This window comes from uncultured Lamprocystis sp. (assembly GCF_903933125.1).
Taxonomy (GTDB): Bacteria; Pseudomonadota; Gammaproteobacteria; order Chromatiales; family Chromatiaceae; genus Thiodictyon.
Map to the genome: position 1 here is coordinate 1 of NZ_CAIZIZ010000432.1, position 40,991 is coordinate 40,991.

The 40,991-nt window shown below is 62.3% G+C and carries 37 protein-coding genes and 1 pseudogene; 8 read left to right on the forward strand and 30 right to left on the reverse strand.

Annotation, left to right across the window (positions count from 1 at the left end; all coding sequences use genetic code 11):
- Positions 1-142 precede the first annotated feature (142 nt).
- A complete protein-coding gene (locus QZY03_RS23090) occupies positions 143-514 on the forward strand; it encodes an EamA family transporter (protein ID WP_295584986.1) in 372 nt (123 codons plus the stop codon).
- Between the two features lie 96 nt (positions 515-610).
- Here QZY03_RS23090 and QZY03_RS23095 read toward each other — a convergent pair whose 3' ends face one another.
- The 12 genes from QZY03_RS23095 to tssA form a co-directional block, all read right to left on the reverse strand.
- Positions 611-1,966 (reverse strand): tetratricopeptide repeat protein, encoded by a 1,356-nt coding sequence (locus QZY03_RS23095; protein WP_295584987.1) that lies wholly within the window; start codon positions 1,964-1,966, stop codon positions 611-613.
- 227 nt (positions 1,967-2,193) lie between these two features.
- Positions 2,194-2,949 (reverse strand): transposase, encoded by a 756-nt coding sequence (locus QZY03_RS23100; protein WP_295584989.1) that lies wholly within the window; start codon positions 2,947-2,949, stop codon positions 2,194-2,196.
- Positions 2,950-2,976: 27 nt separating this feature from the next.
- The gene (locus QZY03_RS23105) at positions 2,977-3,969 is read right to left on the reverse strand and encodes a peptidoglycan-binding domain-containing protein (protein WP_295584990.1); all 993 of its coding nucleotides are present in this window, start codon (positions 3,967-3,969) and stop codon (positions 2,977-2,979) included.
- Between the two features lie 360 nt (positions 3,970-4,329).
- The gene (gene tssH / locus QZY03_RS23110; RefSeq protein WP_295584992.1) at positions 4,330-7,071 is read right to left on the reverse strand and encodes a type VI secretion system ATPase TssH; all 2,742 of its coding nucleotides are present in this window, start codon (positions 7,069-7,071) and stop codon (positions 4,330-4,332) included.
- A 222-nt stretch (positions 7,072-7,293) separates the two neighbouring features.
- Positions 7,294-8,430 (reverse strand): type VI secretion system baseplate subunit TssG, encoded by a 1,137-nt coding sequence (gene tssG, locus QZY03_RS23115; RefSeq protein ID WP_295584994.1) that lies wholly within the window; start codon positions 8,428-8,430, stop codon positions 7,294-7,296.
- On the reverse strand, positions 8,394-10,283 hold the full coding sequence (gene tssF / locus QZY03_RS23120; RefSeq protein ID WP_295584996.1) for a type VI secretion system baseplate subunit TssF: 1,890 nt from the start codon (positions 10,281-10,283) through the stop codon (positions 8,394-8,396). Before tssF ends, tssG begins: the two co-directional genes overlap by 37 nt.
- A gap of 10 nt (positions 10,284-10,293) precedes the next feature.
- Positions 10,294-10,797 carry a type VI secretion system baseplate subunit TssE gene (gene tssE, locus QZY03_RS23125; protein ID WP_295584998.1) on the reverse strand — a complete coding sequence of 168 codons (504 nt, stop codon included), beginning with the start codon at positions 10,795-10,797 and terminating at the stop codon, positions 10,294-10,296.
- Positions 10,790-11,626, reverse strand: a complete 837-nt coding sequence (locus QZY03_RS23130) for a type VI secretion system accessory protein TagJ (protein ID WP_295585000.1) — start codon at positions 11,624-11,626, stop codon at positions 10,790-10,792. Before QZY03_RS23130 ends, tssE begins: the two co-directional genes overlap by 8 nt.
- Positions 11,627-11,733: 107 nt before the next feature.
- Positions 11,734-12,219: a type VI secretion system tube protein Hcp gene (locus tag QZY03_RS23135; protein WP_295585002.1), complete on the reverse strand. Its 486-nt coding sequence runs from the start codon at positions 12,217-12,219 to the stop codon at positions 11,734-11,736.
- Between the two features lie 108 nt (positions 12,220-12,327).
- Positions 12,328-13,830: a type VI secretion system contractile sheath large subunit gene (gene tssC, locus QZY03_RS23140; protein WP_295585004.1), complete on the reverse strand. Its 1,503-nt coding sequence runs from the start codon at positions 13,828-13,830 to the stop codon at positions 12,328-12,330.
- Between the two features lie 4 nt (positions 13,831-13,834).
- Positions 13,835-14,374: a type VI secretion system contractile sheath small subunit gene (gene tssB / locus QZY03_RS23145; protein WP_295585006.1), complete on the reverse strand. Its 540-nt coding sequence runs from the start codon at positions 14,372-14,374 to the stop codon at positions 13,835-13,837.
- A gap of 71 nt (positions 14,375-14,445) precedes the next feature.
- Positions 14,446-15,489, reverse strand: a complete 1,044-nt coding sequence (tssA, locus tag QZY03_RS23150) for a type VI secretion system protein TssA (protein WP_295585008.1) — start codon at positions 15,487-15,489, stop codon at positions 14,446-14,448.
- Between the two features lie 386 nt (positions 15,490-15,875).
- Between tssA and yjjJ the strand changes: the two genes are divergently transcribed.
- On the forward strand, positions 15,876-17,258 hold the full coding sequence (gene yjjJ, locus QZY03_RS23155) for a type II toxin-antitoxin system HipA family toxin YjjJ (RefSeq protein WP_295585009.1): 1,383 nt from the start codon (positions 15,876-15,878) through the stop codon (positions 17,256-17,258).
- Between the two features lie 194 nt (positions 17,259-17,452).
- Here the strand turns inward: yjjJ and QZY03_RS23160 are convergent, their stop codons facing one another.
- The 3 genes from QZY03_RS23160 to QZY03_RS23170 all read right to left on the reverse strand — a co-directional run bounded on the left by QZY03_RS23160 (position 17,453) and on the right by QZY03_RS23170 (position 20,719).
- Positions 17,453-17,860 carry a VOC family protein gene (locus tag QZY03_RS23160; RefSeq protein WP_295585011.1) on the reverse strand — a complete coding sequence of 136 codons (408 nt, stop codon included), beginning with the start codon at positions 17,858-17,860 and terminating at the stop codon, positions 17,453-17,455.
- Between the two features lie 201 nt (positions 17,861-18,061).
- Positions 18,062-18,847 (reverse strand): DUF2272 domain-containing protein, encoded by a 786-nt coding sequence (locus QZY03_RS23165; RefSeq protein WP_295585013.1) that lies wholly within the window; start codon positions 18,845-18,847, stop codon positions 18,062-18,064.
- Between the two features lie 84 nt (positions 18,848-18,931).
- Complete coding sequence (locus QZY03_RS23170) at positions 18,932-20,719, reverse strand: hypothetical protein (RefSeq protein ID WP_295585015.1); 1,788 nt, start codon at positions 20,717-20,719, stop codon at positions 18,932-18,934.
- A gap of 218 nt (positions 20,720-20,937) precedes the next feature.
- Here QZY03_RS23170 and QZY03_RS23175 point away from each other — a divergent pair, with 218 nt between their 5' ends.
- Positions 20,938-21,276 carry a hypothetical protein gene (locus tag QZY03_RS23175; RefSeq protein ID WP_295585017.1) on the forward strand — a complete coding sequence of 113 codons (339 nt, stop codon included), beginning with the start codon at positions 20,938-20,940 and terminating at the stop codon, positions 21,274-21,276.
- Positions 21,277-21,345: 69 nt separating this feature from the next.
- On the opposite strand, the gene QZY03_RS23180 is transcribed toward QZY03_RS23175, so the two are convergent.
- The 3 genes from QZY03_RS23180 to QZY03_RS23190 form a co-directional block, all read right to left on the reverse strand.
- On the reverse strand, positions 21,346-21,615 hold the full coding sequence (locus QZY03_RS23180) for a DUF2283 domain-containing protein (RefSeq protein WP_295585019.1): 270 nt from the start codon (positions 21,613-21,615) through the stop codon (positions 21,346-21,348).
- Between the two features lie 5 nt (positions 21,616-21,620).
- A complete protein-coding gene (locus QZY03_RS23185) occupies positions 21,621-21,887 on the reverse strand; it encodes a DUF4258 domain-containing protein (RefSeq protein ID WP_295585021.1) in 267 nt (88 codons plus the stop codon).
- A 131-nt stretch (positions 21,888-22,018) separates the two neighbouring features.
- Positions 22,019-22,459 (reverse strand): type II toxin-antitoxin system Phd/YefM family antitoxin, encoded by a 441-nt coding sequence (locus QZY03_RS23190; protein ID WP_295585023.1) that lies wholly within the window; start codon positions 22,457-22,459, stop codon positions 22,019-22,021.
- Between the two features lie 203 nt (positions 22,460-22,662).
- Between QZY03_RS23190 and QZY03_RS23195 the strand changes: the two are divergent.
- Both QZY03_RS23195 and QZY03_RS23200 read left to right on the forward strand, forming a co-directional pair.
- Positions 22,663-22,893: pseudogene (locus tag QZY03_RS23195) on the forward strand (type II toxin-antitoxin system RelE/ParE family toxin); the annotation flags it as partial.
- 242 nt (positions 22,894-23,135) lie between these two features.
- Complete coding sequence (locus QZY03_RS23200; RefSeq protein WP_295585052.1) at positions 23,136-23,312, forward strand: TraU family protein; 177 nt, start codon at positions 23,136-23,138, stop codon at positions 23,310-23,312.
- Between the two features lie 160 nt (positions 23,313-23,472).
- On the opposite strand, the gene QZY03_RS23205 is transcribed toward QZY03_RS23200, so the two are convergent.
- The 8 genes from QZY03_RS23205 to QZY03_RS23240 form a co-directional block, all read right to left on the reverse strand.
- On the reverse strand, positions 23,473-25,266 hold the full coding sequence (locus tag QZY03_RS23205) for a hypothetical protein (RefSeq protein WP_295585025.1): 1,794 nt from the start codon (positions 25,264-25,266) through the stop codon (positions 23,473-23,475).
- Positions 25,267-27,213 (reverse strand): hypothetical protein, encoded by a 1,947-nt coding sequence (locus QZY03_RS23210; protein ID WP_295585027.1) that lies wholly within the window; start codon positions 27,211-27,213, stop codon positions 25,267-25,269. It abuts the gene before it with no gap.
- 19 nt (positions 27,214-27,232) lie between these two features.
- Positions 27,233-28,420 (reverse strand): hypothetical protein, encoded by a 1,188-nt coding sequence (locus tag QZY03_RS23215; protein WP_295585029.1) that lies wholly within the window; start codon positions 28,418-28,420, stop codon positions 27,233-27,235.
- An 87-nt stretch (positions 28,421-28,507) separates the two neighbouring features.
- Positions 28,508-29,479 carry a DUF1848 domain-containing protein gene (locus tag QZY03_RS23220; RefSeq protein ID WP_295585031.1) on the reverse strand — a complete coding sequence of 324 codons (972 nt, stop codon included), beginning with the start codon at positions 29,477-29,479 and terminating at the stop codon, positions 28,508-28,510.
- Between the two features lie 97 nt (positions 29,480-29,576).
- On the reverse strand, positions 29,577-30,071 hold the full coding sequence (locus QZY03_RS23225; RefSeq protein ID WP_295585033.1) for a GNAT family N-acetyltransferase: 495 nt from the start codon (positions 30,069-30,071) through the stop codon (positions 29,577-29,579).
- Positions 30,068-30,349: a DUF1778 domain-containing protein gene (locus QZY03_RS23230; RefSeq protein WP_295585035.1), complete on the reverse strand. Its 282-nt coding sequence runs from the start codon at positions 30,347-30,349 to the stop codon at positions 30,068-30,070. The genes QZY03_RS23225 and QZY03_RS23230 overlap by 4 nt, the downstream gene beginning before the upstream one ends.
- 190 nt (positions 30,350-30,539) lie before the next feature.
- Positions 30,540-30,926 (reverse strand): hypothetical protein, encoded by a 387-nt coding sequence (locus tag QZY03_RS23235; RefSeq protein ID WP_295585054.1) that lies wholly within the window; start codon positions 30,924-30,926, stop codon positions 30,540-30,542.
- 279 nt (positions 30,927-31,205) lie between these two features.
- Positions 31,206-31,628: a DUF29 family protein gene (locus tag QZY03_RS23240; RefSeq protein WP_295585037.1), complete on the reverse strand. Its 423-nt coding sequence runs from the start codon at positions 31,626-31,628 to the stop codon at positions 31,206-31,208.
- 301 nt (positions 31,629-31,929) lie between these two features.
- Here QZY03_RS23240 and QZY03_RS23245 point away from each other — a divergent pair, with 301 nt between their 5' ends.
- Complete coding sequence (locus QZY03_RS23245) at positions 31,930-32,676, forward strand: DUF2202 domain-containing protein (protein WP_295585038.1); 747 nt, start codon at positions 31,930-31,932, stop codon at positions 32,674-32,676.
- Between the two features lie 156 nt (positions 32,677-32,832).
- Here QZY03_RS23245 and QZY03_RS23250 read toward each other — a convergent pair whose 3' ends face one another.
- Genes QZY03_RS23250 through QZY03_RS23265 form a run of 4 tightly spaced genes read right to left on the reverse strand, consistent with a single transcriptional unit; the run spans position 32,833 to position 37,126 of the window.
- On the reverse strand, positions 32,833-34,167 hold the full coding sequence (locus tag QZY03_RS23250) for a sigma-54 dependent transcriptional regulator (protein WP_295585040.1): 1,335 nt from the start codon (positions 34,165-34,167) through the stop codon (positions 32,833-32,835).
- Positions 34,164-35,753, reverse strand: a complete 1,590-nt coding sequence (locus QZY03_RS23255; RefSeq protein ID WP_295585042.1) for an ATP-binding protein — start codon at positions 35,751-35,753, stop codon at positions 34,164-34,166. The genes QZY03_RS23250 and QZY03_RS23255 overlap by 4 nt, the downstream gene beginning before the upstream one ends.
- Positions 35,743-36,120 (reverse strand): hypothetical protein, encoded by a 378-nt coding sequence (locus QZY03_RS23260; RefSeq protein WP_295585044.1) that lies wholly within the window; start codon positions 36,118-36,120, stop codon positions 35,743-35,745. The genes QZY03_RS23255 and QZY03_RS23260 overlap by 11 nt, the downstream gene beginning before the upstream one ends.
- A 10-nt stretch (positions 36,121-36,130) precedes the next feature.
- The gene (locus QZY03_RS23265; RefSeq protein ID WP_295585046.1) at positions 36,131-37,126 is read right to left on the reverse strand and encodes a hypothetical protein; all 996 of its coding nucleotides are present in this window, start codon (positions 37,124-37,126) and stop codon (positions 36,131-36,133) included.
- Between the two features lie 569 nt (positions 37,127-37,695).
- Between QZY03_RS23265 and QZY03_RS23270 the strand changes: the two genes are divergently transcribed.
- Complete coding sequence (locus QZY03_RS23270; RefSeq protein ID WP_295585048.1) at positions 37,696-39,693, forward strand: class I SAM-dependent DNA methyltransferase; 1,998 nt, start codon at positions 37,696-37,698, stop codon at positions 39,691-39,693.
- Positions 39,690-40,862, forward strand: a complete 1,173-nt coding sequence (locus QZY03_RS23275) for a PDDEXK nuclease domain-containing protein (protein WP_295585050.1) — start codon at positions 39,690-39,692, stop codon at positions 40,860-40,862. The genes QZY03_RS23270 and QZY03_RS23275 overlap by 4 nt, the downstream gene beginning before the upstream one ends.
- Positions 40,863-40,991 lie beyond the last annotated feature (129 nt).

Genomic DNA, 40,991 nt, shown 5'->3' on the forward strand with positions numbered 1-40,991 from the left:
TCCTACCGTAGGAGCGGCCCGCGGCCGCGACGGGCTGCCGCAATGACGGGTCGGCTGGCCGGAATTATGATCAAGGCCTCTGGTCCGGCTGGATCACCATCTCCCGCTACGGGGTTCAGACTGCGCTGCAACCCGTCGACACATGACCGGCATTCGACAATGGGGCTTCGGCTGGCGGGACGTGCTGGTCACGGTGCCGGTGGTCAATGTCCTGTTGTTCTTGCCCCTGATGGCGGTGTTTCCCACGGCACTGACCCAGGCATCGCCGGCGGATATCGCCGTCCAGGCGCTGTACCAGGGAGTGATCGTCAATATCTTCGCGTTGATGTGTGTGGCTTACGCCATCAACCATCTCGGTACGATGACCGTCTCATTGTTTATGTCCTTTGTGCCGGTGACCACCGCCATGCTCGCCTGGCTGCTGCTCCGCGAGGTCCTGAGCATCAATGAAATTACCGGTATCGTCGGCTGTTCACTGGGGCTGATGTTGTACGCGCGGGGGCGCTGGTGGTGATTACCGGGGCGAAGGGGGAAGATTGCGCTGACCAAATGATTCTCGCTGACGGGTATTTTGTCACTTCCTTCTTCCAGACCTGACCCCTGCCCTTCCTTATCTTGCCTGTTGGACGGGGTTCCGGGCCAGGACCAGCCAGCCGGCGACCGGCTCGCCGCACTCGCGGCGGGGAGACTTCTGCTCGATCTTGACGAGCGACAGACCTGCCTCCCCGAGCGCGGTCGTTACATATTCCTTGGAATGGGCATAACGCCCGTGATGGCATAACTGGTAATCGGTCGTCGCGTCCTCTGCGAGCGCCTCGAGCGTGAAGCACAGGTAACCCGCGGGGCGCAGTGTGCGGGCCGCGGCGCGCAACGCATCGTCGATTGCGCCGAAATAGATCAGGGCATCCGTGGATACGACCAGATCATAGCGATTCGGGTGCTCCTCCATAAAGGCGGTCAGTTCGGCCTGGTGTAGCGCGTCGTAGAGACCGCGCCGGCGGGCCTGGCCCAGCATTCCGGCGGAGAGATCCACACCCTCCAGTGTGGCCGCGTAGGGCCGCAGGAGGGCCGCGCACAGACCAGTCCCGCAGCCGGCGTCGAGCACTGCCAGGTCCGCGGCCGCGGCACCGATGCAGGCGGCAACCATCTCGCCTGCTTGGGTCGGGGCAGCGTATTCGAGCGACGCCAAGCGCGAATCGAAGCTCTTGGAGAAGGTGTCGAAGACCGTTTGCACATAGGCATCGGATGCGCGCACCGGAACCCCCACACCGGTGCAGGCTGCCAGGAGGTGCGCCGGCTCGGGGTTGTCGGGTTCGATCGCGAGCCAGTCGCGGAAGACCCCGGCAGCCTTGTCGAGAAGCCCGAGCCGGATATAGGCCAGGCTCTGGATTCCGCGTGAGCGGGCGTCCTGCGGCCGGCGCTTGAGCACCTTACCGCTGTGCTCCAGGGCTTCCTCGCTTCGCCCGGTCTGGGCATAGACGCTGGAGAGCGTGATGCAGGCGTCGGTGAAATCCGGCGCGATCTGGATGGCCCGCAGCAGGCATCGCTCGGCCTGCGCATAGAGGCCGAGTGCCTTCAACAGCACCGCGTAATTATGGAGCGTATCGGGCCTGTCCCGATCCAGCGCGAGCGCGGCGCGATACGCGCGGTCCGCATCCGCGAAGCGCTCGTTCTCGAGCATCAGGTTACCGAGATTGTTGTGAAAGACCGCATGGTCGGGGACCAGCTCGACGGAGCGGCTCATGAGTCGCAGCGCCTCGTCGGCGCGTCCCTGGGCATGGGCGACCATCCCCAGAAAATGGAGCGCGTCCGGATGCTCGGGCACCAACTCGAGGACGCGCTGGTAGATCGCGGAGGCAGGCCCGAGTTCGCCGGCCTCGTGCAGCGCGTTGGCCAGGCTCAGCGCTTCGGCCACGCTCAGTTCTTGAATCGGTTCTATTGTCGGCTGCGCGGCGGTCGGTTCCATGGGAGCCAGGCCTCGGGTTTTGTGTTTGCACCAAGGGTATCGGCGAGCGGCGGATAGAGGTCGGCCAGGGATCCGCCAGCACTAAGATCAGGGACTCACGGGACTAATGAGAACATGAGGAAAACGGCCAGAAAGTGCCCTGCGCTTCGGCCCGCAGGATAGACTGTAGCGCGCCGGCTGTGAAGGCTGTAAAGCTGCAGCTGCCCGGGTAGGCAACGGCGACCCGTTTAGCATCGTTGCGCGTTTCGTTGTGCATCGCAGACATTTTCGCTCCTGATATTGGAATGATCGACGGTTACCACTCGCTTCGGTCGACCGCGCCCAGCGTAACCCACGTCGCAACCGAGCGTCCGCTCAATCTGCTCGCGGAAGCGGTCGTTGCCGAAAGGTGTTCCGGTCTGCAGGCAAGCGTGCATTTGCTCGAGCAGGATCGGATCGAGATGAGCGGTGAACAGATCCCGATAGGCCGCCTGTCGCTCTGTCTCCGAGCCGCCAAGCGTCCGATAGTCCGAATGGGTGGCGATCAGCGGGTTGCGCTCGCCGAGTGCGTTGCATCGGTAGCTCGACCACGGATAGTCCCCCGGTGCAGCGACCATGCCCGCGCGGACCGGGTTAAGCTCGATATACCGGTAGCAGGCGAGCAGGTAGGACTGGGCTTGCACCAGGCTGGCCTTGAAGCGTCCCTCCCAGAGCGTCCCGCTACGTCGATACTCATGGTTGACGTAGGGCACATAGCGCTGTCCGACCGACTGCATCATGCGGCTGATGGCGGCGGCGTCCTTCGGCGTGACGAGCAGGTGCACATGATTGGTCATCAACACATAGGCGTGGATGGCGCAATCGTTGCATTCGGCGGCCTCGCCCAGCCAGCCGAGATAGACACGGTAGTCGTTTTCGGCAAAAAAGACGGCTTGGCGGTTGTTGCCGCGTTGGACGATATGCGTGGGGATGTCGGGGAGGAAGAACCTAGGCTTGCGGGGCATGGGAATGGACCTGTTGGGAGCCATTCCTCAAGCATAACAGAGAAAAGGGCTCTGACCCCTTTTCTTCCAGGCCGGAGCCAACAGCGCGAATCGGACAACGACGTACTGCTGCTGGTTTGTGGAGCCTCCTTGACCCCAGCCGAACAGGACTCCGTGCGGAATGCTCACGGTGCGGGTGAGCGATGGTCCGCTTGCTGGCGTCTGGGGAGCGCTCGTCAGCTTCAACGCTCGCCCTGTAGCCGGATCAATGGCATCAAATTCGTCGGTGCCGTTGCGGCGAATGAGCAATATCCAATGATCGCCCACTGCCGACGATTTGTAGTCCACCTGAGCGGCGATCGGATGACCGGCCAAGAGATTGCTTGATATGTACTCGACATCGTTGGGTGAGAGCAGCTTGACTCGGCCGTGCTCGTCATAGTTCATCCCCAACGCTTCGGCCGCCGCCGGCATTTTGAGATCGGACGATTCAAAGGCTCCGGCGCGTCTCAGGATTCGATTCACTGCCGGCGGATCGAGGTCGCACGGTTCCAATCCCTCCGGCCAGTGCGTGGTGGGCGTTCCGATCACCGTGGCTGCCATGGTCAAGGTACATAGGGCACACCCGTGGCTGCCGATATTGTTGCTTCCATCCCCCAAGACCTCGGACGAGTAATCTCCCTGTTTAAATGCCTTGAATCCGCCTATTGCCGTCGGCCGCGGATCAACGCGCGGCTTTACCGCTGAAACGGAAGCAACGTTGCCGTTGAGAGCCTTCCATGTGTCTTTGTTCGGCGCCACTGTGCCGTCGACAGCCGGACCCGACCAGCCCATGACCTTTTCCTGGAACTGCTCGATGGCCCCGATGGTAAGTTTTCCGCAGTCGCCGTCGGGCACCAGCTTGCTGAGCCCGCTGGCCTTGAATTTCGCTTTGCGGTCCAGCGCCATGTTCAGCAACTTCTGGATCACCCGTACATCCGGCGGGTCGTTCAATCCCATTTTTCCAACAGGGAATTTGATGCTACGTGCCTGCGTTGTCATGTCGATCGACTCCACAAGAATGGTGGAATTTCTTGCTTGGTTCCTTGACCCTATTTTCTGCCTACTTCAATTCCTCGAGTAGCTGCAGCTCGGTACTGACTTCTATTTCACTATTTATTCTCCCTGAGTGATTTTGTATTTCTGTAGGGGTTTAAAAAGGCCTTGCTTTCTTTCCCTCCGTTTCACATTTTTCAGAATCTAGCTGTCGACGTGATTGAGTGTAGAGCATACCTGTCATCTGGCAAGGGAACCCCGAATCCTTTTTTCCGCCCCCACCTTCCCGGCGCAGAGCGCCCGACCTAGAGGTGGCACCGCGGAGCGGTGTCACCAGCGCGGGGAGCGAGGGCGGGTGAGGCGCACTCAGCCGTCAAAGCTGTAGCTGAACCCCCCGTCGGCCACCCCGATCGCAATCCGCTCGATCTTCTTCCCCTCCATCGTCCGATTCAAAATCTCCCGACTGATCGCCGGCAAGACCGTATTGGTCAGTATGGCATCCACCACCCGCGCCCCACTCTCCACCTCCGCACACCGCTTGGCGATCAGGTCCACCACCGCGTCGTCGTAGGTCAGCACGGCGCGATGGTTGTCACTGATCCGCCGGACCACCCGGTCGAGCTGAAGCCGGATGATGGTCGCCAGGATCGCATCGCTCAGCGGGTAATAGGGGATGGTGACGATGCGGCCCAGGAGCGCGGGCGGGAAGGTCTTGAGCAGCGGGGCGCGCAGGGCTTGGGTCAGCCCCTCGACATCCGGCATCAGGTCCGGATCCTTGCACATGCTCATGATGAGATCCGTGCCGGCGTTGCTGGTTAGCAGGATGACGGTGTTGTGGAAGTCGATATAGCGGCCCTCGGCGTCTTCCATCCAGCCTTTGTCGAAGACCTGGAAGAAGATCTCATGTACGTCGGGATGGGCTTTTTCCACCTCGTCGAGCAGGACCACGCTATAAGGCTTGCGGCGGACGGCCTCGGTGAGAATACCGCCTTCGCCATAGCCGACATAGCCGGGGGGCGAGCCCTTGAGGGTGGAGACGCTATGCGCCTCCTGGAACTCGCTCATGTTGATGGTGATGATGTTCTGCTCGCCGCCGTAGAGTGCCTCGGCGAGTGCGAGCCCGGTCTCGGTCTTGCCCACGCCGGAGGGGCCGGCGAGCATGAAGACGCCGATCGGTTTGTTGGGGTTGTCGAGCTTGGCGCGCGAGGTCTGGATGCGGGCGGCGATGGCATCGAGTGCATGACGCTGGCCGACGACCCGCTTGTTGAGGGTCTCGGCGAGGTTCAGCACCGCCTTCACTTCGTCCTTGACCATGCGGCCCAGCGGGATGCCGGTCCAGTCGGCGACCACGGAGGCAACCGCCTGGGCGTCGACGCTCGGCAGGATCAGGGGGCGTTCGCCCTGCAGGTCCGCCAACTCGGCCTGGAGGGTGCGCATCTGTTCCAAGGCCGCGGCGCGCTCGGGCTCGCCGAGGGCGGCGGGAGCGGTCGCGGCGGGCGTCGCGCCGGTCCCGGCCGCCTGCTCCAGGTCGCTCCCGGTCCCTTCGACCGGGGCAGTCGTGCCGCGCAGTTGTCCGCGCAGTTCCAGGATCCGGGTCACCAGGCCCTTCTCGGACTCCCAGCGGGCATTGAGTCCCAGCAGGCGCTCGCGTTCGACGGCCAGCTTCTCGTTGACGGCCTGCTCGCGCTCCGCGGTCGCTACACCCACCGCGGCCTCGCGGCCGATGATGGCGAGTTCGGTCGTCAGGCCCTCGATGCGGCGCCGGCAGTCCTCGACCTCCGGGGGTTCGGCGGACTGACTGATGGCGACCCGGGCGCAGGCGGTATCGAGCAGGCTCACCGCCTTGTCCGGCAGTTGGCGCGCCGGGATGTAGCGGTGGGAGAGGCGCACGGCGGCCTCCAGGCCCTCGTCCAGGAGTTGGACCTGGTGGTGCTTCTCAAGCGTCGAGGCGATGCCCCGGACCATGAGGATCGCTTTCTCCTCGCTCGGCTCGTCGACCTGGACGACCTGGAAGCGGCGGGTGAGCGCCGGGTCCTTCTCGATGTATTTTTTGTACTCGGCCCAGGTGGTGGCGGCGACGGTGCGCAGGGTCCCGCGGGCCAGCGCGGGCTTGAGCAGGTTGGCCGCGTCGCCGGTGCCGGCGCTGCCGCCGGCGCCGACCAGGGTGTGGGCCTCGTCGATGAAGAGGATGATGGGCTTGGGCGACGCCTGGACCTCTTCGATGACCTGGCGCAGCCGGTTCTCAAACTCGCCCTTCATGCTGGCCCCGGCCTGGAGCAGGCCCACGTCGAGGGTGCGCAGTGACACCTCCTTGAGCGGCGGGGGAACGTCTCCGGCGGCGATGCGCAGGGCAAAGCCTTCGACCACCGCGGTCTTGCCGACACCGGCCTCGCCGGTGAGGATGGGGTTGTTCTGACGGCGGCGCATGAGGATGTCGATGAGCTGGCGGATCTCCTCGTCGCGTCCCACGATGGGGTCCAGTTCCCCCTTGCGGGCGCGCTCGGTGAGGTCCACCGAGAACTGCTTGAGTGCCTGCTGTTTGCCCATCTGGGCCGGGGCCATGGCGTCGCTCGCCTCACCCGGCGCGGCACCGCCGCCCAGGTGAAAGCCGTCGCTCGCCGCCATGCGTTCCTCCGGGGAGCCTGCGCAGATCTCGGCAAAGCCGTCGGTGAGTGCGTCGGCCTGCACCTTTTCAAATTGGCGGGAGATGCCGAGTAGACCGCTGCGCAGCCCCTTGGTTTTGAGGATGCCCACCATCAGGTGCCCGGTGCGCACCTGCGACTCGTTGAGGAGCAGGGTGGCGTAGGTCCAGGCGCGCTCGGCGGCTTCTTCCACGTCGGAGGACAGGTCGGAGATGGAGCGGGAGCCCCGCGGCAGGCGGTCCAGGGCCTCGGTGAAGTCACGCGCCAGGCCCGCCGGGTCCAGTTGGAAGCGGCGGATGATCCGGTGCAGGTCCGAGTCCTGGCCCTGCAGGATTTGATTGAGCCAGTGCACCAGCTCCACGTAGGGGTTGCCGCGCATCTTGCAGAAGACCGTGGCGCTTTCGATCGCTTTATACGCGAGCGGGTTGAGCTTACCGAACAGTGCCGCGCGGTTGATCTCGGACATGGGCTGGCTCCTGGAGCGTTGGTGTAGTGCTAGAGCGTTGAGCTTAGGCGATTTCCGTGCATAGACATCCCGACTGCGCATGCGCAGAAAGCCTGTTGGGTTGTAGGGGCGAATGAATTCGCCCCTACACGGCGGTAGATCCTTTCCCGGAAATCACCTTAAACAGCGATCATCGGTCTACAGCGCGAGTTTTACAGCGACCATCGGTCCGCGCAGCGGACCCTACAATTCGGACTCCGGTCGCTGGGCGTGCGGATCGAGTTTGAGATCGTCCCCGTCGCGGCCGAGCGCACCGCTGGTGAGCCAGGTGGTCCAGCCCAGGCGGCTCCCGACACCGAGCCGCAATGGCGGGACTTCGGACTGCGCCAGTACGGGGCTGAGGTCCCACACGAGCGCGTCGCCCGCGTAGTTGCGGACCGCGGCCTTGACCCGCGCCAGGGCGGCCCCGCCAGGCAGCAGGCTCAGGTAAGCGGTGAGCCGCAGCGGACCGATGCGGACACGAAATTTTGACTGATGGTCCCAGACGCGTCCGCCGAGGGTCGTGGTTTGGCCCAGCGTGGCGCTGTCCGGCGTCTCACCCAACCGGAGCCGACAGTTGTCGGGCAGTGTCAACCAATGCCCGATCCACTCATCAATGCGCACCGGCAGGCCCAGGAGCACGCCCAGGATGGACCGCAGCCCCTCCGCGTGGCGGGTCTGGCAGGAGAGGTGACCGGTGAAATGGCGCTTGGCCAGATCCGGCATGGCGTCGCGGTCGCGACAGGCCGGCAGGCCGGTTCCGCTCAGGGTCCCCAGATAGAAACCGAAGCGGTCCGCGTGCGGACGGTCGTAGCTGACGGCCGGCTGGGCTTGCGCCCAGGCCCGGTAGAGCAGGGCGAGCATCCGGTGATTGAAGGTGTCCAAAAAGCGCGCCAGCGTCGGATCGGCGGCGTGGCGCAGCCGCTCGCGCACGTACTCGGTCAGGTGCAGGGGCAGCGGGCCGTTGGGTCCCAGCAGGCCCATGAAATAGACCAACAGGCGCGGTGGGTGCCCTCCCGCTGATGGGTGCAGCGCGGCGAGTTCGGCCGGGGCGAAGCGCAGCGAGGGCTGCTGCCCCAGGCGCACGGGGTCATCGGCGGCGCGCGGTGAGGCACCGATTCGCGGGCGATCCGGCTGGAGGCTGTCGAGCCGACGCAAGGTGTGACAGAACCCATAATCCCATGGGGTTTGCGCCAGGCCCGCGAGCAGTTCGGCGCGCTGACGCGCCGCCGGATCGGGCGCAGACACTGGTGCGGACGCGGGTTCAGTCGCCCAGTCGATCATGGGACCGGCGTCCGGTTCGCTCACAGGATCGGGCGGCGGCCGATGGTCGCTGGCCATCGCATCAACTCCCCGCGGTCGGCGCGCAGGACGGTCTCGGTGAATCCGTTGATGGTGCAGTAGCGGGCGAAGAAGCGCTCCAGCACCGCCCCGAGCAGGAAGGCGCCGGTGCCTTCAAAGGCGGCTTCATCGCAGTCCACGGTAATCTCCAGTCCACGCGCATAGGTCACCGGGCGCACGCCGGGCAGGCGCCGGACGATGCCCTGGGACGAGACCCGGCGGATACCCTCCACCTGCTTGCGTCCCTCGGCGCTGGCGAAATCTCCGTACAGGGTCAGCAGTTCACGCAGGGCGGCCGCACCCTTGCCGCCGTCGGAGTCCGCGATCGACAGGTAATTCAGCGACAGATGGTCGATCAGCCGCCAAGCTGTATCGGCATGGGCGTGTGAATGGCGTGGCTGGGTGGGACCGGCGCGGACGCGCACGGCTCGCACCGGTGCGCCTGATTCCAGCGTAAAGTCGGTCTTGCCGGACCCGATGGTCAAGTACAGCGGCAGGTTCCGATTGGTGCAGAGCCCGGTCAAGGCGAGCTGCCGCAACTCGGCGGACCAGGGGGCCGCCGCCGCGTCGGTCAGGTTCAGAAAGATCTCGCTGCCGATATAACTGGAGCGGGGCCGCTGGTGTTGGGGCGTGGATGATTGACGCCGCGGGACGCGCTGGATGCTGTAGTAAGCCGGTCGCTCGCCGGTCGGACCGAGTTCGGCGGGTGCATAAAAGGGCCGGAACTCCCGCTCCACGGTCGCGCTCGAGCCGAATCCGGTGACGCTGTCCACCCGATAGACTTCGAAGTCCGTGGGGCGCGTGCGGTCCGGGACCACGTGAAAGTCGGGGCCCTGGTCGTTGAGATGAATCCGGTCGAACCGTTTGGGGAAGAGGTTGATCGCCGGCGTGCAGTGCAGGGCGAAGTTGGTGGCATCCAACACCCCGTCAAGCACCGGGGAGCGCTCGCCCAAGAGCAGGATCAGGTCGATCTCCGGCGCGGCGACGCGCGCCAGGGTAGGTCCCAAGCCGTCGACCGCGACGCACAAAAAGCGTTGCGGAAAGGCGAAATACTCGTGGAGGTGGCGATATCCCTGGAATGACGCCGGGGCGCAGGGGAGCAGCGCCTCGTTTTCCGCGAAGCCCAGCGGGTTCAGTACAGTGGCCGGTAGGGTCTCGATCCAGGGCACCGGTCGCGCGGTCGGCTGCACCAGCACTCCGACCGTGTCGCCCAGGAGTTGTGCGTAGAGTTCAAAAGGTAAGCGGTCCGATCCCTGTAAAAACAACACCAGCCTGAACCGTTCCGGCCGGCCGGGGGCCAACTGGGAGAAGGTCAGGTTGGCGGTGGTGCGCAGGCGCAGCCGGATGCCGGCTTTGCTGCGTTTGAGCACGGGGAGGTCGGAGCGGGCGACGGGTCCGGTGTGGCTGAAATACTCGGCTGCCGCGATCTCCATCGGCCAGAGCCGCACCGCGTGGGCGGTCCGGTACTCGCACGGCGTCTGCTCACCTTTGCCGAGGTTGCCGCGCAACACCGTGTCGCGCGGGACGTCGAAACCTTCGACGAGTGACCCTTCGCCCAAGTCGGGTTGCAACTCGACCACGGTCATCGACGGGGTCGGGGCCAGATAATGCGGATAGATGACTTCCAGCAGGTGCTGGGTGAAGGTGGGGAACTCGGCGTCGATCTTGAGTTGGACCCGTGCGGCGAGGAAGGCGAACCCTTCCAGCAGACGCTCGACATAGGGGTCGGCGCACTCGAAGCTTTCGAGCCCGAGTCGCCCGGCGATCTTGGGGAATTCACGGGCGAACTCGCCGCCCATCTCGCGCATGAAGCGCAGTTCTCGGTTATAGAATTCGAGCAGACGTGGGTCCATGGTCCTTGTCCTAGCCGCTGTAGCTCATGACCCGAATGTCACCGATGTCGAGGTCGATCTCGGTCTTGAGAAAGAGCCGCAGCGGGACCGGCTGCGCCCACAGATCCCCCTCGATGAGGAAGGTCATGGCGTTATGGCTCATCTGCTGCTCGTTGACTTCCAGGCGGACTTTGAGCGTCTGGCGCAGGATGCGCGGTTCGAAGTCGATGATGGCCTGGCGCAGCGTCCGTTCGAGTACGCCGACGTCGGTCCCCGACAGCGTCATGCCCGACAGGTCCGGCATGCCGAAGTTGAGTACCGAGCTGCTGACTTGGGGGTAGCCATTGAGATCCTGTCCAGCCGCCAGATTCGTGGTGTTGAGCAGCCACCCCAGATCGCGCAACACCGCCTCGCGCAGTCGCGACTGCCCGAAGACGCGCTGCTCTCGCGACTCCTGCGTCTTCTCGGGCTCGAAGTCGGTGAGCCGGTCGAGCAGCGAGGGCTGCAGCCGTTCTTTGTGCGACAGCTCAGCCAAGGGTGCTGTCTGCGCCCGTGACGCCGCCGGCATCCGTCGCGCCGGATGCAAAGACGATGTTGCGCACATCCATCAGCGGATACTCACCACCGTCGGTATAGAACATGCGTTGCCCCTGACCGAAATAGGTCTCGCCGGGTTGTTCCTGCCAGTCGGTCTTGCGGCCAAGGCGCAGTTCGGGGTCCGGCGAGGCCTCCGAGCCAGGATAGCGCGTCGGGATCAAACCCACGGACTCGCCGCCATTGGCCCAGGTAAAGTAGGCCGGGGTCCAGACCAGATCGCGCAGGTCCTCCGGCTTGTCCATGCGAATCGCAGAAATATTGTGGAAAGGAATCCAGTAATAACGGCCATTGACGATGGCTTCAACGACCGGTCCCAAACGGCTGTCGCCGTCCATGATCCAGTCGAAAGACACACCGTCGAGCTGTCCGGGCGTGCTCGGGGCGGCTTCCAGGGCACGCTCGCGCACGTCTTTGGCCTGGGCGCCGGCCCCTTGGGCGGCCAGGCGTGCCGCCTCGATCAGGAGTGCGAACCAGGGGTCGGGTTGGCCGAACACCAGCGGCGATCGGCGGCCGGCGAAGATCTCGCCGCGCAGCACCTCACAGTGCAGGGCTTCGCGGTAGGTCTGGACCATGGCGAGGTTCGCGGCGTCCAATTCGCCGGCGACCGTCAGTTGGTTCAGCGCCCGCTCCCACTGTCCCGTGAGTGCCAGGAGTTGGAAGAGGAAGACCCGATAGCTCGCGTTTGCCGGTGCTTTGCGCACCTGCTCCTGAAGCTGACGCAAGGAGGCTTCCGGGTCGCCTTCGCGCCATAGCTCTTCGGCCAGCATAGTGTTCTCTCCCGGTCGGTGCGTCGGTCGACCGACGATCCGCCGCGCCCGCGGAACCCCGCGAACGCGGCACGGATCGTCGCAGTGGGGCAGGCCGTGCCCCGCGGTTATTTCTTGAGGTTCTTCGCGATGTCCCAGCCGTACTTGATCGCGGCTTCCGCGGTGCCATCCTGCTTCTGCGGTGTGTAGTCCACATCGACTTCGGCGAAGTTGAGGCTGACGTTCTCGGTCAGCAGGTCCTGACCGCCCGAGCCGCCCGTGCTGTAGGAGGTCACGATCACCTCGGTCATCTTGATCAACAGGTACTCCACGGGGCTGTCGCCGCCAGCCTTGCGTACGGTCAGCAAGCCCTCTTTGAACTGCTTGCCGCTGGAGCAGTACTGCATCAGCACCGGCGAGGACTTGTCGATGTACTTGGTGATCGACAGGTCCTGAATCGAGACCTTGCCGGCACCGCCGCCGCCGCCAACGTGCATTGAGCCGGACTGGCTCATGCCCCAGGACCAGGCGAGTACGTCGATCTCTTCCGTATGTTTGGAGTCTTGGGACTCGCCCTTGACGCCTTCGAGCTTGAGAAACATGTCGACAGCCATATGCGAGCTCCTCTATCAGTTGCTTGATCGAACCGCGCACCCGCATCGCGCGGGTCCGCCAACCGCCGAGCCGTCATCGCATCGGACGCGCCGATGACGGAATTTCGTCTAACCGCCCTTCGCCGACGGCAGCTTGGAGACCAACCGCAGCGAGACGGTCAGGCCTTCGAGCTGGTAGTGCGGACGCAGGAAGAACTTGGATGTGTAGTAACCGGGGTTTCCTTCCACTTCCTCTACCACGACCTCCGCCGCGGCCAGCGGGCATTTGGCCTTGGTGTTTTCGCTCGAATGGGCCGGATCGCCATCCACATATTTGAGTATCCAGCTATTGAGCCACCGCTGCATGTCCTCGCGCTCCTTGAAGGACCCGACCTTGTCCCGCACGATGCACTTGAGATAGTGCGCGAAACGGCAGGTCGAAAACAGATAAGGCAGGCGCGCCGCCAGGTTGGCGTTGGCACTGGCGTCCGGATCATCGTACTCGAACGGCTTCTGCAGCGATTGGGCGCCGATGAAGGCGGCGAAGTCGGTGTTTTTCTTGTGCACCAGCGGCATGAAGCCGTTCTTCGCCAGTTCGGCCTCGCGTCGATCGCTGATGGCGATTTCGGTCGGGCACTTCATATCGACGCCGCCGTCATCCGTGGGGAACGTATGGCTGGGCAGCCCTTCCACCGCGCCGCCGGACTCGATGCCGCGGATGCGTGAGCACCAGCCGTACATCTTGAAGGAGCGGTTGATGTTGACCGCCATGGCGTAGGCCGAGTTGGCCCAGGTGTACTTGCCGTGCTGTGCTCCGGCGGTGTCTTCTTCGAAGTCGAATTCGTCCACCGGATTGGTATTGGCGCCGTAGGGCAAACGGGACAAAAAGCGCGGCATGGTCAGGCCAATGTAGCGCGCATCGTCGGACTCGCGCAACGAGCGCCAGGCGGCGTAGTCCGGGGTCTGGAAAATCTTGGTCAGGTCGCGCGGATTGGCCAGTTCCTGCCAACTGTCCATCTGCATCACGGTCGGTGCAGCGGCGGAGATGAAGGGCGCATGGATGGACGCGGAAATCTTGGCGAGTTCCCCGAGCAGTTCCACATCGGGAGGGCTTTGGTCAAAATAGTAATCGCCGACCAGGCAACCGAAGGGCTCGCCGCCGAACTGTCCATATTCCTCTTCATAGAGCTTCTTGAAGAGGGGGCTCTGGTCCCAGGCCGTGCCCTTGAACTTCTTCAGTGTCTTGTGCACCTCCTGCTTGGAGATGTTCATGACCCGGATCTTCAGCATCTCGTCCGTTTCGGTGTTATTGACGAGATAGTGCAGGCCGCGCCAGGCGCCCTCGAGCTGCTGGAAATCGGCGTGGTGCAGGATCAGGTTGACCTGCTCGGTGAGCTTCTGATCGATCGCCGCGATCATCGATTGGATGGTACGAACCGCATCGTCTGAAATGAGCGCGGTCTGGGCCAACGCCTGGGAGGCGAGGGTGGCGACCGCGCCTTCGACGGCTTCGCGGGCGCGATCGGTGCGGGGTTTGAATTCCTGATTGAGCAGCGAGGCGAAGCTGTCGACCTCGATGGTGCTGGTCTGGCCTTGGGCGCCGCCCGCGGTTTGGGTGTCGGTCTCGGCCATCGGATTAGCCCTCCGCCGTCGGCTGTTCGGATGCCGTGCCCGCGGCATCGGTCGGTTTGGGTGCCGCCGCCAAGGCCTGCAGCAAGGTCGGGTCTTTCAGCACCTTGGCGATCAGTTCTTCGGCGCCGCTTTTGCCGTCCATGTATGTGAGCAGATTGGATAACTGACCGCGTGCCTGGAGCAGTTTGTTCAGTGAGTCGACCTTACGCGCCACCGCCGCGGGGGCGAAGTCCTCCATCGACTCGAAAGTCAGTTCGACGTTGAGATTCCCCTCGCCAGTCAGGCTGTTAGGTACCTGAAAAGCGACGCGCGGTTTCATCGACTTGAGCCGGTCATCGAAGTTGTCGACATCGATCTCGAGCATCTTGCGATCCGCAACCGGCGGCAGGGCCTCCGCGGGTTTGCCTGACAGGTCAGCCAGGACACCCATCACGAAGGGGAGCTGGACCTTCTTCTCGGCTCCGTATAGCTCGACATCGTACTCGATCTGCACCCGCGGGGCGCGGTTGCGGGCGATGAACTTTTGACTGCTCTCTTTCGCCACTGGGCGTCTCCTCTTGAAGATTGTCTCTCGGGGCGTGGTCACCGCACGGGCGACCCGGTTTGTCGCGCTGCTTACGGCTTATCGGCGATCCCGCATACCTTTTCGATCTGTGGCAGAGCATCGGGAGCGAGATCGCGCAAAATGTCCACGAAGTTCCCGGTCGCCAGTCGCCGCGCCCGCTTGAGCAAAAACGGCACCGGACTCGACGGCTCGCAACGTGAATAGTAGTCGCAAATGAGGTCGAGCGTGCGCACCACATCGTCGCGGTTGCCGATCTGCCCCGGGGTACGCGCTGCCGGTGCCGCCGTGCCTGAAGCGGCCGGACCGTCGGGATTGACCTCCGCCGGTGCCGCCACCTCCGCGGCCGGCTGGCGAGGTGCCAAATGGGCTTGAAGAACGGCGTGGATCTGCGTCAACAGTCCGGCGAGCGGCGTTAGATCGGGCGTCTGTGAGGCGTCGACCTGTGCGGCCAGATCCTGGTTCAAGGCGCGCAAGGTCGTCCGGGCCGCGTCGGCGGCAGCGGTGACCGCGGCCAATTCGGCGAGGTCACATTCCTGAAAGGCGCCGTCGATCGCGGTCGTGTCCAGCGGTTTGGTATTGGGACGGGCCTTGGCGCGACCCTCCGCGACCTCGATGTCCCGCCACGTGATCGGGCCGAAGACGCGTGAGCGAATCAGGGGGGCGGCGCGCAGTTGGGACAGCACGGTGTCCGGGTGGGCGAGATCCGCCACCACGTTCATCCGTTCCATCGGGTCATTATTGTCGCTGGCATCCAGTGCCGGGTAGAGATCCGCCCAGAAGCGGTCGACCAGTCCCCGAATGAGTTCAAACCCGGCGTTCAGCCCCGGCAACCCGTCCTTCTCAAGCAAAGCGCGGGCCATGAGTACGGCAACCCGCAGGTTCTTGGAGCGCAGCATCAGGGTCTTACCCAAGGCCAGAACCTGCCGCCAGTCCGGCTCGCCGGCCGGCACCAGGGTGCCGCCCATCTGCTGCTCGGGGGTGCCGGTCGCAGCCTCGGTGAGGGCGCGGAAATCCGGATCGTATTCCAGGTCTTCCCCCGCGGGCTGCGCCGCGGAGACCGGTCCAAGCAGCGACTCGATGTCAATAGTGCTCATGTTCGGTAAAGATGACCCCATTGCCGGTGCGCGGCAGGCGTCACAGGTCGCGCCTGCCTTGTGTAATTCCGCCTAAGTGTAGCCGCAGTTACGCGGTTGTGCGTGCCCTGATGGCCGATCCGCAGCGCCGACTGTGACGCGTCGCTCATAGGGGTCAGGTACCACGCCTGCGACTCGGATATTACGCCCCGATCCGGTGACGTTCAATCGCTCGGACTCGTAGGAAACCGCCTTGTCGACGCGTAGGAAGCGGCCTACCATCGCCGTCATGGTATCCCCGTGTATGACCCCCCGTGGGCCGACAGCGTGCCGATCCTTGTTCTTTGCAACAAGCGTCCTTGAGTCATCGATAATGAACTGACTGTCAGCAGACACACCAGGCTCCCGTGACCAACAAGCAACAACTCGCCCGTGACCGCCTGGCCAAAGTGCTCGGACGGCAGGCCGCGGTCAGGGCCGCGGACCTGGCGCAGGCGTTGGGCGTCAGCGTGCCCACGCTGCACCGACTGCTGCAAGAACGCGCCGAGCCGATTCTGGTTGCGGGTCAGGCGCGCCGGACCCGCTATGCGTTGCGGCGCGCCGTGCGCGGGGATCCAGGTGAGTACCCGCTCTACGCCGTCGATACGTCGGGACGTGCAGTTCAGGTGGCCAGTCTGACAGCGGTCGCCCCTGCGGGGTGCTGGGTGTCGCTGCGCGGGACGGACTGGCCGGTGGTCGACGAGGCACGCGAAGGTTGGTGGGAGGGTCTGCCCTACCCGTTGTACGACATGCGCCCGCAGGGCTACCTGGGCCGGCAATTGGCGCGCGCGGTGCATTGCGCATTGGCCGTGCCGGACAACCCCAATCTGTGGAACGATGACGACATCCTGTTCGCATTGAGCCGCATCGGGTCGGAGATGAGCGGCAACCTGATTCTAGGCGATGATGCCTGTGAACGCTGGCAGCAGGACGGCCTGGCCCAGGCCGAGCCATTGTCCGAGCACGGGACGGCCGCCGCCTATGTTCAGTTGGCTGCGCAGGCCGTGGCCGCAGGGGTTCCGGGATCGAGCGCGGCGGGTGAGTTTCCCAAATTTCCGGCCCGGCGTGATCTCGCGGGCCGCCCGACGCCGCATGTCCTGGTCAAATTCTCCGGCGCTGATGATTCGCCCGCGGTCAGGCGCTGGTCGGATCTGCTGGTGTGTGAGCACTTGGCCTTGGAGTGCGCACGCACCCTGCCGCAGGTTGAGAGTGCCCATAGCCGGGTCCTGAGCCAGGCTGGTCGGACTTTTCTCGAAGTGGAACGATTCGATCGGCACGGCCCCCGGGGGCGCAGCCCACTGTGCAGCCTGGAGACACTCAATGCCGCACTGCTCGGGATGGGCACCCAGGACTGGGCCTGCCTGGCCGACGGTCTGGCCGCGGCGAAGCTGTTGGAGTCGGAGGATGTCGTGTGTATCCATCGACTGTGGTGGTTCGGGCGGCTGATCGCCAATTCCGACATGCACCTGGGCAATCTCAGTTTCCGGCCGTCGGGCGGACGCCTGCGTCTGGCGCCCACCTACGACATGCTGCCGATGCGTTATGCCCCCCTGCCGGGCGGGGAACTCCCCGCAGCCGAATGGACGCCGTCGCTGCCGTTGCCGGGCCACCGGGACCATTGGCTGGTTGCCTGCCGGGCGGCCGTGCACTTTTGGGATCTGGTCGCCGCGGATACCCGCATCGGGGCGGCCGTGCGCGGCTTGGGGCGGGTCCATCGTCAAGGGTTGCGCGAACTGGCGGAGCGGGTCTAGCCGATTTCCGTCACCTCCTGTATAGCCTTCCTACCTGATATCCGGACAGACCCTTGGTGTAGGGGCGGGTTTGAAACCCGCCCCTACGTCCGGTCATCACGTCCGATGGCTATACGACCTCGCTCCTCTTTTCGCCCGCCTTCCGCAACGCGCCGACAGGGGCATCGCCGGGCGATGCGCCTGTCGGGGCTTCTTCAGTCGGTGTTGACGCTGACCATCCAGGAGACGCCGAACCGATCGGCGACCATGCCGAAACAGGGCGACCAAAAGGTCTTCGCCAGGGGCATCTGAACCTGTCCGCCGTCTGACAATGCGGTGAATATCCGCTCTGCTTCGGCGGCGTCGGTGAACGCGAGCGAGAGTGAAAAACCTTGGAACGCGGCTGGCCCGGCGCAGGCGCCATCGGAGGCCATCAGCCTGGCGCTGCCGATACTAAAGTTGGCGTGCATCACATTCTTCTCGGTCCCGGGCGAGCACATCTCGGGTTCCGGGCTTTCCTCGTACCGCAGGAGCATCGTCACCTCGGCACCGAGCGTCTGGCGGTAGAATTCGAGCGCCTCCTCGCAACGGCCCTCGAAGAACAAATAGGGTTCGATGTTCATACTGATTTCCTCCGTCCGGATCGTTGGGTGGTCTGCTGCTGAATCATGCACGCGGTCTCGACGCCCGGCAACTGCGTGGGCGTGTGGGAGCGGCCTCCGGCCGCGATGCGGTGCCGCGGCGAACCGCGATGTTCAGTATCCCGCGAAGCCTCATCGCGGCCGGAGGCCGCTCCCACGGTGCGGGCACAGGGGAACCGGGGGCTAAAGTCGGTTCTCCATGATCAGAAACCACGGGCGTCGGCGCACCGGCTGCAAGCGGCCTTGGCCGTCCAGTTCCAGGGTCGTCCGGGACACTGAATTACGGACGTTGCCGCCGATGACGTCCAGGGTCTGGCCGCCGCGACTGACGGCCAGGTCGCAATGGAGGTTGGCGCCTTCCAGCGCGCGCGCGCTGGTGTAGCCGCCGATCGTCGCCGGGCGCGAGAAGCCCCGTGAGGCGCACACCAGATCGCCCGGTCGGGGACTGTAGTCCGCGATTCGCCGGGGGACGAACCAGCGGCCCGGAAAGTCGGCCTCGTCGATCATGCCGGCCAGGTAGACCCAGTGCGCGGAATCGCGGCGGAACTGCGCGTCCGGGACGCCGGCGTTCTGCATGACATAACTGAGGAACGCGGCGGACCAGGGTTGTTTGCAGTCCATCCCGTTCAACCCGCCTTTGCCGGCGGCCCGCCAGTAGGCGGCGACCCGTTCACTGCTGCTCGTATCGTCGTCCTCCCAGGTGCCGACATGAGGAATGCTCTCCTCGCTCCCTCGCAAGACCACGGTCTGACGATTGAAATACTCCCACTCGCGGGTCGCGCGCGCGATGATCGATTGCCGCAGCGCCGGGTTGGCGCGCGGCGGTACGCCGATACGGCGTCCGTTCCAGGTTCCGGCGTCGCCGCTGTCGGGTCGCTTGGCGGGGGCGCCGCAAGCAGCCAGTAGCAGACAGCAAACAAGGGCCACGGCCAGCTTGGGCCAAGCCTTGGAGGTGGTTGGGATCGGCACGGGGGGACTCCTTTTGAGTGATGCCGACACTTCGTGTGCGCTGCATGACGCGGCAGATGAAGCACCGGCCAGTGGCGGTCAACGCTAGCGCGGCGGCCGGCGGGCCTCGTGGAACCAGGGCCGGTACTCATCCATCCGTGCCCGTTGCTCGGCGGGCGTCTGACGACGGCAGGTGGCATAGTCCTGGGTCTGCGGCGTGGCGCCCCAGCGCCGTTCGATGCAGTCATTGGGGTTGTACGCGACTTCGAGCCCCGCGCGGCGGGCGTAGATGTCGCGCAGGCTGAGCCGCCAGGGGCTGCCGTCACCGCGGGTGTAGGTCGTGAACTGCGCGTCGAGGCTGCGGTCGTGGACCTGCGCGATCCGCGCGGCGGCGCCGGACGCGCTGTCACCGCGCAGGACATAGAGGTCCGGATAGCGGCGGATGCGCTCGGGCAGCCCCTCCAGCACGTTCATGGCGATCAACAGGCGCATGTCACGCGACGGGGTGGCAAAGTCCTCCCAGGGGCCGGTGGTCTCGAAGATGGCGGGGCCGCTGGGCATGGGGATGACGGTGCCGGGATGGGCACGCATATACGCCTCGCCCTTGTCCACCGAGTCCACCCGGGTCTGGAGCTGTTCCATCAGAGCCGCCAGCGTGGACGCATAGGCGGCCTCCGGCGCGAGTCCGTCCGGATTGATGAGCCGCTCCATGCGGGCGTAGAAGTCGGCGGGCGCGAGTCCCGCCTGCTCGGTGGAATAGGGCGGCAGACCGTCGCGGCCGGTGAGCGCATCGTTGGGCAGCAGACGCGCGCTGCCCTGGGTTGCGCCGGTCCGTACCAGCGGCCGGAACTGTTTGAAGCCAGGTCCCGCGCTCGGTGTTTGGGCGAACAGGAAGGTGCCTTCCCAGAAGCGTTTGCGGGCGACCGAGTTATCCGGCTGGGCGTCGACCGCGAGCAGCAGCCCCGGCTGTCCCGGCTGCTGAGCGATCCACTTGGTCAGAACCATGACGTGTCCGTAGGGGTCCGCGTAGACGGTTCCGGGCCAGAGCGCGGAACGTTCCAGCGGGACCGGGTAGAAGTCGGTCGCCTCGTCGCGCAAGCCGGTGCGCCCGCTGCCCGAGTGGACCGTGTCCATGATTCGCCGCGTCACCCCGCCGAATGCTTTTGCCGATGCTGGCGTGCCGGTGAAAGCGCTGTCGATGTTCGGACCTTCGCAGCGCGGCGCACCGTTACGGCTGCCGCGGTTGCAGGGTCGATAGGCGATCGGCAGACCGAGCTTCCAGGCGAAATAGGCGCGCAGAAAATAGGGTAGGTCCGCGCAATCCGGCTCGGCGGGCAAGCGGTTGTCCTCACCCGCGCCGAGATAGCCGTGCAGGAAGTTGCGCTCCGGGTCGCGCAGCACGGGAGCGAGCGAGTCGAAACTCAGTGACTGGTCCGGCGGGCCGTCGAACAACCGTTCGATCCAGACGGCATAGAACGCCTGGGTCGCCAGGTCCCAGTCCCCGGTGCCCTGCTCTCCGGCACCGCCGCCGACCTTGATTTCGGCACAGGCGACACCCCGGCCGCCGCGCGTCGCCTCGACCCGATAGGTTCCGGTCTTGGGCCGAAACACGCCGCCATGCAATCCCCAAGGCGGTCCGCCGTAACGGACCCCGCGCAGGGTGGTCTGACTGCCCGTCGGATCAGTGACCATGAGTTGATCCAAGGCCCCGTCGGTCGCGACCGCCAGGACCTCGAACGGCTCCCCGGCCGCGGGCCGCAGTGGGGCGGTCCAGACCCGCGCCTGCTCGCCCGGTTGGCAGGCGGTCGCCGCGGCGGCCGGATCGGCGAGCAGGAGGCTGGTCGTCGCCAGAGTGACGGCCAACAGGGACAGAAAGCGTGAATGTGGTGACATCGCAACCAAGGGTGAGCCCGAGCCAAGGTTCCGTGAGTGTATCCGGTCGGCGCCGTCGGTGCGACCGGGCGGGCGCGACAGTAGAGGCAATCGGCGAGGTGTCCGTCCGAGTTGTGGCAACGCGTCGCCAAAGTTGGTGCAACAATAATGATGGTAAATCACCTAAGCCAGACAACCACAACGGCTGCGGACCTGACCCCGCGGCGGGGGTTGCGCAGATGTTCAAGGCAGCCGGCTGGGTCGGCGGGCAGGAGTCCTACGCCGCCATCCAGGAGACGGTGAAGGGCAAGTACAAGGCCAACGGCCACATCGCCGGCCACGAGTCCTTCGCCGAGATCTCGCGGGTCGGCAACAAGCAGTGGCGCTTGGCCGGCAACATCGGCGGGTTTGATTCTCACGCCACCATCACGCAGACCGGCAACAACGAATGGCGGGTCTGTGGCCGGCTGTGCGGCCGCGAGACTATCGTGACGCTCAGCGGTGTCGGCGACGGGCAGTGGCAACTCTGCGAGATCGTCGGCAGCCACCAGGCGTCGATGACCATTCGCCGCGCCTGAGCGGGCTCGCATCTCAGGTCGAGACGTCCCAGGGTGCGTCGTCAGGGCTGGAAGCCCTGACGACGCATATCAGGCGGCCCGCAACGGGGCAATGTCCTCGGCTGTCAGTGCGGGCGCGTTGACACTCGCGAGGACTGCATTGATGTCCGCGATCGTTACCTTTCCCGGTGCCGTAATTTCGATACCGATCGGTTTTCCCGCTTCGGTGTAGTCGATGATCATTCCGACCCCAGCCGGTATCGTGCGTCGGCTCCGGTCGCCGGGGGAGCGGGACAGATACAGATAGGCGGCCAATGGACGCCCGTGCCGAAAGGTCACTTCGAGATACGGCCATTTCATGTGATTCACCCTGAGACTGGATAGGCTGTGATGACGACGAGCAGCCGCTCAATCGGGTCGGGCTCGACGATGACCTCCCAGCGCTGCATACGGAGGCGGGTAACAATGACCCACCGCTCTTCTACAACGTCTTTCCGGTAGGCTTTGGCGCGTTGTAGCATCTCCCGGAGGTCGACCTCGCTGAAATCCCGATCCTCCATACGTTTAAGCAGGTGAGGGGTGAGGTCGATCTCCCACTCCCACCAGTCCGGCCAAGGGTGCGCTCGTGCCATCTATTGTCTCCCGAACCTTTGCCGATGAGACCGGGGTTCTCAAGCGGGATGAGGTTTGAAACCCCGTCCCCAACATTTTGGGGCCTGGATACAATGCCAAGGTCGGAGTTGCCGCGGCTTCCAACACTTTGTTAAGCTTTGCTTTGTGGCCACTCGTATTCAGTATGCCGTCCCCGAAACTCCCTGCCGACGGGCGTGTTTCGTCCGCACCGGACCGGATGCATGGAGTGACCACCTCCTGGTGCCCGATCACCACGGACAGGATGTTGGTGTCGAGCAGGAACCTCAGTCGGTCCAATCGAAGACCTCCCCGGGGAGGGATCGCGCCACCCGTCGACCTCCTCAGGCGTCAAATCCGGCCAGTCGAAAGCGGCCTGGGTGCGCCAGTCGACAATGGCCTCCCAAAGACCAGGCCGCGTCTGGTCGGGGTGCATGGCGGCATCGTCAGACTCCGACATGAGCACGGCCACCGATTTACCGTGGCGCGTGAGATGCGCAACCTCGCCGCCCTCGACCCGATCGATCAGGCCGGTCAGGCGGGTCTTGGCCTCGGCAACTGAGATCTCGGTCACTTGGAATCACCCTCCGCGGGCTAGGGGTGTGGTGCGATGACCACCGGCATGGTCATCTTAGCCGGGCCGGCTCGGATCGAGAAGCCGGGTTGGCAGGCGCGGGATGCAGTGACGGGTTCCCTGGCTCTACGTCTGCATCCTGCTGGAGTTGCAGTCCACCGTCGACCGCCGAGGCCACGAATCTGGCAGGAGACCCCCGAGGAATCATTGCCGAGTCCGCACTCGGCGACTTGACGGGTATCCAGGCGTGGTACGCCGTCGAAGGGGTGTCGGAGGTTGGCGGCCGGCTTGTCGCCGAAATCTTCAAGCGCGTGGAGGTGCTCGCCGAGCACCCGAGCACCCGAGCATCGGGCGTATCGTTCCGGAGTTCGGCCAAACCTTCTGCGCGAGTTGGTACACCCTCCTTTCCGGATCTCGTGTATCGCCTCGACCCGTAGCGCGTTCGCATCGTTCGCGGAGCGAACGGTTGTTACGGCTGCCGGCATCTGCCAAGGTACAGAACCCCGCAGGTTGAGCATTGCATGCACCCGTCTCGGCCGATCCCGATTTGACTTAACTCGCATCCGGCAACGATGCTGGAGTTTCGGGCGAGAACTCCGGGGGCAGTTTGTTGATCTCGCCGCAGCCTACAGATACCGAATTGAGTGAACTGTCCCCGGAACTGAGTCGAACTCGCATGGGCAGTCGCCGGCTGATCGGGACCGAGGGCAAGAGCGCCTACGATTCCACGGATGTCGCCTTCTGGCACTACCACTGGTACGCGTTTCCGTTACTTTTCTTGCTTGATCGTTTTTGGGACCGGAAATGTGACGCCGCCAACAGAGACCCACTTTTTCCCCGGTTCGGACCTTAGGCTGACGTATACTTCAACCGGATGTCTTGGCACGCGAAAGACTTCGATTGATCGCTTGCAGCCGCCGGAGCTTCGTCGGTCTGAGTCCACAGTCGCGCGACCAGCTGATACTCTTCCGTCCCGGGAGTTATGCATGCTGCCACCGGAATGCCCATACACGTCATCGAAAAAAACCGGTGTAGCCGCATGGTGCGTCACTTGAAAAGTGCCCCTTTGTTCCTTCCAAGCACGCCTCGTCCGGACGGGCTGAATTGACTCTGTAAGAACATTGCTTAGCAAAAGTTGCGGTAATGGAGTCTGCGAACGATGTTGGAGCGAAGACACGATAAGCGATTTTCGTGGCGTCATGACTAGCCAGCCGATGAACGACCTCAAACCTGCGCTGTGTATAGCAGGTCTGTGCTCGACACGTCGTCGACTTGGTTGCGCAGGATAGCGGAATAATCGTACGCATTATGGCCTGCGGCGTAATTTCATATTCATTGGATTCCCTGTTGAATGTTTGCGCGAAGTATTCATATCCGTTGTCCGTCGTTGTAACATCCGATACAACGCAAAGCGAAAATGGAGTGAGCATTCCAGAAGAAATGCTTAGCGTATTGCGGATAATTCCTTGCGCAACCGCAAAGCTGACATTGTAGAACTCGCTGAGACACTTCCAGCATATGATAACATCATATTTGCGTCGTTCACTGTGGGCAACGGACGAAAAATCACGAACGAAGCCGTCGAGATCAAAGGGAAGAGGTTGATGCCGCAGATCTGTTTTCAGATCAAAAGGCAGATCTTCTCGGATGGCGTCGAGTATCAGATTTTGTTTAGCGAGGGCATCTTGATTAAAATCCATGGAGGTCACTTCGACGGGGGTCCTGCATTGGCATTGCCCCCAATCTTTGAGAGCTAGGAGCGTTCCAACAACAGCCGCACCCGTTCCCGATCCGATATCCAGGACGCGAATGCTATCCTTCTGACGAAAAGCCGCTGCGATAATCGGGATCGAAAGCAGCTCGGAGAAGATATTCCAGCTTTCAATAACGCTCTTGGGAAAATAAGTGCCAAGGTAGATACGGTTATAATCCGAGTCTCCGTTGAAATTGATACGGGCACCCCGCCGTAACTGCGCGTAGACGGCCCCCATTGTCTTGAGCTGTTCATCGATAAAACATGGGAGGGTCTTATGTTGTTGGATGACAGGTATCGGCTCGCCAGAAAATTCTTCCGCAAACCTGTTCAGCAGCGCGCCGGGGGCCAGTGAGCAGGCTTCTTCATGTAGCGACTCGACGATACGCGATCTTAATTCGATGCGTTTGCGCTCTAGACCTTTTTCCGAAAGATCAAAAATTTCTTGAACCGAACGATCGGCTAAAATCGGATAGCGCAGGAAGTCTGACTCGTTTTGGAAACGCGCTGCGATCTCGGGGCGAATGGTGATACCCGCGGCGAACGGCTCAAGTATGGAATCGATAGCATACTCCTGAAGCAGGTCTTCGCATTTAGCTCTCTCTTTTACGTTGCCGTGATTCCACGCGCCCTGAAGCAAACCAAGAATGCGATCGAAGCGACGGAGATAATCCCGACGCGCGTCAGTGATGTGCTTATACTCGACAAGTGCCTCACCTCGGTCACGCAAGGAACCGGATGGAAGGAGATTGCTCACATTGAGTATCAGCGCGTAACAACGCGATCTCTCGAATAGAGAAAGAAAAAAGATCAGCAGCGCAATCACAGAATCAGGCGGTCGTTCTCCCGAGCGAATCGCTTGCCCTGAAGGAGAATTCTCGAAGGTGAGAAACGCGTCTTCGTAGTCAAGATAGCGGCAATTGTCATGCAGCTCCTGCCACGTCAGCCCGTAGAACAACGGGCGGATCTCATGAAACTGAGCCTGCAATAATACGTCGCAGGCAGCGAGCGAGCCGCAACGACGCAGCGCGATTTGAAGTTCCTGAAGCGTCATTCAGAGCTGTCCTTGGATATCTTTTTCAAGAGCTTTGCCCAACACATCGAGGTCGGGAGTGATTGTTCTGTTTCTAATTAATTCGATCAGCTTAGTCTTAGCGACTCTGTAGCTAATAGGTGGTTCCCCGCCGTCGATCCTAATCACGACATCCTCTAAAAACCGAACCAAGTGCAAGAAAAGATATTTTCCGGTCTCGCTGTCTTGATCGACGGATTCACGGTTCCATGCTGCAAGCCGCTCGAATACTTTCTCGATAGGTGAGATTTCGTGTCGGCTGCCTTTATCGTCGTTCCACTCGCCCACTAACGCTGGAATTCCATCCATGCAGCGAGGATCACTGTCAGGGACGGGTTGCGGAATTTCATATCGTGGGATGCGCATCTCGCGATAAAAATACGATAAATCGCGCATCAAAGCGCTCGACTGTGTTGTTTCTGTTTCGTTGTGCGTGGCGAGATTGCCATAAATAGCGTTCGAGTCCAAGTTAACTGCTTGAAATGCCCGCTGATATAGCGACTCGATGAGTTCGCGCTCGAACTTTGTTACGAGATGAAACTTTATGTCAGGACGCTTTTCGATAATTGAATCAAGCGATGGATGCAGCGAATAGAGGCTCGTTTCACGGGCATTCAGCATGGTATAACCATAGTATGATCCGAGCGCAGCAAGGACTGCGTATCTGTGCTCAGGGCTGTGCCAATCTTCGTGTAATCGCTGTTTGACCGTCTGGTGATCATTCGACGAACGTTGGGAATATTGATACAGAGCAGCCAGAATCGCAGCCTCAATCGGAAGCACCGTTTCTTGGAGCTTTTGAACCGAAGCCCGATAGTCCCCCTTAAAAAGCGACGCGAATGCCTGCTGCAAATCCGCAGTGTTTCCGCAACTTTTGTAGATTTTGTTTGCAAGTTCGCGCGCTACATCTTTTTCAATATAAGTCTGAGATTTCGCCAGTTTGATAATCGAGTCTAGGGTTGGCCGCGACGGCGTCTCTATCAAGTCAAGCAAGGCAAGCAGAAAGGGAAACGAAGCCGAGCGATCGACAGGGTCCAAATCGGAATGGTCAAGAATGATCTTGCAAATCTCGATATACTTGTCCGGATAGTCTGCATAATATCCTGATTTCTTAGAAACATAACGGTCGGCATTACGCCAGAACGCCATTACTCCAAGGTAACGATCAAATCTCGATATTCCTTTTTGGATTGCAGGATCTACCTCGACTGTTTGCAAGTTGCCAACGACTTTGTTTTCACGATGCTCGGCCGAGGGTTCTTTTGCGATACTGAAAAGATGCCGGGGCACGGGTAAATCCGGCGTTATCCATCCGTTTATGTAGCGATCAAGATCGCCTGCTATGGCGGGAATCTCGATGCCAACCAGACGCGAAATGGGTAGCGGTATGGAAAGTCGCAACATACTCGGCGAACTTTCGGCCCCCTGTATTTTTTCAAGCCGTAATCTGACCCGCAGGAGCACCTGATGCTTGAGTAATGGTTGCGAGATACTATAAAACGTCAAACAATCGCGTGTCTGGCAGTCATCAAAATCCGCATTGGCCCCCGCCTTATCATAGATGGCGGGATAGATGAGCCCATGGATCAGGAAAACCTGTGCGCGGTATTTGTCGACCGGCATGAAATAATCCTGGAACGACTGACGCTCGGCCTCTATCGTCGCCTCGGGGCTGTCCAATTCGCGAATTTCGGGTTGGTTTGTTTTCGCACTATACTCTTCGTATATATTTTCTCCCCCGAAAAGGTCGGATTCTATCGAGCACGCTATTTGACGGATAAGTTTATCTTCGATTGCCTTCTTTATGCCTATTAGATTTTTTTCCTGCTCCCGAATGCAGCGCTTGGAATTTTCCGGTATGTACCTTACTCCGGGTTTCAAAATTTCGAATTGTTCGCCGTCATGCTCGAATCGCTCGGGCTTTTCCATGAATTGCTCCTGTCGCAGATCAGAAAGGACTGTCACGTTCGAAAATCAAAGGCCTGGCGGTTAGGATTTCCGCATCATAGGTATCCGGCTCGCAATGGTGACGAATCGGGTCGTAATATGGATGCTGAAGATCACGATAAATAATGAGTCGGCCTCTGGCACGGGTACAGGCGACATACCATGCCTTCTCGATTTTATTGGAGAAATTGATCCGCGGAATCACCACCGTGTCGAACTCCATTCCCTTGGCAGACTTGAATGTTGTAACCACGTACCGTTCCAGGTCAGCAGGTACCGGCGCGCCATGATGATACTTAGTGGCTGGAAAGCCCATCTCCGTCACGAGATCGTAGATGCCATCCACAGACTCGCAGGGATCCACAGCCTTGAGCGGACGCGGACCGCGTGGAGTGAGGATTGCAACATTCCCGTCCGCATTATCGAGAACGATGCGAAGATGCTCATTGCGGCGGTCAAGATCCTGAAAGGCAATGACCGATGGCTTCGGCCCTCTGCGGTCATTTGATCGCTCCAAGCGCGCAAGGATCGCTTCGTCCCAGGCAATCAGATTAGTCTTGGGTATAAACTGACGTGAGAAGCGATAGGTTTCGTAGGTATTGCGGAAATTTCTATGTAGTGAAAAACGCCGATAGGGTTCAAAACTCGTGCGCAGAGCACCCTGGATGTCGTCGGCCTCGGCACCATGCTCGTAAACCTGTTGGGCATTGTCGGCGCCGACGACGCACCGCGCGAAATATCGTGGGATTGCTTCGTATACGCACAATGGGAGATCCTGGCCCTCATCGATCAGGATTTCGGTTGTCTGCCCGCTTGTTAGACCCGAGCGATCGAGGCGTTCGATCATCTGTTGAGCAGTTGGCGGGTCATCGGTGCGAAAATCAGAATGGGTCAGAGGGCAGTACCATTTGTGGAACGTGCTCACGTTTGACGGTGCAACCTGTTGCGCCTGTACCAGATTACGGATCGCGAGAACCAGCAAATTTTGATAGGTAACAAATCGGACATCCAGCCCCTGACTAAGCAGGCGTACAAGACGATAAATCGAGACCGTTGTCTTGCCGCTGCCCGGGCATCCGGTGATCAGGGCGCTGCGAAAGTCGTCATCGTCGATCATCCGAAGCATTGCGAGACCATCGGGCGTCGCACGCATTTCTTCTAATGAAGGCAAGTGAAATTCAAAAGGCATTTTATTGCTTCTTTGACGTGTCAGCTATCGTATTCCGTCATTGAGAGTGCATCGCCTTTCAATCAGAGCGGTCGGTGCTCAAGTGCCTCAGGCGAACAAATCAGGTTGAAAGGGAATGCTTATCGAAGATGAACGGCTTGCGGCCTTAGCGGGTGGAGCGCAATGGTTTCCAAGTAATGATTCCGATTCGGGGTTGTGCGAGGCATGGTTTTTTTCTGCTGCCGCAAAACTCTGCGTTGCGTAACAGTAGGCGCAGCCGAACAGGCAAGATTCGTACATGCCGATGTCGCGACTTTCGACACAGCCGCAGGCGCTACGTTGTCCTTTGTCTTTGGCATGAGTGACATCAATTTCGAACAGGGTTCGGATGAGATCGTCGTCGATGCATTTACCCGGCTGGATGCCTGCTGCCAATAATTCGATCTCTTCGGCGCAGGATTGAATCGTAAGCTCATTGTTCCGGGCTATCCCTGCTAGGTTTCTAAATAGAGGAAGATCAAGTTCAGTCTGGTAAGGGCGATACCGAAAAGACGGCTGCGTTTTTCCCAACTGATCCATGCGACGGGCGGCCTTGTCATAGGGATCGACGATACTCACAACGACCCGCTTGGTCGCACCGCTCAGTCGTTCGGCGATGTAGGAGAAATTCTGGAGATGGAAATCATGGTCTGTCGTTTGCGACAGGAGGATTGGATCATAGCGCCAAATCAGACGTTCTGCCCCGATGCGGTCGGCGAGGCACCGGAAGCCATCGATTGCCTTCTCTAGTGATGGCGAGTTGGGGTCAATGGCCTTCGGATTGTTGATCAGGGTATACTGAAAATAGAAACGGCAGCCGAGTTGCTCCAGTTCGTCGAGGTGCTTGATGAAGGGTTTTGCCCAGCGGGTCCAGAAAACAAAAATCGTCTCCCGCGGATTCAGTTCGACACGCGAGATCTGCTTGCTGTTAAACGGATTCGGTACCGCGCACCAGCCGGCGCGAACGCGATTCGTGAGCCAAGTCCCGTAGAACGCGGGGATATCGGTACGGCGGCTTGCGCTGATGACACGGATCTTCATATTACGTTTTCGCTCAACTGATGGGATCTGGTTTCCGGCAAGGCGGCGCGCATGCCGGCTTACGGGGACATGCTTTATGCCCTGAGACAACAGACAGTCATCTAAAGAACTTGGCAGGCAAGAGTAGGCGATCGGGTATCCCCGGCAACGAGATGAACCCGAAATGCTGATAGAAGGCCGCCGCTGGCTCGTCTTTGGCATCGACGATCATGCCGACGACCGCCAAGACTGCGCTGGCGCTCGCCACCTTCCGGCAGGCATCGGCGAGCAGGATCGATCCCAGGCCCTTCCCTTGAAAAGCCGTAGCAACCGCCAGTCGACCAAGCAAGGCCACGGGCACCGGATACCGGGGTAGCTTGTGCGCCAGGTCTGCCGGAAGGTCTGAACAGTTGACGCTGCCGGCGCTCAACGCAAAGAATCCCGCCAGACGGCGCGTATCGTCATCGGGCGTGGCGATGAAGACCCGCGCGACGCCCCGTCTTACATCCTGCGACGCGAAACGACGGACATAGTCATCGAGGGTGGCCTGCCCGCACTGAAAGGCCCCGGCATCGACCGCCCCATCCAGCGGACGGATACGGTAGCCGGTCATTGCCGGACTTGTTCGGCATGACGGTCGAAGGCACGGGCCAAAGCCGCGTTGGGCTCGACAGGGCCATCAAGGGCGGCCAGAAAGGCTTTAAAATCCATGGCGGTCAGGGTCATCGACTCATTCGCCTGCACGACTTCCTCGGCCGAAGCCAAGGCGTGGGACAGCACGAAGTCGGACACACTGGTCTGGGCGTAGGCGGCTGCCTTGTCGAGTAATTGCCGCGCACGGGAGTCGCAGCGGATGTTGAGGCGGCCGTCTTTGGTCGTGGTGGTACTCATGCGAGACTCCAGAGAGTGAATCTTGAAAAATTGTACTCCAGTTGTCTGCACGCTGCCACGCCTTGGCCGAGCGGGTCCCTGATCGCGATCCGGCGGTGCTGGAGACCGATCGGGGCGCGGCGTTAGAGTGCGTCAAGTTGACCGTGCTGAAAGAGGAGAAGGCCCAGCGTGTGTCTCCTCCGGTTCAGGGCTAAGCGCTGATGATCGACAGCGCGTCTTGTTTCAGTTCATCCATCGTGAGTGGTGCTGCGAGCTCGGCCTCGTCGTGTCGGCCCTCGAACGTCTCCAGGGAGGCTTGGCGCAGCGCGGAGGGCATGACCTCGTCGATGGCCTCGGCGAGCTCGGCGTCGTCCAGGTAGGCGCCACCGGAGTGGCGGCGTTTGTTAACGCGGCGGATCGCGTCGGACGCATTGCGGATCGAGACTTGCTGCAACTCTTTATCCAGAAATTCATAACCCTGCGACCAGTCGATGCCGGCGTGGGCGGACGGGAAGAGCAGCGCGAGGAACTGCGGCAGATAGCGCTCAAGCGCCTCTTTCCAGGGAGAGTCATAGTCGTCGCTGGGGTTTTCGGTCACCGTTCGGACTCTGGGTGGGGGGATCTTTGCCGGTTGTGCGTGATCATGCGTCGCTATGTCTTGGACGGCAACTGTTGGTGGATGTTTACTTCGTGCCTGTTATAGCCTTCGGACGTGATAACCGGACCTAGTGGCGGGTTTCAAACCCGCCCCTGCACAAAGGTCTGTCTGGATATCAGGTGCGAACGCTATAACTACTCAGGTACCCCGGGCAAACCCCAGCCTCCGGCTACTCGAAGCGCGGCTGAGGCGGGGAGCTCTGGAAGGTCAGGGTGAGGGCTAAGCGCCTATGATCGACAGCGCGTCTTGTTTCAGTTCATCCATTTTGAGTTGCGCCGCGAGCTCGGCCTCGTCGTGTCGGCCCTCGAAGGCCTCCAGGGAGGCGTGGCGTAGTGCGGAGGGCAGGACCTCGTCGATGGCCTCGGCGAGCTCCGCGTCGTCCAGGTAGGCGCCGCCGGAGCGGCGGCGTTTGTTGACGCGGCGGATCGCGTCGGACGCATTGCGGATCGAGACGTCCCAGGAGCGGGTCGTTCGGTGCTCCACCCGCTGTTTGATGAGGTGCAGGAGCAGGACCTGGAGATAACTCTCGATCTTCTGGATCTTGTCGTCACGGCTCATCTCGTCCAGTTCCCCGATCAGGACCAGGGCCTCGGCATAGCGGCCGTGTTCGATGTGTTCACGCAGTTGCAGCAGTTCGTCCATCGCGTCCCCCGCCGAATCGCCGGGAAATCCGGCGACAGTATGCGCAGATCTTAGGCGATTGCCGGAATATCCTATAGCAGATCGCGAAGGATTTTCGTCTTCCTAAGCGGTTCGACGTGCTGCGCGATGCGCATGGCCACGCTTGGCGCGGTCGACATTTCTGTCGAGCCCGATCGTCTTCGTCGAGGTCCAGGCTTGGCGAAAAACCATAAGTGATAGAAATAAATTAGTATTTTTTGTGGTACGGATCGTGCTTAGAGGCTCATGACAGCATCTCGCTGCATCCCACGAGGACTCTGTGATGAACCTGAAGTACCGTCTGCTCCCGCTCGCCCTGACCGCCGTCCTGGCCGCCGCGCCCGCTCTGGGTGCCGGTCCACGCGGCACCCGCCCGGTTCTGCCGAGTGTTGACGCCGCCGAAGCCGCGTCCTTGACCTTTATGCGCGAGGAGGAAAAGGTGGCGCGTGACACCTACCTGGCCATGGAGGCCCGGTGGGATGCGCTGCCGTTCGCGAACATCGCCCAATCCGAGCAACAGCATATGGATGCGGTGAAGGCCGCGCTGGCCAAGTATGCACTGCCCGATCCGGTTAACCCGGACGTTCCCGGCAGCTTCATCGACCCCAACTTGCAGCAAATGTACGATGATCTGCTCGCCCGCGGTGAGACCTCCTACCTCGATGCATTGCGCGTCGGCGGGTTGATCGAGGAGGTCGACATTGAGGATGTCCAACACGCCATGGACGCGACTGATAACGCGGATCTCAAGACGATGTACGGCAATTTGCTGCGCGGTTCACGCAACCATTTGCGCGCCTTCGCCGCCGCGATCGAAGCCCTGGGCGCGGTCTACCAAGCGCAGCATCTGGACCAGGCGACCGTGGACGCGATCATCGACAGCCCGATGGAGCGCGGCGGCATCGCGGGCGCGCCGGCAACCGACCGGGTGCTGGCGGCGCTCGCTGATCGCGAAACCATGGAGCGCGGCGGCGCCGGCCAGGGGAGCGGTCAGGGCAGCAAAGGTAAAGGCAAGGGGACTTGCTCCTGACGCGTAGGCGTTTTGCGGCAGCCGAGTGGTCGTTTGCTGCGCATGCATTGGTGACGAACTGTTATAGCCTTCGGACGTGATAACCGGACGTAGGGGGCGGGTTTTAAACCCGCCACTACACGAAGGTCTGTCTGGATATCAGGTGCGAACGCTATATCACCCCTCGGGCCGCCGAAGACCAAACTTGCCCATCTTGTAACGCAGCACCCGTTCGCTGATACCGAGCACCTCGGCGGCACGAGTCTGTACCCAGTCGGTCTGGTTCAACGCCGCGATCAGCAGGTCGCGCTCCAGACCGTCCAGCCGTTCCTGCAGCGGGCCCGGCTCGGTCCCCTCCGCTTGGCGGACCTCATCGGGCAGGTCCGCCGGCTGCAAGCGGCTGCCGCGCGCCAGGGTGAGGCTGCGTTGAATGATGTGCTTGAGCTCGCGCACGTTGCCTGGGTACTGGTAGCGCACCAGCAGGTCCAGCGTTTCCGGCGCAAACTGCATGGGGCGGCGCGCATACCGGGTGACGAAGTGGTCGATCAGCGCCGGGATATCCGCGCGTCGCTGCCGCAACGGCGGCACGGTGATGTCCAGGACATTGAGCCGAAAATAGAGGTCTTCGCGAAAGGCGCCGGACTTGGCCATCGCCTGGAGATCACGGTTGGTCGCGGCCACCACGCGGGCGTTCACGGCGATGTCGTGCTCGCCGCCGACCCGGCTGATGCGCTGCTCTTGGAGGGCGCGCAGGAGCTTGGACTGGAGCGCCAAGGGGAGTTCCCCGACCTCGTCCAGAAACAGGGTGCCGCCCGTGGCCTGCTCGAAGCGTCCCCGATGGTTGCGGTCGGCGCCGGTGAAGGCGCCTTTTTCGTGTCCGAACAACTCACTCTCGAACAGGTTCTCCGGGATCGCAGCGCAATTGACCTCGACGAAGGGCGCCGTGGGCGTCGGTCCGAGCAGGTGGATAAGGCGGGCGATGAGGTCCTTGCCGGTGCCGGTCTCGCCTTGAATCAGGACGCTCCAGGGGCTGTCCGCCACCCGCCGGACCAGCGACAGGGTGTCCTGCATCGCGGGGCTGGAGCCGATGATTTCCAGCGGCAGGGGGCTTGATTCCAGTGCCTCGGTCACTCCGGCCACGTCCTCGGCCACGGCAAGGTCCAGTTCGATCTGCTGGATCTTCTGCCGCAGCGCCATCAGGTCCACTGGCTTCTCCAGGAAATCGTCCGCGCCCAGCTTCATCACGTTGACGGCGGTCTCCACCGCGCCATAGGCGGTGATCATGATGGCGCGGATCAGCGGATTGCCGGCCTTCATGCGCGCCAGCACCTGGTCACCGTTCAGTCCGGGCATGCGATGGTCCAGCAAGGCGAGTTGGACGCATTCGCGGCGAAACAGGGTCAGCGCTTCCTCTCCGTCAGCGGCGGCCAGCACCCGATGGCCCTGTTTTTCGAGAAAACCCGCCAGCAGTTCACGCTGCATCGGGTCGTCGTCGGCAATCAGAATATTCATTTTGATCGGATACTACCTTCGTCGGATGAACGCGACGGCAGCGTGAGATGCACGCGCAGTCGACCGGGCCGCGGCACCTCCAGCGTGAGGCTGCCGCCGTGGGCGAGGATGATGCGCCGGGAGATGGCGAGTCCCAGTCCGGTGCCCGCGGCCTTGGTGGTAAACCAGGGCTCCAGGAGACGCTCCAGGTCTTGGGTCGGGACCGTTAAACCATCATTGGCCAGCGCCAGATGGGCGCCGTCGGGGTCGGACCAGATCTGTATCTCCAGCACACCGCCGCCTTGAGCCTCGAGCGCGTTGCGCAGCAGATTGTCGAGCACCTGCCGCAACAGGTCAGGGTCGCCCAGGGCCCAGGTGGCGGGGTTCAGCGTGAGTTCGAGTTGGAGCCCGGCCGCCGCGATCCGCTGCCGGTAGAGGCTCAGTTGATCGGCGAGCAGCGCGTCCAGCGCGATCCGCTCCTGCCGCGGCCGCAGCGGTCGCGCATAGTCCAGCAGGCCGATGACGGTGCCGTTGGTGCGCCGCACCGCGGCCAGCACCAGGTCGACCAGCCGACGGTGTTCGGCGCTCAGTTCGTCCGCCTCCAGTTGCAGGCGCTGGAGACCCATCGCCATGGCGTTCAACGGATTGCGGATCTCATGGGCGATGGCGGCGGCGGCCCGACCCAGGCCGGCCTCCTCGCGTTGCCGCGACAGTTGGCGTTCATAGTCAAGGCGCTGGCGCTCGTGGGTGCGCTGGTGGCGGATCAGCACCCAGGTTCCGATCCCCCCGGCCAGTGCCAAGACCACCACAAACCAGAGGAACTCCCACCACAGACGCCCGCGTCTGGTCAACAGCGGTCCGGCGTCCAGTTCCAGCATCAGCCGCGCCCCGGCGACCGGGGCGCTGGCTTGGGCGACGATAGTCCCGTCGGGGCGACGGGACATGAGGACTGGGGGTGGTTCGACCGCGGCGACCGGCGTCGCCGCATCGTGCGGCTCGCCTTCCAGGCGCACCGCGACCACGCCGGGCAGGTTCGCGACCGACGCCAGCGCCTGAGGCAGTCCGACGGCCGCTTCCAGCGCCTCGGTCTGGCGACTGTCCATGCCGACCAGCACACAGCCGCCACCCAGGTCAGGCGCGACACCGAGCATGAGTGTGTGCGCCTCGGCCAGGCGGATCAACCGGTCCAGGCGGGTGCAGTCCAGCGTCTCACCTGGCTGCCAATCCTCCGGGCCCTGAATCGTCGTACCGTCAGCGCGGACGATGCGGATCACGGACAATCCGGCCTGGTCGGCGAAGGCACTCAGTTCATCTGGTCGAAAGGGTGCGATCTCGTCGAGATAGTCGACGAAACGGGCTGAGTTACCGAGAAAACGCGTGAGAATGGCGGCGGTGACGTCCTCCGCGACCAGAGCGCCGCGGGCGTGCAGGATGACGGCATCGGCCAGCAGATGGGCGCGTACTCCGGCATCGTCGAGAAAGACGTGTTGGGCCTGTCGGGTTTGAATAAAAAACCAGCCCAGCACCAGGGCGAACAGGAGTCCAAACACCAGCAGATGGCCCAACCAGGGGGGCGGCAGGCGACGGCGATTGGGTTCAGCGTCCACCACGTCCTCCGCCGAGGCCGCGTTGCGCGCCGTGCATCAGCCGTGCGCGCACTCCGGTGCGGTCGCGCTCGATCCCTTCGCGTTCGAGCGGGACCAGCCGCGCATTCGTCCAGGGGTCCAGGGTGCCAGGCGCTGCCCCAGGCCAAAGCCGGACCCGTTGACCGACCGTGATCCCGGGTGGCAGACCCGCCTCCCCAAGCGGGACGACCACTGGTCCGGTCGCGTCGCCTTGGGGTTCGTCCAGGGTCAAGGTCACCCGATCGGGCGCAATGGATAAGACCCGCGCCAGCACCGGGTCCGGTGCGCCGGCGGCGGGCATGACGACGGCCACCGTTGCGAACCAGAGACCCAGCGCGGCTTGCCGCATCAGCGTGCGGCTAGAAGGACCAGGCGAAGCCACATTGGGTCACCTGTTGTCGAAACGCGCGCGTCGCGACCGTGGAGCGGCTGTCGATCCAATCGAGACTGCAAAACAGCTCGCCTTGGTGGACCGTGCGCCGCAGAGTCAGGCCGGCGGCAAGTTCGTTATCAACCCGTTCCTGTTGCTGCGGTGCCCGGTCATAGGCGGTGCGTGACCAGCCAAGACCCAGTTCCAGAGACCAATCGACCCGTGGTTCGGCGCGTAGCAGGAACCCGGCGCCGCTGCGCAGATAGGCATCGACAGGGACCGGTGAGCTGCACCGGGCGATGGCGAAGGATAGGACGCTTGACAGCGTCGGCGACCAGGCGTGGGTGGCATCGACGCCAACTCCGGACAGCAGGTCGGTACGGCGTACCGCCAGGCCGCCGCGTGCCCGCCCGGACTGGCCCGATGTCGGGACGCTGGGTCCGGACCCGGGCCGTCCGGCCCAGGGTAGCGATGGATAAATGTAAGCGAGTTGGCGGACTTCAGCAGTAACGTTGAGCGAGTCGCGGGCGGTCAGAATCCGCTCATAGCGAAGCGTCAGCGCCGCCTCATTACGCGCATCCGCCGGCACCAACGCATCTCGGTAGGCGGCCCCCGCTGCCGATACGGTCAGAACACCGCTGTCGCCGGGCCATGCACCAGACCAATCGGCGTTCAGGGCGAAGCGGTAATTGTCGTTGGCCGCCTCGTAGTCGGTATAGAAACCGCTCGCCCCGAGACTGACATCGGCCCCGCCCAACCCGATCGGCTGCACTGCCGCGAAGACATAGCGCGCAAAGGCCAGCCCGGTTGCCTCATGGCTTTGCGCGGGGTTCGAGTCGTAGCCGGCGGATACGTCGCCCTCCAGCGCTCCGCTCAGTGGAGCGGCCAGGATCGGCCCGGCCGCGAGCAGCGCCAGCGGCAAGGCGCGGCGTCGCGCATGCGTGCGCCGGGCGGCGTTTCGGTTGGATTGCGCGCGCTGCGGCACGTGAGTCCGTGTCGCTTAGCGGGCGGCTATCGACGGGGCCGAATCGTTTCGACTGCACTCACAAACGATCAGCAGGCGCCGTTTCGGGTTCTTGCTTGGGGCACGACGCGCCGCGCCTCGGTGTCGGCCGCGGCGTTTATTCTCCATCTGCTGGGGGTAGTGCTGCAATCTACGGGTTCGCAAAGTGGGAGAAGCAATGTAACATTTTAATATTAAAAGCTTTTCGTGTCAATGACGCTGTTGCCCGATGAACCCTAGGGTCCGCTGTGCGGACCGTCCACGACCGGACGGAACCCTGCGCAAGGTGATTTCCGCGAAAGGTCCAACCCGTAGGAGCCCGCTTGCGGGCGACGGGTGGGGGCAGAATGACGCGATTCCGGCAGGTCACGTCGCCCGCAAGCGGGCTCCTACGAAGTGCGGGCGGCCGCGACGGGCCTCGTCAACGTCCGAAGCGTCGCCCGCGGTGATCGCGGCCGGGCCGTGACGCGCCCGACGCGCTAAGATGGCCAGGCCCCCGTCGCGGGTGGTCGAATGTATTCTCCGTCGTCCGTCACTGATCGCGCATCCACATGGCCCTCTCGCTCAACAAGCCCAAGCTCGACAATCTCGCCTCCGATATCTGGAAGTCCGCCGAGCGCCTGCGGGGTAAATTCAAGTCCTACGAATACCAGAGCGTCATCCTGCCCATCATCGTCATCCGCCGGCTGGAATGCGTACTGATCGACTGGCGCAAGCAGAAGTCCGCCGAGGTGCGCACGAATCGTCCCAACCTGACTGCGGACGAAGTCGCCAAGTGGGTCAAGGGGCTGGAGCTGAACCCCAAGCAATGCCCGTTCTCCAATCGCACAGACTGGACCCTACGCTCGGTCTACGAGGAAGACCATGCCCTGCTGAAGGACAACTTCCTCTCCTACATCAATGGTTTCTCGCGCAACGTCGATGACATCATCGAGCACTTCAATTACCGCGACACCATCGGTCTGATGGTCAAGAACAACCGGCTCGCCCCGATCCTCAACCAGTATAAGGAACTGGCCCTGGGCCCCGACCAACTCTCCGGGCTGGAGATGGGCTACATCTACGAGGAACTGCTGCGACGCTTCTCGGAGCAGAGCGGCGACGAGGCGGGGGAGCACTTCACGCCCCGCGAGGTCATCCGCCTGATGGTCGAGTTGCTCGATATCCCCATCCCGGACCGGCACCTGTCCATCTACGACCCCGCCAGCGGCACCGGCGGCATGTTGTCCGTGGCGAAGGAGCACCTGCTGGAGCGCGCCGAGACCCCGGAGGAACGGGCGCGGGTCGAGCAATTCGTCACCGTTCACGGCCAGGAGTTGTCACCCACCAACTACGCCGTCTGCCAGGCCGACCTGCTCATCAAGAACGACCGGCAGGCGACCGTCCACCTCGGTAACTCCCTGATCTCGGACGACCCCTACAGCAGAGAGCCCGGCGACCAATGGCCGGAGACCAAGTGGCGCTTCCACCGGATGCTGAGCAACCCGCCCTTCGGCGTCACCTGGGGCGGCAAGGACGGTTACGAGAAGGAGGCCCGCAAGCTGGAGCGGACGCGCTACCAGGCCGGGATGCCGCGCGTGAACGACGGCGCCCTGCTGTTCTTGCAGACCATGCTGGCCAAGATGGCCCCCGTCGCGCAGGGCGGCAGCCGCATCGCCATCATCTTCAATGGCTCGCCGCTCTCCAATGGCGATTGCGGGAGCGGGGAGAGCGAGATCCGCCGCTGGATTCTGGAGCACGATTGGCTCGACGCGATCGTCATGCTGCCCGACCAGCTCTTCTACAACACCGGCATCTTCACCTACGTCTGGCTGCTGCGCAACGACAAGCCCTTGAGCCACCAGGGCCGAGTGATGCTCATCGACGCCCGCCGGCAGTTCGAGAAAGAGCCGAAGTCATTCGGCAACAAACGCAACCGCATCACCGACACCCATCGCGCCTGGATCGAGGCGCGCTACCGCGACGGCTGGGCCGAGGGCTACGCCGATGAGCAAGTCAAGATCTTTGCGCGCGAGTCGTTCGCCTATCACAAGGTCAGTGTCGTCTTCTGGCAGACCGATGAACACGACCAGCCCGCCATCGTCACCGAGCCCTACCAGAAGACCTTCAGCGCCGCCAACCTCAAGAAAGAACAGGAGTTCCACGCCAGCGACCTGAGCTTTCGCGTGCGGCTGATGGTGAAGGGCGAGGAGAAGACCGTTGCGTTCACCGTTACATCCAAGGACAACGCCGCCAAGAAGTTCAAGGAGGCACTGGCCGGCGCGGACGAGACGCTCGCGGTCGAATGGACCCACCGGCACTATGTGCAGGACGACGAATACATCCCGCATGGCGAGGACATCGCCGCCTTTCTCACGCGCGAGATCGCCAAGCCGATCATCCGTTGGGAGGAGACGAGGAAGGACGGCAAGCCCATCCTCGGCTACGAGATTTTGCCGAACAAGTATTTCTACCGCTACCAGCCGCCCAGGCCCGCGAAAGAGTTGCTGGCGGAGTTTTGGAGGCTGGAGAAAGATGCCGAGAAGATGCTGGAGGGCCTTACTCAATGAAAATGCCGACGGATACCAACCTGACGAGCGATGCCGACTACCGGCGGTTCATAGAAGAACTGAAGGCGCGCGTCGCGAACGCCCGCATTTCCGCGGCAAGGAAGGTCAATCACGAACTGATCATGCTTTATTGGGATATCGGGCGCCGAATCGTCGAGAAACAGCAGGAGCTGGGTTGGGGCGAGTCCGTTGTTGAGTTGGTGGCCCAGGATCTCCAGACGGCATTTCCGGGAACCACCGGCTTTTCGTCCTTCAACCTCTGGCGGATGCGGCAACTCTATCTCGAGTATAGGTCGCCCGAATTTCTGGCACAGGCTGTGCCAGAAATCAAAGGTCCTGATCAAGACAAGCCGGAGCGGACGGGCGCGGAAACCGCCGGGCAACTCGTCGTCAGCGACCAGGATCACTTACTGGCACAGCTTGTGCCAGACTTGCTTGGTCCAGTTCCTTGGGGGCATCATGTTGAAATAATGAAGAAAATCAAGTCACCCGCCGCCCGTATCTGGTACCTGCGTGCGACCGCGCAATTCGGCTGGTCACGCAATGTCTTGCTCAATCAGATCAAGGCCAGCGCCTATGAACGGGCGGTAACGGAGAAGAAGACCCACAACTTCCCGCTTGCCCTGCCGGAATATCTGGCGGAACAGGCCGATGAAATGATGAAGAGTGCTTACAATCTGGAGTTTCTCGACATCCGCCGCCCGGTCAGAGAACGCGAACTGGAAGACCGTCTCATTGCCCGTTTGCAGGCGTTCCTGCTCGAACTCGGTTATGGCTTTTGTTTCGTGGGGCGCCAATACCGACTGACGCTGGGCGAAAAGGAATATTTCATTGATTTGCTCTTCTATCACCGCTTCCTCAAGGCGCTGGTCGCCTTTGAATTGAAGGTCGGCGCATTCGAGCCAGAACACGCGGGGAAGATGGATTTTTACCTGAATTTGCTTAACGACAAGGAGCGCGGGCCCGGGGATCAGTCCTCGATCGGGATCATCCTCTGCGCCGAAAAGGATGACGTGGAGGTCGAGTATGCGCTGCGCACCAAGGCCAATCCCATCGGCGTCGCGGTCTATGAATTGCAGTCGAAACTGCCGGGTGAGTTTAGCGGGAAACTGCCTACCGCTAAACAACTTGCCGATATGGTCCGGGTGGAAATAGAGGCTGGAAAATGAAGGCCTTGATCATCGTTCCGGCCAGCCGAGGCACCGGCCGGCTGGAGTCCAAGGCTTCAGCCTTGGATCGGCAGGCCAAGGCTGAAGCCTTGGACTCCAAATGAGCAGCGCTGGCCGGAACGATGATCA

Bases quoted from the DNA above. Each gene is read 5' to 3' on its own strand.
- QZY03_RS23240 (WP_295585037.1), bottom strand. From the start codon at position 31,628: ATGGACGAACTGCTGCAACTGCGTGAACACATCGAACACGGCCGCTAT.
- QZY03_RS23275 (WP_295585050.1), top strand. From the start codon at position 39,690: ATGAAAATGCCGACGGATACCAACCTGACGAGCGATGCCGACTACCGG.
- QZY03_RS23185 (WP_295585021.1), bottom strand. From the start codon at position 21,887: ATGGCACGAGCGCACCCTTGGCCGGACTGGTGGGAGTGGGAGATCGAC.
- QZY03_RS23130 (WP_295585000.1), bottom strand. From the start codon at position 11,626: ATGCTGGCCGAAGAGCTATGGCGCGAAGGCGACCCGGAAGCCTCCTTG.
- QZY03_RS23230 (WP_295585035.1), bottom strand. From the start codon at position 30,349: ATGAGTACCACCACGACCAAAGACGGCCGCCTCAACATCCGCTGCGAC.
- QZY03_RS23100 (WP_295584989.1), bottom strand. From the start codon at position 2,949: ATGCCCCGCAAGCCTAGGTTCTTCCTCCCCGACATCCCCACGCATATC.
- QZY03_RS23105 (WP_295584990.1), bottom strand. From the start codon at position 3,969: ATGACAACGCAGGCACGTAGCATCAAATTCCCTGTTGGAAAAATGGGA.
- QZY03_RS23170 (WP_295585015.1), bottom strand. From the start codon at position 20,719: ATGTCACCACATTCACGCTTTCTGTCCCTGTTGGCCGTCACTCTGGCG.
- QZY03_RS23260 (WP_295585044.1), bottom strand. From the start codon at position 36,120: ATGCGGCAAGCCGCGCTGGGTCTCTGGTTCGCAACGGTGGCCGTCGTC.
- QZY03_RS23090 (WP_295584986.1), top strand. From the start codon at position 143: ATGACCGGCATTCGACAATGGGGCTTCGGCTGGCGGGACGTGCTGGTC.
- QZY03_RS23135 (WP_295585002.1), bottom strand. From the start codon at position 12,219: ATGGCTGTCGACATGTTTCTCAAGCTCGAAGGCGTCAAGGGCGAGTCC.
- QZY03_RS23250 (WP_295585040.1), bottom strand. From the start codon at position 34,167: ATGAATATTCTGATTGCCGACGACGACCCGATGCAGCGTGAACTGCTG.
- QZY03_RS23215 (WP_295585029.1), bottom strand. From the start codon at position 28,420: ATGCCTTTTGAATTTCACTTGCCTTCATTAGAAGAAATGCGTGCGACG.
- QZY03_RS23180 (WP_295585019.1), bottom strand. From the start codon at position 21,615: ATGAAATGGCCGTATCTCGAAGTGACCTTTCGGCACGGGCGTCCATTG.
- QZY03_RS23270 (WP_295585048.1), top strand. From the start codon at position 37,696: ATGGCCCTCTCGCTCAACAAGCCCAAGCTCGACAATCTCGCCTCCGAT.
- QZY03_RS23175 (WP_295585017.1), top strand. From the start codon at position 20,938: ATGTTCAAGGCAGCCGGCTGGGTCGGCGGGCAGGAGTCCTACGCCGCC.
- tssA (WP_295585008.1), bottom strand. From the start codon at position 15,489: ATGAGCACTATTGACATCGAGTCGCTGCTTGGACCGGTCTCCGCGGCG.
- QZY03_RS23245 (WP_295585038.1), top strand. From the start codon at position 31,930: ATGAACCTGAAGTACCGTCTGCTCCCGCTCGCCCTGACCGCCGTCCTG.
- QZY03_RS23225 (WP_295585033.1), bottom strand. From the start codon at position 30,071: ATGACCGGCTACCGTATCCGTCCGCTGGATGGGGCGGTCGATGCCGGG.
- tssC (WP_295585004.1), bottom strand. From the start codon at position 13,830: ATGGCCGAGACCGACACCCAAACCGCGGGCGGCGCCCAAGGCCAGACC.
- tssG (WP_295584994.1), bottom strand. From the start codon at position 8,430: ATGGCCAGCGACCATCGGCCGCCGCCCGATCCTGTGAGCGAACCGGAC.
- QZY03_RS23095 (WP_295584987.1), bottom strand. From the start codon at position 1,966: ATGGAACCGACCGCCGCGCAGCCGACAATAGAACCGATTCAAGAACTG.
- QZY03_RS23220 (WP_295585031.1), bottom strand. From the start codon at position 29,479: ATGAAGATCCGTGTCATCAGCGCAAGCCGCCGTACCGATATCCCCGCG.
- tssF (WP_295584996.1), bottom strand. From the start codon at position 10,283: ATGGACCCACGTCTGCTCGAATTCTATAACCGAGAACTGCGCTTCATG.
- QZY03_RS23200 (WP_295585052.1), top strand. From the start codon at position 23,136: ATGGGCAGTCGCCGGCTGATCGGGACCGAGGGCAAGAGCGCCTACGAT.
- tssH (WP_295584992.1), bottom strand. From the start codon at position 7,071: ATGTCCGAGATCAACCGCGCGGCACTGTTCGGTAAGCTCAACCCGCTC.
- QZY03_RS23205 (WP_295585025.1), bottom strand. From the start codon at position 25,266: ATGACGCTTCAGGAACTTCAAATCGCGCTGCGTCGTTGCGGCTCGCTC.
- QZY03_RS23160 (WP_295585011.1), bottom strand. From the start codon at position 17,860: ATGAACATCGAACCCTATTTGTTCTTCGAGGGCCGTTGCGAGGAGGCG.
- QZY03_RS23210 (WP_295585027.1), bottom strand. From the start codon at position 27,213: ATGGAAAAGCCCGAGCGATTCGAGCATGACGGCGAACAATTCGAAATT.